We start from the raw sequence: 56,903 nt of genomic DNA, 5'->3' as shown, positions 1-56,903 counted from the left end.
AGCTCGGCCTTGGCGACGAAGGACCCGGGGAGCACCGCCCCGATCGTGAAGATGTCGAGCCAGGACACGTGGCCGCTGACCACCAGCACCCCGCGCAGATTGCGGATGGGCCCCCCGGAGACGGTGATCCGCACGCCCAGGGTGCGCAGCACCAGCCGGCAATAGACGCGCTGAAGATGACTGCGCCCGGGCAGCGGGACCGCCAGCAGGGGCATCGCGGGCAGCAGCAACGCGATCCCCAGGGCACGCAGCGCCGACCGGAAGGCCACCGCGGCGGTGGCGCCGGGAGCACCGGAACCGGCACGGATGCAGGTCTCGTCGCACGAGGCCAGGGGCAGCCACGGGTGGGCGGCGCTCACGGCCGTTCCCCGGTCATCTCGGCGGCGGCCGACACCGAACGCAACCGTTTCAGGTATCGGATGTCGGCGCGGCGTTTGTCCAGCAGCGCCGGGAAGTCTCCGACTCCGAACACCGGATCGTGCGCGGGTTCGCCGCACACCTGGGCACCCAGCCGCAGGTAACCCCGCATCAGTGGCGGGACGGCGGGCCGCTGCGGGGCCTCGATCCGGTCGAGGGTCCGCCCGCCCAGCACCACCGGCCGGTAGGGGTGGACTCTGCGCTCGGGCGGCGCGGCGTGCCTGCGCAGCACCAGGTCGCGCACTCCGCGAATCTGGCTGCCGGGCTCGCCGTCACCGTGTGTGGGCACCGAGACGCAGCCGGTGACGTAGTCGTAGCCGCAGCGGTCCAGGTAGGCCAGAATCCCGGCCCACATCAGCAGCACCACACCCCCGTTGCGGTGGTCGGCACGCACCACCGCACGCCCCATCTCCACCAGGCTTGCGCGCAGCGGGTCCAGCGCACGCACGTCGAATTCCGTTGCGGTGTAGAGGCCGCCCGCGGCGATCGCCCCCGGCGGGGGCAGCATTCGATAGCACCCGACCAGCTGGCCGCTGATGTCCTCGCGGACCAGCAGGTGGTCGCAGTACTCGTCGAAGCGGTCGGCGTCGCGGGCGGTCCCGCTGCCCCCGGCGGCGACCGGCAGCGTGAAACCGGGTTCGGAGGTGAACACCTCGTGGCGTAGCCGTTGCGCGGCGTCGATCAGGTCCGGATCGGTGGACAGCAACAGGGTGTACCGCGGCACGTCCGGCGACGCGGTCTCCTGGTCTGCGGGTATGAGTACAGATGCAGCGCTCATAGCCAGAACGCTCGCCGAGCTTCCTCTCCGGACGCCAACGACCGTGTGACGTGTTCGTGCACGCTCGGTGACGAAACACCGCAGCGTATGGGCGGGCCGCTCCGGTTCGGGGAACGACGACCGCGGTCTGGACTCGCCCCGCGCCCGCCGGCTCTCCACACCGAGCTCTCCACACCGAGCTCTCCACACCGAGGCCGGGCGCCCGGGCGCCGCGCCGACCGGCCGCCAGCGCTCAACCAGGTACGAAAAATGCGCCGAAACCGTACCTGAACGAGCGCTCGCGCGAGATCGACGGCCGGGGAGCGCTCGCGCGCGACAGACGAGCGGGGAGCGCTCGCGCGCGACAGACGACCGACGAGCGCTCGCGCGCGACAGACGACCGACGAGCGCTCGCGCGCGACAGACGACCTGGGAGCGCCCCACAACGGCGAACACCCCGGACGCACCGAGTGCGTCCGGGGTGTTCGCGACTGTCGCGGTTCGGGCCGTCAGCCCTTGCGGGACTTGACCGCCTCGGTCAGCTGCGGGGTCACGTTGAACAGATCGCCCACGATGCCGTAGTCGGAGATCTCGAAGATGGGGGCCTCTTCGTCCTTGTTGACGGCCACGATCGTCTTCGAGGTCTGCATGCCGGCCCGGTGCTGGATCGCACCGGAGATGCCCAGGGCGATGTACAGCTGCGGCGAGACGGTCTTGCCCGTCTGGCCGACCTGGAACTGGCCCGGGTAGTAGCCGGAGTCCACCGCGGCGCGGGAGGCGCCCACGGCCCCGCCGAGGGCGTCGGCGAGTTCCTCGACCACATTGAACTTGTCGGCGCTGCCCACGCCGCGGCCACCGGCCACGACCACCGAGGCCTCGGTCAGCTCCGGACGGTCGCCGGCGACCGCCGGCTCGCGCGAGACGATCTTGGTGGCGTTCTCGGCCACGGCGGGCACCTCGACGGTGACCTGCTCGCCGGCGCCGGCCTCCGGGGCGGCGTCCACCGAGCCCGGCCGCACGGTGATCACCGGGGTGTCGCCGTTGACCTGCGCCTCGACGGTGAAGGCACCGCCGAAGATGGAGTGGGTGCCCACCGCACCCTCCTTGACGTCGACGACGTCGACCAGCAGGCCGGAGCCGATCCGTGCGGCCAGCCGCGCGGCGATCTCCTTGCCGTCGGCGCTGGCCGCCACCAGCACGGCGGCCGGGGTGACCTGCTCGGCCAGCGCGGCCAGCACGTCGACATACGGCGTGACCAGGTAGTTGGCCACGTCATCGGACTCGGCGACGTAGATCTTGGCGGCGCCGGCCGCCTTGAGATCATCGGCCAGGCCGGCGGCGGTGCCCGGGGCGCCGACCACGACGGCCGACGGCTCACCCAGCGCGCGGGCGGCGGTCAACAGTTCGGCGGTGACCTTCTTCAGGGCACCCTCGGAGTGCTCGGCGAGCACAAGTACTTCAGCCATTGGAGTATTCAGCCTCTTATCGGTAGGGGTCTTCGAAAAGCGTTGACGGGACTCAGATCAGCTTCTGGCCGACCAGGTAGTCGGCGATCTTGGTTCCGCCGTCGCCCTCGTCGGCGATCTTCTCGCCCGCGGTCTTCGGCGGCTTCGGGGTCGACGACAGCACGGTCGAGCCCGCGTTGGCGACGCCGACCTCGTCGGCCTCGACACCGATCTCGGCCAGGGTGAGCGGGGTCACTTCCTTCTTCTTGGCGGCCATGATGCCCTTGAAGGACGGGAAGCGCGGCTCGTTGATCTTCTCGTTGACGCTGACGATGGCCGGCAGGGTGGCCTCCAGGGTGAACACACCCTCGTCGGTCTCGCGCTCGCCGCTGACCTTGCCGTCGGCGACGGTCAGCTTGCGCAGGTGGGTCAGCTGGGGCAGACCGAGGTACTCGGCCAGCACGGCCGGCACCGCGCCGCCCACACCGTCGGTGGACTCGTTGCCGGCGATGACGAGGTCGACGCCCTCGATGGTGCCCAGCGCGCGGGCCAGCGCCCAGGCGGTCTGGATGAGGTCGGAGCCGTGCATGCCGTCGTCCTTGAGGTGCACGGCCTTGTCGGCACCCATCGACAGCGCCTTGCGGATCGCCTCGGTGGCGCGCTCGGGTCCGGCGGTCAGCACGGTGACGGTGCCCTCGCCGCCCTCCTTCTCCTTGATCAGCAGCGCCTCTTCGACGGCGCGCTCGTTGATCTCGTCCAGAACCGCGTCGGCGGCCTCACGGTCGAGGGTCCAGTCACCCTCGGACAGCTTGCGTTCCGACCACGTGTCAGGGACCTGTTTGATCAGGACCACAATGTTCGTCATGACTCTGGTTCGTCCTCCTCGACGGGCCTCGCCGCCGGGACGGCGACAAGGTTTCTGGCCACTGTTCGTACCACCCCGCAATGTTACTAGTCGGTAACTTATGGTGGTCCGCCCGTCCACCATAGCGGGTCGGCCTGCGGGTTCTTACCCCACGTGCACCCGGACAAACCCGCGACCCCTAGGCCAGGGAAACGCTTCGGGTTAGCCTGCCTTGCGATGAGCACATTCGCTACCGACGGGGCGACCGGGCCCGGCCTGCCGCTGACCGGGGAACGCACCGTGCCCGGATTGGCCGTGGAGAACTACTGGTTCCGCCGCCACGAGGTCGTCTACCAGCGGCTCGCCCACCACTGCGCGGGCCGGGACGTGCTCGAGGCGGGCTTCGGCGAGGGGTACGGCGCGGACCTCCTGGCCGAGCGCGCCCGCTCGGTCATCGGCGTGGACTACGACGAGTCCGCGGTCGCCCACGCCCGGGCCCGCTATCCGCGGGTGCGCGCCGTCCACGGCAATCTGACCGCCCTCCCGCTGCCCGACGCATCGGTCGATATTGTGGTGAACTTCCAAGTCATCGAGCACTTGTGGGATCAGCCACACTTCGTGGCCGAGTGCCGCCGCGTGCTGCGGCCGGGCGGGCTGCTGCTGATGTCGACCCCCAACCGGATCACCTTCACCCCGGGCAGCGACACCCCGGTGAACCCCTTCCACACCCGCGAACTCAACGCCGCCGAGCTCACCGAACTGCTGGTCGCCGGCGGTTTCGCGGTGCAGTCGATGCAGGGTGTGTTCCACGGTCCGCGCCTGCGCGAGCTCGACGCCCGCCACGGCGGCTCGATCATCGACGCCCAGATCGCCCGGGCGCTGGCCGACGCGCCGTGGCCGGAGGACCTGCTGGCCGACGTCGCCGGCATCACCACCGGGGACTTCGACCTGGCCGGGGAGCCGACCGGGGACGAAAACGGCGGCCCCGAGGGCCGCAGCATCGACGCCAGCCTCGATCTGGTCGCGACAGCGGTGCGCCTGTGACGCGTGTACCGGGCCTGTTCACCCTCGTTCTGCACACCCACCTGCCCTGGCTGGCCCATCACGGCCGCTGGCCGGTCGGTGAGGAATGGCTCTACCAGTCCTGGTCGGCGTCCTACCTGCCACTCATGCGGGTGCTGCGCACCCTGGCCGCCGAGGAACGCCGCGGGCTGGTGACGCTGGGCATCACCCCGGTGGTCTCCGCGCAGCTCGACGATCCCTACTGCCTGGACAACATGTACCACTGGCTGGCCAACTGGCAGCTGCGCGCGCTGGAGGCCACCACCGTCGCCTCGCCGGAAGCCCTGCGCGAGTTCGGGTCTCGCGAGCACGCCGAGGCCACCCGGGCGCTGGAGGACTTCGCGGTGCTGTGGCGGCACGGTGCCAGCCCGTTGCTGCGGGAGCTGATCGACGCTGGCACCGTCGAGTTGCTCGGCGGACCGCTGGCCCACCCGTTCCAGCCGCTGCTGCACCCGCGGCTGCGCGAATTCGCCCTCCGGGAAGGGCTGGCCGACGCCGGTCAGCGCTTCGCCCATGTACCCGCGGGGATCTGGGCGCCGGAGTGCGCCTATGCCCCGGGCATGGAGCACGACTACGCGGCCGCCGGTGTGGGCCACTTCATGGTCGACGGCCCGTCGCTGCACGGCGACACCGCACTCGGGCGCCCGGTCGGGGCCGGCGACGTCGTCGCCTTCGGCCGTGATCTCAAGGTCAGCTACCGGGTGTGGTCACCGAAGTCCGGCTACCCCGGCCACGCCGCCTACCGCGACTTCCACACCTACGACCACACCACCGGGCTCAAGCCGGCGCGGGTCACCGGCCGGATGGTGGCCTCGGCGGACAAGGCGCCCTACGATCCCGGACGCGCGGAGCGGGCCGTGGACGCCCACGTCGAGGACTTCGTCAGGATCGTCGTCGACCGGTTGACCGACGAGAGCGAACGCATCGGCCGGCCGGCCCACGTGATCGCCGCGTTCGACACCGAACTCTTCGGCCACTGGTGGTACGAGGGCCCGGTCTGGCTCGAACGGGTGCTGCGCGCGCTGCCCGCGGCCGGGGTTCGGGTGGGCACCCTCAACGATGCGGTGGCCGCCGGGTACACCGGCGCCGCGGTGGACCTGCCCCCGAGCTCGTGGGGATCGGGCAAGGACTGGCAGGTGTGGTCCGGCGAGCAGGTGGCCGATCTAGTTCAGCTCAACTCCGAGGTGATCGACACCGCGCTGACCACGGTGGACAAGCTGCACGAGCAGACCTCGGCGGTGGGTGCCCGCCCGCCGCGGGACTTCGTCGCCGACCAGATCCTGCGGGAGACCTTGCTGACGGTGTCCAGTGACTGGCCGTTCATGGTCAGCAAGGATTCGGCCGCCGACTATGCGCGCTACCGGGCCCACCTGCACGCGCACGCCACCCGCGAGATCGCCAGCGCCGTGGCCTCGGGCCGCGGCGAGGCCGCACGCCGCCTCGCCGACGGCTGGAACCGCGCCGACGGACTGTTCGGTGCGCTCGACGCCCGGCGGTTGCCGCGCCCATGAAGGTGCTGATGGTCTCGTGGGAGTACCCACCGGTGGTGATCGGCGGGCTGGGCCGCCACGTCCACCACCTGGCCACCGAGCTGGCCGCGGCCGGACACGAGGTGGTGGTGCTGAGCCGGCGGCCCACCGGCACCGACCCGAGCACCCATCCGACCACCGACGAGGTCTGCGAGGGCGTGCGGGTCATCGCCGCGGCGCTGGACCCGCACGAGTTCACCTTCGGTGACGACATGATGGCCTGGGTACTGGCGATGGGGCATGCGATGACCCGCGCCGGCCTGGCGTTGCGGGGCTGGCAACCCGATGTGGTACACGCCCACGACTGGCTGGTCGCACACCCGGCCGTCGCGCTGGCCCAGTACTTCGACGTGCCGCTGGTGTCGACCATCCACGCCACCGAGGCCGGCCGTCACTCCGGCTGGATCTCCGGACCGGTGAGCCGGCAGGTGCACGCGCTGGAGTCCTGGCTGGTGCACGACTCGGACGCGCTGATCACCTGTTCGGAGTCGATGCGCGACGAGATCACCGCGCTGTTCGGCGCAGATCCGGCCCCCGACCTGGCGCCGGTGACGGTGATCCGCAACGGCATCGACACCTCCGGATGGCCGTTCGCGCCGCGGCGGGCCCGCACCGGGCCCGCCGAACTGCTGTTCGTCGGCCGGCTCGAATACGAGAAGGGTGTGCATGACGCGATCGCCGCGCTCCCGCGGATCCGGCGCACCCATCCCGGCACCACGCTCACGGTGGCCGGCGAGGGAACCCAGTACCACTGGCTCGTCGACGAGGCCCGCCGGCACAAGGTGCTCAAGGCCACCCGCTTTGCCGGTCACGTGAACCACGCCGAGCTGCTGAAGCTGCTGCACCGGGTGGACGCGGTCGTCCTGCCCAGCCACTACGAGCCGTTCGGCATCGTCGCGCTCGAGGCGGCCGCGGCCGGCGCCCCCCTGGTCACCTCCGATGTGGGCGGCCTGGGCGAGGCCGTGCTCAACGGGCGGACCGGGCTGTCGTGCCCGCCACGCGATGTCGCCGCACTGGCCGCGGCGGTCCGCGCGGTGCTCGACGACCCCGAGGCCGCGCAGCGGCGGGCGGTGGCCGCGTGCCGGCGACTCACCTCCGACTTCTCCTGGCAGACCGTGGCCGCCGAGACGGCGCAGGTCTATCTGGCGGCCAAACGCGCCGAACGCGTACCGCAGGCCCGCCGGCCCGTCGTCGAACGGCCGCTACCCGACCGGGGTTAGACGCGGGCGCCACGTGACCCGCGTGCGTCGATCTGAGCGCACACTCGATGCACCAGGAGTGGCGGACCCGGGCAGAACCTCGATCCGGGCGCACACTCGATGCGCCAGGAATGGCCGTGGATCTCAGCGGGATCCCAGCGGGACCTCAGCGGGACCTCAGCGGGACCTCAGCGGGCGGCTTTCTTCCGTTCGATGTCGGCCAGTGCGGCCGCGAGTTCGGCGCGTTGCGCGGCCGAGGTCTCCCACGACAGCTTGCGGTTCTTGACCACCTTGGCCGGGGCGCCGACGGCGATGGAGAAATCGGGGATGTCGCCCTTGACCACGGCGTGCGACCCGAGCACACAGCCCCGGCCGACGGTGGTTCCGCGCAGCACGGTCACCTTGGCCGCCACCCACGTGTCGGGCCCGATGCGCACCGGGCTCTTGACGATGCCCTGATCCTTGATCGGCACGTCGATGTTGTCCATCTTGTGGTCGAAATCGCACACGTAGCACCAGTCGGCCATCAGCACCGAGTCACCCAGTTCGATGTCGAGGTAGGTGTTGATGACGTTGTCGCGGCCGAGCACCACCTTGTCGCCGATCCGCAGGGAGCCCTCGTGGCAGCGGATGGTGTTCTTGTCGCCGATGTGTACCCAGCGGCCGATCTCCAGCTGAGCCAGCTCCGGCGTGGACTGGATCTCGACCCCCTTGCCGATGAACACCATGCCCCTGGTGATGATGTGCGGATTGGCCAGTTTGAACTTCAGCAGCCGCCAGTACCGGACCAGGTACCACGGGGTGTAGGCGTGGTTGGCCAGCACCCATTTCAGTGATTCTGTGGTCAGGAACCGGGCCTGGCGTGGGTCACGCAACCGGGACCCCCGCCAGCGTTTGTGCAGCGGCGCACCCCACATGGTCGTCATGGCCGCAAAGCCTACGCGAGCACGTCAGGGCGACGGGTTACCCTCGGTGGACTTGTGGGTGCGGCGGGTTTCGGGGCCTTGCACGGGGACCACTGGACGACCGGAGAGGGATGACACTGGTGCTGCGGCGACTCGTTGCGGTGGCCTCGACGGCGTTGGTCGTCGGCGGGCCGGCCCTGGCCGCCGCCGGATGCGGCAACACCGACTCCTGGGTGCAGGCCGCGCCCTCGCTCGGCTGGCCCGCCCAGTACGGCGACGCCAGCAACAGCAGCTACACGGCCAACAGCGGAGCCGAGTCCCTGCAGCTGGACTGGACCCGTTCGGTCAAGGGCGGGCTGGGGGCCGCCGTCTCGCTCGGCTCGGGCAGCTATCTGGCCGCCAACGCCCAGACCCCGGGCGGTTGTTCGCTGATGGTCTGGGAGAACGACAACGAGGGCCGGCAGCGGTGGTGCACCAGGCTGGTGCAGGGTGGCGGGTTCGCCGGCCCGCTGTTCGACGGCTTCGACAACGTCTACGTCGGCCAGCCCGGTGCGCTGCTGTCGTATCCCACCACCCAGTGGATCCGCTGGCGTGAGCAGGTGATCGGCATGCCGACCACCCCCCGGCTCGTCGGGGACGGCCAGCTGCTGGTCGTCACCCATCTGGGCCAGGTCCAGGTGTTCGACGCCCACCGCGGCACCGTGTCGGGCAACCCCGTCGACCTGGTCGCCGACCTGGACCCCACCGATTCCGAGCGGGGCCTGGATGACTGTCCGGCGGCGCGGGCGGGCTGCCCGGTCGCCGCCGCGCCGGCGTTCTCCCCCGGGTCCAACCGAATCGTGGTGGGCCTCTGGCAGCCGGGCGCACCGAGGGCCACCCTGGTGGGGCTGCGCTACAACCCGGGCCGGACGCCGCTGCTGAGCAAGGACTGGACCAGCGACGCCGTCACCGACGGGGTCCTGGCCAGCCCGGTGTTCTCGGCCGACGGCGCCACCGTCTACGTCGACGGTCGTGACGACAGGCTCTGGGCGCTCGACGCCGGCGATGGCAGCGTGAAGTGGTCGCTGCCTCTGGGCTTTCTGTCCCAGACCCCGCCGACGGTCTCCCCCGACGGGCTGATCATCGCCGGCGGCGGTCCCGACACCGCGTTGACCGCGATCCGCGACGAGGGCGATCACGCCGAGGTGGTGTGGCGCCGCGGTGACGTCGAACCGCTGACGACGGCCAGCCAGGCGGGCCCGGACCTGGCCTACACCGTCGTGGCGGGCGACGGGCCGGACACCATGGACCTGCTGGTCTTCGGGCCCACCGACGGCCGCACCGTCAACCGCTACCCGCTGCCCGAGGCCTCCGGATACCCGGTGGGCGTGTCGATCGGGCGCGACCGCCGGGTGGTCGCCGCCACCAGCGACGGCCAGGTCTACAGCTTCGCCCCGTCCGAACAGGGCTGACCGGGGGTTGACGGGGCGCCCCCGCGGTGCTGAGCTGAGAAATCGCTGAGCGCCTTACCGGAGCGTGACCGCTGCGTAACACGACGCTTTCAACGGCCTGCGAGCATGCCTCGCAGTCAACTCGTAACGAATGGGCGGCCGACACATGAGCGAATTCCTCGACACCATCAATGGCATCGTCTGGCACAACACACTGGTGTATCTGCTGCTGGCCGCCGGCGTGTACTTCTCGGTCCGGTCCCGTTTTCTGCAGGTCCGCCAGATACCCGAGATGGTGCGGTTGATGCTCAAGGGCGAGAAGTCGCCGTCGGGGGTGTCGTCGTTTCAGGCGCTGACCATCTCCCTGGCCGGCCGCGTGGGCACCGGCAACATCGCGGGTGTGGCGACGGCCATCGCCTTCGGCGGACCGGGCGCCCTGTTCTGGATGTGGATGGTGGCCTTCCTGGGCGCCTCCACCTCCTACGTCGAGTGCACGCTGGGCCAGATCTACAAGGAACGCGACAGACTGACCGGCGAGTACCGCGGCGGCCCGGCCTACTACCTGAGCAAGGCGCTCTCGCACACCCCGGCCGCGGTGCCCTTCAAGATCTACGGCTACATCTTCGCCGCCGTCACCGTGCTGGCGATGGGCCTGCTGCTGCCCAGCGTGCAGTCCAACTCGATGGCCTCGGCGATGAACTCGGCCTGGGGCTTCTCCAAGTGGTGGGTCGCCGTCGGCACCGTGATCGTGCTGGCCTTCGTCATCATCGGCGGCGTCAAGCGCATCGCCACCTTCGCCTCGATCGTCGTGCCGTTCATGGCGGTCGTCTACATCGCGCTGGCGCTGATCATCGTCGTGATCAACGCCGACCAGATCCCCGGAGTGATCAGCCTGATCTTCTCCAGCGCGTTCGGCGTCAATTCGGCGTTCGGGGCGATCGTGGGCACCGCGGTGATGTGGGGCGTCAAACGTGGGGTCTACTCCAACGAGGCGGGGCAGGGTTCCGGACCACACGCCGCCGCCGCCGCGGAGGTGTCCCATCCCGCCAAGCAGGGCTTCGTGCAGGCGTTCGCGGTCTACATCGACACCCTGTTCATCTGCTCGGCGACGGGCTTCCTGATCCTGTCCACCGGCGCCTACCGGGTGTTCGAGGGCGAGGACCCCACCGGCGCGGTGATCGCCGACGGCGGTCGGCTGCCCGCCGACGCCGAGGTCGGCCCGTCGTTCGCCCAGACCGGGTTCGACACCCTGTGGAACGGCGCGGGGTCGTCGTTCATCGCGATCTCGCTGGTCTTCTTCTGCCTGACCACGATCATCGCCTACTACTACATGGCCGAGACCAACCTGCGGTTCATCCTGGGCAAGTCGGCCACCGTCTCGGTGCCCTACCTGCGGGGCACGGTCGGCTCCAACACCACGATGGCGTTGCAGGCCCTGATCCTGGTGTCGGTGACGATCGGCTGCATCTCGACGGCGACGGACGCGTGGACCCTCGGCGACATCGGGGTCGGCCTGATGGCCTGGCTGAACGTCGTCGGGATCATCATCCTGCAGCAGCCGGCCTACAAGGCGCTGCGCGACTACGAGAAGCAGAAGAAGGACGGCCTGGACCCGACCTTCGACCCGCTGGCCCTGGGGATCAAGAACGCAAGCTTCTGGGAGACCTACGACCCCTACTGGGGCAAGGAGAAGCCGGCCACCCAGAGCCCGGGCGCCGGCGCCTGAGCGGGGCCGGTCAGGCCCGCAACGGGGGCAGCGCCGCGCGCGGCAGGCTCACCTGCCGCGCACCGGCCGCGTCCGGCAGCAGCACGCCCTGGCTGAAGTAGAAGATGACGTCGTCGTCGGTGATGACGAAGTTCTCGTAGAGCGTGGGGTCCTGCGGATCCGACAGCGGCGTCAGGGTGGAGTCCCCGGTCTGCCTGGCCAGTTCCCGCTGCACGAGCGGCCCGATGGTGGTCGCCGCGGCCGCGGCTCCGGCGGGGAACAACGTGTCGAAGGTGATCGGCCGGCCCGCCTCCAGGTCGTAGTTGAACGTCTTGTACCAGGTCAGCGGGTGCGCACCACCGACGTTCTGGTAGACCTCCAACACGAGCGAGGTGGTGCCGCGCTCGGGCTCACCGGCCGAGTAGCGGGTCGAGCGCACGTCCAGGGCGTACGGCAAGGCCCGCGAACCCGGCATCTCGGCCACGTTGACGAAGCCGTCACGGGTCTGGGCCAGATATTCGTTGAGGGCGGTCCCGTCGGGGAAGTCCACCGGGAAACTCATGTCCATCGTGTACCGCTGGTTGGACACGTGCACCGCGCAGATCCCGTCCTCGCCGAGGATGCCACCGAAATCCGCGCACGCCGGCTCGGCCGCGGCCGCCGCCGTTCCGGCGAGGGCCGAGCCGCCGGCGAGTACCGCGGCGGTGGACAGGGCAGCGAGAGCCGTTCTGACTGTGCGCATAACGCTGCCAGCGTACCGGGGCATCACCGGGAAGCCCGGCACACGAACGCCGTCGGGCGTGCTGCGGCGCCGGACCCGATTCGGGTGATCACCACCGTCAGCGGCCGCGCTCCCCGCAGCCGCAGCCTGCGGCGCAACACGTCGGGATCGACGCGCACCCCCCGCACCAGGATCTCCAGCGCCCCGCCGTCGTGGGCCACCAGCGCCTGCCGCAGGCGCTTCTCGCTGAACCCGACGACGTCGAGGACCTCGAACCCCCGCACCCCGGGCGGCAGCACGTCGCCGCTCAGGTAGGCGATCGCCGGGTCGAGCTGCCACAGCCCGTGCCGGGCGGCGTAGTGACGCACCAGCCCGGCGCGCACCACCGCGCCGTCGGGGTCGACGATCCACCGGCCCGCCGGGCCGACCGGGCAGTCGTCGGGATCGGCATCGGTGAGCTGCTCGCCGGTGTCCGGCCCGGAGTTCAGCACCGTCGCGCGCCGGCGCACGCCCCCCTCGGTCAGCCCACGCGACCACAGACAGGCTTCACGTACCGACCCGCCCAGGGAGGTCACCTCGATCTCGCCGTCGAAACCCATCCGGGCGACGGCGTCGAAGTCGATTCCGGGGGCGCATTTGACGACCAGATCGCGGCGCCGGTACACCTCGAGCACCCTGTCCAGGGCGGGGGTGTAGTCGCGGGGATCGAAGCGGCGCCCGCCGGCGCCGCGGCGGGCCGGGTCCACCACGACGACGGCGTCGCGGGTGACCGGGTGCAGTGCGTCGGCGCGGCACAGCCCGACGACGGCCGCGCCGGGCTCGCGGCGGCGGCCGGTGTTGTGTGCGGCCATCGCCAGGCGCACCGCGTCGATGTCGCTGCCGAGCACCAGCTGGGCCCGGCGGCTCAGCGCCACCAGTTCGGCACCGATCGAGCAGGTGGCGTCGTGCACCACGCGACCGGTCAGCCGGGCCGCGCGGTGGGCGGCCACCGGCGCCGCGGTCGCCTGCTGCAGGGCCTCGTCGGTGAACAGCCAGTCCCCCGCGTCGGGCAGCTTGGCCGCTGCCCGGCGGCGCAACAGCACCGTCTCCACCAGGAAGGGTGCCCGCGAGCCGTGCCGGGCGCGCACCGCGGCGACGTCGCCGACGCGGTCGGCGAGCTCCATGGCGGCCACCTCGCCGAGCGCCTCGGCACCCGGCGGCGAGGTCAGGTAGGCGACGTCGGCGAGGGTGAAGGTCAGCCCGGGGCTCAGGACGGCTTAACCCCGGTGACCATCACGTTGTAGAACCAGCCCTTGGGCACGACCCGCCGCCACACGTTGGCGTCCACCCAGCTCAGCGTGGTCCAGCTGCCGAAGGCGAACTTGGCCCAGTTCCACCCGAGTTTGCCCGCCGGCACGGCGGCCTCGAAGGTGCGCACGGGCCAGCCCAGCATCGCGGCGGTGAACTCCTCGCTGGCGGTGCGCACCTGCACCGCCCCGGCCGCGGTGGCCATCCGTTCCAGGTCGGCCGGGTCGAAGGTGTGCAGGTCGACGACGGCCTCCAGCGCCGCGGCCCGCGAGGACTCGTCGAGCTCGGTCTGGGGGCGGCGCCAGCCGCCCAGGCCCGGCAGCCTGGTGACGTTGGTGGCCACCCGCCAGGTCAGGGTGGACAGGTGACGGGCGTAGTTGTTGCCGACGGTGGTCGGTTCGCCGGCGAAGACGAACCGCCCGCCCGGCTTGAGAACCCGGACCACCTCCCGCAGCGACAGCTCGACGTCGGGGATGTGGTGCAGCACCGCATGGCCGACCACCAGGTCGAAGGTGTTGTCCTCGTAGGGAATGCCCTCGGCGTCGGCGACCCGGCCGTCGATGTCCAGGCCCAGCGACTGGCCGTTGCGGGTGGCGACCTTGACCATGCCCGGGGACAGGTCGGTGACCGAGCCCCGGCGGGCCACCCCGGCCTGGATCAGATTGAGCAGGAAGAACCCGGTGCCACAACCGAGTTCGAGGGCGCGGTCGTAGGGCAGCTCGCGCTGCACCTCCTCGGGGACGATGGCGTCGAACCGGCCGCGGGCGTAGTCCACGCAGCGCTGGTCATAGGAGATCGACCACTTGTCGTCGTAGCTTTCGGCTTCCCAATCGTGGTACAGCACCTGGGCGAGCTTGCTGTCGTGCATGGCCGCTTCGACCTCTTCGGCGGTCGCGTGCGGATTGGGCACCGGCGATTCGTGCGTGCTCGTCATGGCTGGCAGCCTAACGGCCGTGACTATCCCGCGTCTCCGGGCTCCTGACCGGCATCCTGACTGGACAGGAACACCTCGACGTAGCGGCGCCGCTCCTCGATGACGCGTTTGGGCCGCGTGGCCACCACACCGTCGATGACGGCCTTGGCCGCCGCGAGCGCCTCGGCCGGCCCGTCGACCAGACGTTGCGCCCACCTCAGCGCGGCGTCGTAGACGTGGTCGGGAGCCACCATCTCGTCGAGCAACCCCAGCGCGGCCGCCTCCTCGGCGTGCACGAACCGGCCCGAGAACACCAGGTCCTTGGCCCGGCTCACCCCGACGGCGCGGGCCAACCGGGCCATCCCGCCGCCCCCGGGGATGAGCCCGGCGAGGATCTCGGTGGCGCCGACCTTGACGTTGTCGCCACCGACGCGCCAGTCGGCCGACAGCGCCAACGTCAACCCGCTGCCCAGGGCGTAGCCGGTGACGGCGGCGACCGTCGGTTTGGGGATGGCGGCCACGGCCTCGATCGCGTCGTGGCGCACCCGCGCGGCCACACCGGCCTCCTTCGGGGACAGGGTGCGCAGTTCGGGGACGTCGTCGCCGGCGCAGAAGATCTCGTGTCCGCCGAACAGGATCACCGCGGCGACGTCGTCGCGTGCGCCGATCTCGGCGGCGGCCTCGGCGAGTTCGCGGTAGACCTGCCGGGTCAGCGCGTTGGTCGGTGGCCGCGACAGCAGCAGCGTCGCGACCCGTGGCTGTTCGTCACCGGTGTGGACGCTGACGAACTCGCGCGGCCGTGCGGTCACGGCGCCCGTCCGGCACGCGCCGCGTTGTAGCGCTCGCTGTCGAAGAACTCGATCTCCCAGTTTCCCTCTGCCACAGTCAGATTGGGCTGGACAGCGGTGATCTGTCGATCCACGGCCAGCACCTCGCCGACGGTCCGCCCGGCCAGCGAGTCCAGCTGGGTCCAGGTCGGCGGCAGCAGAAACGTGCGGTGGGCGGCGAAATCCTGCAGCGCCACATCGGGAGTGGACCAGTCCGCCCTGTCGGATTCGGTGTTCTCCCCGTCGGCGCGTTGCCCCTCGGGCAGTGCGGCGACGAAGAAATAGGTGTCGTAGCGGCGGGTGCGTTCCTCCTTGGGAGTGACCCAGTTCGCCCATGGACGCAGCAGGTCGGCACGCAGGACCAGGCCCTCGCGGCGCAGGAAGTCGCCGAAGGACAAGGTGTTGTCGGCCAGCGCGGCGCGCGCCTCGGCGTACACGCTCGCGTCACCGACGATTCCGGGGCCTCTCGAGGCGTCGGCGGGGCCGGCGAACAGCACCCCGGACTCCTCGAACGTCTCCCGCGCTGCCGCGCAGACCAGCGCCGGCGCCAGTTCCTCGTCGACGCCCAACCGCTGCGCCCACCATTCCGGCGGCGGTCCGTGCCAGGCCCCCATCCGGTGCAGGTCGACGCTGCGGTCCCGGTCGTCCACCCCGCCCCCGGGGAACACGATCACGCCGCCGACGAACTCCATCGCGCGGTGCCGGCGCATCAGGAACACCTCGATGCCGCCCGGGGTGTCGCGAACGAGCATCACCGTGGCCGCCGGGCGGGCCGGCAGCGGAGTGAAGTCGGCCGTCACGTCACTGCTCATGCTCGCCTCCTGTGGGCCGCCCGGCTGCGCACCCGGCGGGCGAAGTAGCGACCCTCGACGTTCTCCAGGGCGATGGACTGACCGAAGGCCGCGGACAGATTCTCCGCGGTCAGCACCTCGGTCAACAGGCCACCGGCGACCACCGCTCCCTCCGACAGCAGCATGGCGTGAGAGAAGCCCGGCGGAATCTCCTCGACGTGGTGGGTCACCAGCACCAGCGCCGGGGCGTCGGGGTCGGCGGCCAGGTCGGCCAGCCGTGCCACCAGTTCCTCACGCCCGCCGAGATCCAATCCGGCCGCGGGCTCGTCGAGCAGCAGCAGCTCGGGGTCGGTCATCAACGAGCGCGCGATCAGCACGCGCTTGCGTTCCCCCTCCGAGAGGGTGCCGTAGCTGCGCTCGGCGAGGTGTTCGGCGCCGACGCTCTCCAGCATGTCGACGGCCTGCTCGTAGTCGACGGCCTCGTAGTTCTCCCGCCACCGGCCGAGCACGGCGTATCCGGCCGAGACGACGAGGTCACGCACGATCTCGTCGTCGGGCACCCGTTGCGACAGTGCCGAGCTGCTCAGCCCCACCCGTGACCGCAGCTCGGACATGTCGGTCCGGCCCAGCCGTTCACCGAGCACATACGCGGTCCCCGAGGACGGGTGCTCCAGGGCCGCGGCGATCCGCAACAGGGAGGTCTTCCCGGCGCCGTTGGGCCCGATGATCACCCACCGCTCGTCGAGTTCGACTTGCCAGGTGACGGGCCCCACCAGGGTGCGGCCGCCGCGGCGCAGCGAGACCTTCCGGAAGTCGATCAGCAGGTCTGGATCGGTGGGGGCAGCGGCTGCGGGCACCCGACCATGGTAGTCAGGCGATTTCGACCCGACCGAGCGTGCCGGGTCGCTCGGTCCCCGCCCCGACGACCGCGTGCCAGCCGCTGCCCGCCAACAGCCGCCGCGGGGTGAGCCTGAGTACCAGCTGGACCAGCGGACCGATGCCGAAGGCGTAGACCACCGTCCCCACCCCGACGGTGCCGCCGAGCAGCCAACCGGTCAACAGCACGGTGGCCTCGATGGCGGTGCGCACCAGTCGCACCGACCGGCCGGACCGCGCCACCAGCCCGGTCATCAGCCCGTCGCGCGGGCCCGGCCCCAGGCCGGCGCCGATGTAGAGCACGGTGGCCACGGCGTTGAGCACCACCGCGGCCAGCATCACGCCGACCCGGGGCGCCAGCGCCTCGACGGGGGGCAGGACCGCCAGTGAACCGTCCACGGTCACCGCGATGACCACGACGTTGGCGACCGTCCCGATGCCGGGCCGGTTGCGCAGCGGAATCCACATCGCGAGGACCGCCACCCCCACCACCGCGGAGGCGAGACCGATCGTCATGCCGGTGTGCCGGGCCAGGCCCTGGTGGAACACGTCCCACGGGTCCAGCCCCAGCCCGGCGCGCACCATCAACGCCATCGAGAACCCGTAGAGCGTCAATCCGCTCAGCAGCGCGGTCCCCCGTCGCAGCGCGGTCATCGGTGCCCGCTCATCGGTGGTCCTGGAACCGGGCACGCACGGCCGCCAGGTCCGTGCGGGCCCGGCGGAGGTCGGCATCCAGCGCACCGCCCGGGAAGGAGTCCAGGGTGGGGTGGCGGCGTTCACGGGGCAGCGGCGCACGAAGCCGGGAAGCGCAACGGCGCGCCCACTGCGATATCCAGTTGATCGTCATGACTCGATACTGGACTGGCGGTTTACTTGCTATCAATAGCCACTTGGCGCAAACTGGCTTGAATGAAGAGCATGACACCGCCGCGCCGCCTGGATCTGGACCGCCTGGTCCGCGAGCTCGGCAACTGGCGCACCGGTGCCGCCACCGGCCCGGTCTACCGGGGTCTCGCCGACGCCCTGCGCATGCTCGTCGTCGACGGTCAGGTCCCGGTGGGCGCCAGCCTGCCGAGCGAACGTGCCCTCGCCGACGCCCTGCGGGTATCGCGGACCACGGTGACCGCCGCCTATACCCAGCTGCGCGAGGATGGCTACCTGCACGCCCGGCGCGGGGCCCGCAGCACCACCGCGCTGCCCGAGAAGGCGATCGCCGCCGCCGGCCCGGCCGACCACGCCGTCAACTTCGCCGCAGCGGCCATGGCCGCCCCCGCGTCGGCGGTCGTCGAGGCGTTCACGGTGGCCGCCGAGCAGATCGCCCCCTACCTGCACCAGACCGGCCATCAGCTCTACGGAGTCGAGCCGCTGCGCGTCGCGATCGCCGAAAGGTACTGTGCGCGTGGCCTTCCGACCGATCCGGAGCAGATCATGGTGACCACCGGGGCGCTCGGTGCGATCGGGCTGATCCTGTCGACCTACCTGGAGCCCGGCGATCGTGTGCTGGTCGAGCAGCCGACGTTTCCGGGGGCCCTGGCGGCCATCGCCGCGGCCGGCGGACGCGCGGTGCCCGTCGCGATCGGCCCGGAAGAGGGCTGGGACCTGGAGGCCCTCGGGTTCGCGGTGCGCCAACTGGCACCCAACCTGGCCTACCTGATCCCCGACCAGCACAATCCGACGGGGCTGACGATGCCGGCCGCGCAGCGCAGCCGGCTGGTCGACATCATCGCGGAGACCCGCACCCGGACCATCGTCGACGAGACCATGAGCGAGGTCTGGCTGGACCAACCGGTCCCGCCTCCGCTGGCCGCGGCGATGGCCGCCCGCCGCGACCTGTTGGTGACCGTCGGATCGATGTCCAAGTCGTTCTGGGGTGGTCTGCGGATCGGCTGGATCCGCGCCGAACGGTCCAGCCTGGCCACCATCGCCGCCCACCGGCCGTCGGTGGACCTGGGTACCGCGATCCTGGAGCAACTGGCCGCCGCCGAGTTGCTCGCCCGTGCCGAGGAGCTGCTGCCGGCGCGCCGCGAGCTGCTGCGGTCGCGCCGTGCGCTGGTGCTGTCGCTGGTGGATGAGCAGCTGCCGGACTGGCGGCCCTGCGCGGCCGGGCTGCCCACCGGCGGGCTGTCGCAGTGGTTCCGGCTGCCGGCCCCGATGAGCTCGGCGGTCTCGGCGGCCGCGTCGCGCCTGGGCCTGGACATCCCGCCGGGGCCGCGGTTCGGGGTGGACGGCTCGCTGGAGCGCTACATCCGGGTGCCGTTCAGCCTGTCCGAGGAGCAGCTCACCGCGGGCGTGGCGCTGCTGGCACAGGCGTGGTCGGCGGTGACCGGCACGGGGGCGGGCCTTCCGCAGCAGGGGGCCGCCATCGTCTGAGCCGGCGCCCCTTGCCGCGAGCGCTCGTGGCACGGGGTCGCGGCCGCCTCATCCCCTTACTCGGGCGGGATCTCCACCCGCCGCCACATCCCGTCGACGGCGTCGGCCGCCTCGATCTCCCCGCGGGTCACCCCGAGGATGAACAGCACGGTGTCCAGGTAGGGGTGGCTCAGCGAGGCGTCGGCGACCTCCCGCAGCGCGGGTTTGGCGTTGAACGCCACCCCCAGGCCGGCGGCTACCAGCATGTCGATGTCGTTGGCGCCGTCACCCACGGCCACCGTCTGGGCCATCGGGACCCCGGCGTCCTGGGCGAAGTCCCGCAGCGCCTTGGCTTTGCCGGGCCGGTCGATGATCTGGCCCACCACCCGGCCGGTGAGCTTGCCGTCGACGATCTCCAGTTCGTTGGCGGCGACGAAGTCCAGCTGCAGTTCGTGGGCCAGCGGGTCGATCACCTGACGGAATCCCCCGGACACCACGCCGCAGCGGAAACCCAGCCGACGCAGGGTGCGCAGGGTGGTGCGCGCGCCCGGGGTCAGTTCCAGCTGGTCGGCGACCTCGTCGAGGATCTCCGCGGGCAGACCCGCCAGGGTGGCCACCCGCTCGCGCAGTGATTCGGCGAAGTCAAGTTCGCCGCGCATCGCCGCCTCGGTGATCTGGGCGACCTTGGCCTCGGCGCCGGCCTTGGCGGCCAGCATCTCGATGACCTCACCCTGGATCAGGGTCGAGTCGACGTCGAAGACGATGAGCCGCTTGGCCCGCCGGGTGAGGCTGTAGTCCTCCAGGGCGACGTCGACGCCCTCGTCGACGGCCACTCGCGCCAGGGTGGCCTGCAGCTGCTTGCCGACACCCGGCGGCACCGACACCCGCAGTTCGAGACCGGTCACGGGGTAGTCCGAGACGCCGCGAATGGTGTCGATGTTGACGCCCAGCGCGGCGGCCTCCCGGGCCAGCGAGCCGAAGGCCTGCGCGGTGATCGGGCGCCCGAGGATGACGATGGTGTGCGTCGAGGGGGCGTGGATCACCGGGATGTCGTCGCTGTGGTCGAAGGCCACCTCGAGGCCCAGATCCTGGATGGCCTGCTCCACCTCGGTCCGAAAACCGCTGTCGAAGGCCACCTCCGGAACCGTCGACACGAGCACACCGAGGGTCAGGCGACCACGGATGACCACCTGTTCGACGTTGAGCAGTTCGACACGGTGCCGGGAGAGCACCCCGAAGAGCGCGGAGGTCACCCCAGGCTGATCCACGCCGGTGACTGTGATCAGCACCGACACATTCGACGAATTCACCGAGAGGTGACCCTATACGACACCGGAGACCACACCGGAGACCACACCGAAAACGACTTCGAAAACGACACCGTCAACTGCCGGGTCACCCTGTTCGCCGCCGTCGTCAGCTACGCACGTTCTCGTCGTCGAGCCGCGTGACATCGCCGTCGGACGGGCCATGGGCGCGGCCGATGTGCGCCTCGGCACGCATGCGCTCCACCATGTGCGGGTAGTGCAGCTCGAAGGCCGGACGCTCGGAGCGGATGCGGGGCAGCTCGGTGAAGTTGTGCCGCGGCGGCGGGCAGCTGGTGGCCCACTCCAGGGAGTTGCCGTAGCCCCACGGATCGTCGACGGTGACGACCTCGCCGTAGCGCCAGCTCTTGAACACGTTCCAGACGAACGGGATCGTCGAGATGCCCAGGATGAACGCGCCGATCGTGGAGATCACGTTCAGGGTGGTGAACCCGTCGGTGGGCAGGTAGTCGGCGTAGCGCCGCGGCATGCCCTCGTCACCGAGCCAGTGCTGCACCAGGAAGGTGGTGTGGAAACCGATGAAGGTCAGCCAGAAGTGCAGCTTGCCCAACTTCTCGTCGAGCAGACGTCCGGTCATCTTCGGGAACCAGAAGTAGACCCCGGCGTAGGTGGCGAACACGATGGTGCCGAACAGCACATAGTGGAAGTGCGCGACCACGAAGTAGCTGTCGCTGACGTGGAAGTCCAGCGGCGGGCTGGCCAGCAGCACACCCGACAGGCCGCCCAGCAGGAAGGTCACCAGGAAGCCGAAGGAGAACAACATCGGTGTTTCGAAGGTCAACTGCCCCTTCCACATCGTGCCGATCCAGTTGAAGAACTTAATGCCCGTCGGGACCGCGATCAGGAACGTCATGAAGGAGAAGAACGGCAGCAGGACCGCGCCGGTGGCGTACATGTGGTGCGCCCACACCGCCACCGACAGCGCCGCGATCGACAGCGTGGCGTAGATCAGCGTGGTGTAACCGAAGATCGGCTTACGGCTGAACACCGGGAAGATCTCCGAGACGATGCCGAAGAACGGCAACGCGATGATGTACACCTCGGGGTGCCCGAAGAACCAGAACAGGTGTTGCCAGAGGATCACCCCGCCGTTGGCCGGGTCGTAGACGTGCGCCCCGAGCAGTCGGTCGGCCGCCAGCCCGAACAGCGCCGCGGTCAGCAGCGGGAAGGCCAGCAGGATCAGGATCGAGGTCACCAGGATGTTCCAGGTGAAGATCGGCATCCGGAACATGGTCATGCCCGGGGCGCGCATGCACACCACGGTGGTGATCATGTTGACCGCGCCCAGGATGGTGCCCAGGCCGCCGACCGCCAGGCCGAGGATCCACAGGTCACCACCGGCACCCGGGGAGTGGATGGCGTCGGTCAGCGGGGAGTACGCCGTCCAGCCGAAGTCGGCCGCGCCGCCGGGGGTGATGAACCCGCTCATCGCGATCATCGCGCCGAACAGGAACAGCCAGAACGAGAAGGCGTTCAGCCGCGGGAAGGCCACGTCGGGCGCACCGATCTGCAGCGGCAGCACCAGGTTGGCGAAGCCGAACACGATCGGGGTGGCGTAGAACAGCAGCATCACCGTGCCGTGCATGGTGAACAGCTGGTTGAACTGCTCGTTGGACAGGAACTGCAGGCCCGGCACCGCCAGCTCGGTCCGCATCAGCAGGGCCATCAGGCCGCCGATCCCGAAGAAGATGAAGCAGACGACGCAGTACATGATGCCGATCATCTTGTGATCGGTCGTCGTCACCAGCTTGTAGATCAGGTTGCCCTTGGGGCCCATACGCTCCTTGAACGGACGGGTCGCCTCGAGTTCTCCGATCGGGGGCGCTTCGGCGGTCAAGAGCTCCTCCAAACACTCACTGTCCGGGCATCCACAGATGTGGATCCTGAATCTCCTCACGAATATTAGCCCCCTTGCCGGCGTCTGTCGGCACGGGTCCGACATTCTGTCGTAGATGTCGGGAATACCGGGGTGGGTGTCGCCCAGTGTTACCGTCGGGCGTGCCGTTCCGCCGAGGGCCCGCAGGGGCGTTCACGGTTCCCTCCGTGAGGGTTTTCACCGTCACCACCACCGCCATCGTCGCCGCGACAGCGCTGCTGTGCGCCGGCTGTACGCAGCCCCGGGGCGAGACCCCGGCCGCCCCGTCTCGCAGCGTGATCACCAGCACAACCCAGATCGCGGGCGCCGGCGTGTTGGGCAACCAGCGCAGGCCCGACGAATCGTGTGCGAGTGACCCCGCTCCCCTGGACCCGGGCCCGCCGACGCGTCGGGTCGACAGCGGCGCCGACCGCGGCGCCGTGGACGTGCCGGCAGACCCGCAGCGCATCGTCGCGCTCTCCGCCGGCCAGCTCGACGCGCTGTGCGCCCTGGGCCTGCAGTCCCGCGTCGTCGGGGCGGCGCTGCCCGACGGCTCCGAGGCCCAGCCGTCCTACCTGGGCACGGTGATCCACGACGTCCCCGGCGTGGGGCCGCGCAGCGCACCGGACACCGCCGCGATCACCGCGATGCGCCCGGACCTGATCCTGGGCTCGGCGGCGCTGACCCCGGGCTCCTACAGCCAGTTCCTGGCGATCGCGCCCACGGTCTTCACCAGCGACGGCGGCGCGGACTGGCGCAACACGCTGCGGGCGGTGGGCGCGGCGACCGGCCGGGCCGAGGCGGCCCGCTCGCTCGTCGACGACTTCAACGAGCAGGCCCGCCAGCGCGGCATCGCCAACGACGCCACCCACTACCAGGCCTCGATCGTGCAGCTGACCGAGACCACACTGCGGGTTTACGGCGCCGAGAACTTCCCCGCCAGCGTGGTGCGGGCCGTCGGCGTGGACCGGCCGGCCGCACAGCGGTTCACCGACCGGCCCTACCTGGAGATCGGCACCACCGACCTGTCCGGCTCCACCGACTTCTCCGCGGCCGACGGCGACATCGTCTACGTGTCCTTCGCCTCACCGGCGGCCAAGGACCGCGCCCCCGAGGTGATGCACAGCGACGCCTGGCGAAAGCTCTCGGCCAACCGCGACAGCCGGGTGTTCGTGGTCAACAACGAGGTGTGGCAGACGGGCCAGGGCCTGGTGGCGGCCCGGGGTGTCATCGACGACCTGCGCTGGATCAACGCGCCCATCAACTAGCCGTACCGACTAGGTTCTCAGGGGTGTTCCACGTACTGACGCTGACGTACCTGCAGCCCCTCGAGGTGGTCGATGAGACCCGGCCCCAGCATGTGGCCTGGATACAGCGTGAGATCGAGGCCGGACGGCTGATCCTCGCCGGCCGTCAGGAGTCCCAGCGCGGCGGTGTTCTGATCACCGGCGACATCTCGGTGGAGGCCGCCGAGGAACTGATGGCCAGCGACCCCTACCAACGGGCGGGCCTGGTGAGCTACGAGCGGGTCGGGTTCAACGGCGCGCTGCGCGCCCCCGGCCTGTAATCCACATTTCACCCCGCGCGGGACTAAACCGGTCGCCGCGCGGGTTGGCTGTGTCCGGGGCGCGACGGAGCACCCCGCCCCAATTACTTCGGTAAGCTATGCACTAGCGCTCAGCGCCGCGCGCAGCGGACCGACCGTCCGAAGCCACGAGCACACCCCACGAGGAGACCATGACCACCACCGTTTCCGCGTACGCCGCCGACTCGGCGACCACGCCGCTGACCAAGACGACCATCGAGCGGCGCGACGTCGGCCCGCACGACGTGGCGTTCGACATCAAGTTCGCCGGCATCTGCCACTCCGACATCCACACCGTGCGCGGCGAGTGGGGCCCGGCGAAGTACCCGCTGGTGCCCGGCCATGAGATCGCCGGCATCGTCACCGAGGTGGGCCCCGAGGTCACCAAGTTCAAGGTCGGCGACCGGGTCGGGGTCGGATGTTTCGTCGACTCCTGCCGCGAGTGCGCCCAGTGCAGGGCCGGCGAGGAGCAGTACTGCGACAACCCGGGGATGATCGGCACCTACAACGCCATCGGCCGCGACGGCAAGCCCACCCAGGGCGGCTACAGCACCGCGATCGTCGTCGACGAGAACTACGTGCTGCGGATCCCCGAGAGCATCGGCCTGGACCAGGCGGCCCCGCTGCTGTGCGCCGGGATCACCACCTACTCGCCGTTGCGGCACTGGAAGGCCGGCGAGGGCAGCCGGGTCGCGGTCATCGGGCTGGGCGGCCTGGGCCATCTGGCGGTCAAGCTGGCCGCGGCGATGGGCGCCGAGGTGACGGTGCTGAGCCAGTCGCTCAAGAAGATGGAGGACGGGCTGCGGCTGGGCGCCGAGGAGTACTACGCCACCGCCGATGCCGACACCTTCACCAAGCTGGCCGGCCGCTTCGACCTGATCATCAACACCGTCTCGGCCAACCTGAACCTGTCCGACTACCTCGGCCTGCTGAAGGTCAACGGCACACTGGTCGAACTGGGCATGCCCGAGAACCCGATGACCGTCCCGGCCGGGTCGCTGATCTTCGGTCGGCGCAGCATCTCGGGCTCGCTGATCGGCGGCATCGCCGAAACGCAGGAGATGCTGGACTTCTGCGCCGAGCACGACGTGACTCCCGAGATCGAGGTCATCGAGGCGTCCTATGTCAACGAGGCATACGAGCGGGTGCTCTCCAGCGACGTGCGGTACCGCTTCGTGATCGACGCATCGACCATCTAGCCCCACCGACCAGCAGCCCGGGCCCGGCGGCCGACCCCCCACGTCGGCCGCCCGGGCCGCGGCTCACTCGCCGGCCGACGGGCCCATACCCGCCAGCGGCCACCCGGCCGCCGCCAGTCGGGCGGCGACCCGACGGACGTTCTCCTCGCCGGCGTCGTGGTGAACGTGATCGGCGATGAAGTGCTCGATCTCGTCGTGGTCGACCCGGTGCCCGGCCGGCGCGTGCGACTCCTCCGCGGCGATCTCGCGGACGACGTCTTTGATCTCGTCCTCGGTCAACGGGGTGTTGCGCAGCAGCGCCAGCAACGGAACCCGGTCGGGCCCCGGCACGCCGTTCGGGTAGCCGGCCCGCAGCCACTCCAGCACGGAATGCAGCATCGTCTTGGCGGTCACGACGACAGTGTCCAGCCCGGTGCCCCGCGACGCCAGCACCGCGGTCACAGTTCCCGGCGCATTCACCGGGCGTTCACCGGCGTGACCGGGACGCCCGGGACCCGCCTCCCTGAGGCGGCGCTCGACGGCGACGGCCCCGTCGAGGTCGGGGTGGCTTGACACCGCAGGATCCCGGGAGATAACCCGGGAGATGCAGTCCTCGTGGGTGGGGAGCCGTCGATCCGGCGTGATGGCGCTCGACATCGTGGCCGACCCTCTCACGGCAGGCATCTCGTCCCGGACGAACGGTATCCACCAGGAGCGGACATGATCGGTTTGGGAGTCCTCGCGTTGGTGGCGGGGGTGGCGGCGTTGTTCCTGGCCCTGCGCCCGCGACTGGCGTTCTTCCTCGACGAGGGCTGGAAGTTCAAGAAGAGGCCCGAGCCGTCGGAGACCTACGCCCGGGTCAACGCGATCGGCTCGGGGATCGCCGGCGTGGCCCTCCTCTGCATCGGTGTCGGAATCCTGGCGCAGGCTCCCACCTGGCGGGCACAGGACCGGGCCGACGCGGACTACGAGCGGTGTACGACCGAGATCCTGCCCCGGATCACCAGCGCCATCCGTTGGTCGGGGACCCGCGTCGCCAACCCCGACGAGGTGCGTGCGTTGGCCAAGGAACTCGGCGTCGACGTGACCATCATCGGCACCGGGATCAACACCGGGATCAACACCGGGATCAACACCGGGATCAACACCGGGATGGACGCCGGGATGGACACGGTGGAGGTTCGCGACCCGCGCCGCCCGGGCCCGGACAAGGAGGTGTTCACCCTCTCCGGTGAGCACCCCCGGACCCTTGCGCACTGCACCCCCTACACCGTGTGACGGTCGACCCCGCCGCGCCGGACCCCTGCCGGCGACCGTGCCGATGAATTAGCCGGACCCGAGCCGTCCCGACGGGTCACGCTCACCGCCGACTTCGACGCCGGTGTGCTCCACATCTCACTGATTGCGCAATGTGATTGACACCATGTCATTCGATGTATACATTTTTGCGTAACCGTAGACAGGGAGTGTGAATGGCATACCAAAGTGCGGCCAGCCGCATCGCGGCTCAGCTGCGAAACGAGATATTGCACGGCGAGGTGGCACCCGGGTCACGCCTCTCGCAGCTCAGCATCGCGGAGCGCTTCGGCGTCAGCCGCATACCGGTCCGCGACGCGATTCAGCTGCTCGCCGGGGAGGGACTGTTGCACCCGACCTCCAAGGCGACCGCGATCGTCACCGGAATGTCGGTGCCCGAACTGCAGGAGCTCTACGAACTGCGCGAGGCGATCGAGCCGATGGCCACTCAGATCGCGGTGCCGAATGTCGGACGTGCCGACATCCTGTCCATGCGCAGGCAGATGGATCTGATGGAGTCCAGCAACGAGGCGCCGATCTGGCTGGTGGCCAACGCCGAATTCCATGCGTGCGTGTACAAGCGGGCCAGCCGTCCTCGCATGATCGAACTCGTCGAGCAGTTACGCCGGCTCACCGACCGCTACCTGTACATGCACCTGGAGGTCATCGGCCAGACCGAGCACCTGCATGCCGAGCACGTGGCGATCCTGCGAGCGGTGGAGGCCGGCGATGCCGCCCTGGCCGGGACGCTCACCCGCGAACACTTGGCGACCTCGCACGACTACATCCTGTCCTACCTGCTCGAGCACCCCACCGCGACCGGTGGCGATGACGTCATCAGCTACCACGACCAGGACCACCGAGAACTCGCCCCTGTGACACAGGAGCCGCGGGCCGCACAGACGAAGGGAACGAAATCGTGAAGGGTCTCGGACGCCGGCTGACGGCGGCACTGATCGCCACAACCACCGTGATCACGATGTCGGGGTGTGTCTCCCGGCCCGATTCGGGGGCGGGTGACGGCGAAGGCGGTGTCATCCGCTTCACGTTCGCTCCGGATCCGGTCTGGGACTACATCACCGACCAGGGAATTCTCGCCGAGATGGAAGCCGAGTCCGGGTACACGATCGACGCGTCGTCAACCTGGGACGAATTCGGCGTCTTCGCCGGCGGTCATGCCGACATCGTCTCCTCGGCCTCCTACGAGGTGCCCGTCATCGAGCAGGAGACCGGCCGCGACACCATCATCATCGGCAAGTACAACATGGATCGCAGCGTCATCATCGCCCGTGCGGACAATCCCGCCACCACACTCGCCGACCTCAAGGGCCAGGACATCTCCGCGTTCACCGCCGTCTCGGCGACCCTGGTCTGGGGCGCCTACGCCAAGAAGCTCCACGACGTCGACTTCCGTTCCGGCGGAGGTGATTACAACATCGTGGTTTCCGACCCTCAACAGCAGGCCGAACTCGTCGAGAAGGGTGAAGTCGCCGCCTGCGTGTGCCTGCCCGAGTTCGCCACTCCCGGGCTGCGCAGTGGCGAGCTGAAAGTTCTCTACGACGGAAAGGCGTCGTCGGACATGTACGCCGACCTCGTCGTCGAGGATCACGAGGGCCCGATGATCAACGTGTTCCTCGCCGGTGCCGAGTGGGCCGAGCAGAACCCCGACAAGGCCGAGTTCTTCCTGGATGTGTGGCAGCGCGGTCTGCAGGAGTGGGAGGCCAACAAGGCTTCGATCATCGAGACCTACCCCCAGCATTTCGCGGTCGAAGCGCCCGAGGACATCTCATTCGTCCAGGACTACGTCGGCGACCACGACTGGTTCGTCCGCGACATTCGCTTCGACCAGACCTGGGCCGACAACGAGTCGCAGGTGTTCCCGCTGCTCAAGGAAACCGGTTTCATGGACCAGGATCAGGCACTGCCGAAGTTCCGGCCGTCTGAACAGGGCGGCGCTTCGTGACGGTGAGCACGGACAATCCCACGGACGCGCCGGGCGCGGCTCCCGATGCGGGCGTTGCACCCGGCCGCCCGAGGGTCGAGGCGGCACGGCGACTGGGAGTCCGGTTCGCCGGGTACGCGATCCTGTTCGCCGTCTGGTCGCTGTGCTCACTGGTGTTGTTCACCGAGTACGTCCTGCCGGCACCGTGGACCGTGGGCGCGGAGATGTGGCGGCTCGCGGCCGACGGCACCGCCTTCGTCCAGTTCGGCTCGAGCATCGTCAAGATCGCGCTGGGCTTCGCGATCGGCACCGTGGTCGGCGTTCCGCTGGGACTGCTGATGGGCCGAATCCGCTACCAGAAGTACTTCTGGCAACAACCCCTGTTGGTCCTCGGTAATGTGCCCGGGTTGGCGTTCGCGGTGTTCGCGCTCATCCTGTTCGGCATCGGCGCGGTCGGCCCGATCGTGGTCGTGGCATTCGTCGCGCTGCCCTACGTCGCCCTCAATGTCGCCCAGGGCGTCGAAGAGGTGGACGCGCGGCTCGTCGACATGAGCGCGGTCTACGGCATCGGCCGCGCCGAGATCATCCGATCGGTGCTCCTGCCGTCGGTGATGCCATTCCTGTTCGCCGCGTTGCGGTACGGGTTCGCCATGGCATGGAAGGTCGAGGCACTGACGGAGGTGTTCGGCGGCCGCAGCGGCATCGGCTTCATGATTCGCCAGTCCTACCAGGAGTTCTCGGTTGCGGGTGTGCTGGCGTGGACCGGGTTCTTCGTCATCTTCATCTTGTTGATCGAGCGGGTTTTCCTGGCCGGGCTGGAGGGGCGGTTCTTCGCCTGGAGAGGCGGACGCTGAGATGAACGAAACCGCGCCGGACGCGGCCGCAGGCCGCCGCGTCACGCAAACGAGCTGGCTGACCGGCCGGTTCGGCGCCAGCATGGCGGCCGCCCTGGTCTTCCTCGCGGCCTGGCAACTGTTCGGCATGTTTGGTGAACGCATCCCCGGCCCGCTGCCTGTCGTGGACGCGGCGCTGAGCGAGATCGAGCGTGGCGAGTTCTTCTTCAACTTCGCCATCAGCATGCAGCGCTTCGCAATCGGGATGGTGCTGTCGATCGTTCTGGGCATCGCGATCGGGCTGGCGATCGGCTCATCGGGGATCCTCGACAATCTCTTCGGCGACGTCAACCTGGTCGGACTCGCGGTTCCCGCCGTGATCTGGGCCCTGTTGTGCACCATGTGGTTCGGCTTCTCCGACACCGCCCCGATAGTGACCGTGGTCCTGTCCGCGGTGCCGTTCGTCGTGGTGAACGTGGCCGCGGGCGCGCGGTCCGTGCCACCGGAACTGCTGGATATGTCCGAGTCCTACGACGTGCCCTGGATTCGTCGGTTGCGGGACACCATCCTGCCCGCGGTCACCGGCTACGTGGTGACGGGTATCCGCTTCGGGGTCATGTCGGGCTGGAACGGTCTGCTGCTCTCCGAATGGTTCGGATCCGCCGACGGCGTGGGCCACCGCGCCCGCTACTGGTATGACGCCAACCAGTTGCCCGGATTCGTGGCGTGGATCGCCTTCTTCATCGTGTTCATGGTCATCACCGACCGTGTTCTTCTGGAACGACTTTCACGGCGCGCATTCCGTTGGCGCGACAGTGATTCCGCGAGCAACGCTGCGTCCGCCCCAACCGCCGCATAGGCCCCCGTACGAAGTGAAGGAGATAAGCATGGCCAATGTCGCTGTCACCGACCTGACCAAGGTGTTCAACACACCGACGGGACCTCAGACCGTGATAAACCGGATCAGCTTCGAGATCGCCGACCGCTCGTTCGTATCCCTCGTCGGCCCGTCGGGCTGTGGAAAGACCACTCTGCTCAACATCATCGCGGGGATCGAGGTTGCGACCTCGGGCGCGGTGACCGTCGGGAGCTCCGACGCGCCGGCGAAGCTGGCCTACGTGTTCCAGGAACCGAGGCTGCTGCCGTGGCGGTCGATCTTCGACAACCTGATGTATGTCCAGAAGGTACGTGACGACGCGGCGAAGGAGCGCGTACACCGAGCCCTCGACCGCGTGGGCCTGGGCCACGCCGAGAAGAAGTGGCCGGGCCAGCTGTCCGGCGGGCAGCAGCAGCGAGTCGGGATCGCCCGGGCCCTGTCGATCGAGCCCGATGTGCTGCTGATGGACGAACCGTTCAGCCACCTCGACGCCATCACGGCCCGCGGTCTGCGCGAACACCTTCAGGAATTGTGGGCACAAACCCGCAAGACCGTCGTGTTCGTCACCCACGACGTCAGTGAGGCGGCCGAGTTGTCCGACCGGATCCTGATGCTCGCCCCGGGCGGCAGCATCCACGAGGACATTCCCGTCGAGCTCCCCCGCCCGCGCCGGGCCTCCAACACCGATGTCGCCGTCCTGGAATCGTCGATCCTGCGCCGGTTCGAGGAGCTCGAGGCCGGTTCGGGACTGCCATCCGTACCCGCCAGCGCCTGAGCCACCGCCAGCGTCCAAACCCTCTGTGAGAGAGCATTTCATGACTGAACCTACGGTGCGCCCCGCTGCGTCCGGACCTTCCAGAAACGGCGAGCACGTTCACGGGCTTCTGATCGACGGCGACCTACGCCCGGGCGGTGGGGAGATCCTGGAGCTGGTCAACCCCGCGACCGCAAGAGTCTTCGCCCGTTGCCACAGCGCCAGCATCGAGGACACCCACGAGGCCGTGGTCTCGGCGCGCGCGGCGTTCGACTCCGGATCGTGGTCCCAGATGCCGATTCACCAGCGGTCTCGCGTACTCAACCGGTTCGGGGATCTGCTCGAGCGCGACATGCACAAGCTCTATCGCCTCGAGACCGACAACAACGGTCGGCCGATCACCGAGACCAAGGCGCAGATCAGCCGGCTCCCGGAGTGGTACCGGTACAACGCCGCGCTGCTGCTGGCCGGCCGTGATGCGGTGGTCCCGATGTCGGGCCCCTACCACTCGTACACCTCACGGTTCCCGCTGGGAGTGGTCGCCACCCTCTCCTCGTTCAACCACCCGCTGATGATCGCCTCCAAGAGCGTCGCACCCGCGTTGGCCACCGGGAACAGCGTGGTGCTCAAACCTTCCGAGCAGACCCCCCTCACCGCACTGCTCATCGGTGAGCTGGCGCTGGAGGCGGGCATTCCCCCGGGCGTCTTCAATGTCATTCCCGGGCTGGGACCGGTAACCGGTGCCGGTCTGGCCGAACATCCGCTGGTCAACAAGGTCGTCTTCACGGGAGGGACCGAGGTGGGCCGCCGCATCTCGGTGGCCGCCGCATCACGATTCGCCAAATCGACGGTGGAACTGGGCGGCAAGACACCGGTTCTGGTCTTCGACGACATCCCCGTCGAGGTCTCCGCCCGCGGAGCGGCCTTCGGCGGGTTCGTCGGCGCGGGCCAGACGTGTATCGCGGGGACCCGTGTGCTCGTACAGGACACGGTCTATGACGACTTCGTGGCCGCACTCGTCTCGCAGACCGAACGTATCCGGATCGGTGATCCCAGCCAGCCCGACACGCAACTGGGGCCGGTGATCTCGGAGCGGGCCCGGCAACGCATCCTCGGTTATGTCGAGACGGGTGTGTCCGAGGGGGCGACACTGGAAACCGGCGGTGTCGTTCCGGCGGTGCCGGGGCTGGACGGGTACTTCGTCGCCCCGACCGTGCTGTCGAATGTCACCAACCAGATGCGGGTCGCTCGGGAAGAGATATTCGGCCCGGTGCTGGTCGTCATTCCGTTCACCGACGAGGCGGACGCGCTACGGATCGCCAACGACTCACCCTACGGACTCGGCTCGGCGATCTGGACCCGAGACGTGGCGCGCGCGCACCGTGTCGCGTCGAAGCTGGAGCAGGGCATCGTCTGGGTCAACGACCACCATCGGCTCGACCCCTGCTCACCGTGGGGCGGGGTCCGCGACAGCGGCCACGGCCGCGAAGGCGGCTGGGAATCGTTCAACGACTTCACCCACGTCCGTTCCGTCAGCGTGCGTACGGCACCCGACGACGTCGACTGGTACGGGGGCATCGCCCTGGAAAGGCTCAACTGACATGTCGATGGATCTCGTGAGTCACGACGCGCTGCCGACCGTGGACGGTCTGTCCTTCCGGCAGCACGGTGCCGTGCTCGAGGTCGTGCTGCACGGCCCGGACGGCAACCTGATGACGATGCCGATGTGTGATGCACTGTCGAAGGTACTGACCTCACCGCCGGACCCCGTTCACGTCGTGGTCATCTCGGCCGAGGGCGACGAATTCTGCATGGGCCGGGAACGCACCGCAGCCACCCCCGACGAGCTTCCCGACGAAGTGCGCCGCCTGGTCGCGGTCAACGACGCCCTGGCGTCGACGCGGCTGGTGACGATCGCGCGGGTCCACGGTGACGCGGCGGGGTTCGGTGTCGGCCTGGCCGCGCTCTGCGACGTCGCCATCGCGACCCGGCAGGCCCGCCTGAGCTTTCCGGAGGTCCGAATCAACCTGGCTCCGGCGCTGGTGCTGGCGTGGCTGCCGCGCATGGTGGGGCGACGCGCGGCCTTCTGGCTCACGGCGAGCGGGGACGGTGTCTCCGGTGACGAGGCCGTCCGGATCGGTCTGCTCAACGAGGTCACCGACAACGTCGACGCCCTCGACGCGGCGGTAAAGCGGGCCGTCGCAGCGTTGTCGGCCGGGCAGCCCCGGGTACATGCCGAGATCAAGGCCATGCTCGGCTCCGTGGAGTCACTTTCCCAGCGCCAGTCCTACGAGCTGGCCAGCGACCGGCTGGTCCTGGGCTCGCTGCGCCGGCTGCACAAGTAGCGTTGCCCGAACCGGGCGGTCAGAACTCCCAGTCCTCGTCCTCGGTGTTGACGGCCTTGCCGATGACGTAGGACGACCCCGAGCCGGAGAAGAAGTCGTGATTCTCGTCGGCGTTGGGGCTCAGCGCGGACAGGATCGCCGGGTTGACGTCGGTCTCGTCGCGCGGGAACAGGGCCTCGTAGCCGAGGTTCATCAGTGCCTTGTTGGCGTTGTAGCGCAGGAACTTCTTGACGTCCTCGGTCAGGCCGACCTCGTCGTAGAGGTCCTGGGTGTACTCGACCTCGTTGTCGTAGAGCTCGAAGAGCAGCTCGTAGGTGTAGTCCTTGAGCTCGGCGCGGGTGGCCTCGTCGACCAGGGCCAGGCCCTTCTGGAACTTGTAGCCGATGTAGTAGCCGTGCACCGCCTCGTCACGGATGATCAGCCGGATCATGTCGGCGGTGTTGGTCAGCTTGGCCCGGCTGCTCCAGTACATGGGCAGGTAGAAGCCCGAATAGAACAGGAAGCTCTCCAGCAGGGTGGAGGCCACCTTGCGCTTCAACGGATCGTTGCCGTGGTAGTACTCCAGCACGATCTCGGCCTTGCGCTGCAGGTTGGGGTTCTCCTCCGACCAGCGGAACGCCTCGTCGATCTCCACGGTGGAGCACAGGGTGGAGAAGATGGTGCTGTAGCTCTTGGCGTGCACCGATTCCATGAAGGCGATGTTGGTGTAGACCGCCTCCTCGTGCGGGGTCAGCGCGTCGGGGATCAGGCTGACCGCCCCGACCGTGCCCTGGATGGTGTCGAGCATGGTCAGGCCGGTGAACACCCGCATGGTCAGCTCTTTCTCATGCGCGGTCAGAGTGTTCCAGGACTGGATGTCGTTGGACACCGGCACCTTCTCGGGCAACCAGAAGTTCCCGGTCAGCCGGTGCCAGACCTCGGCGTCCTTCTCGTCCTGCACACGGTTCCAGTTGATCGCCGAAACGCGGTCGATCAGCTTCATTCCCTCGGACACCTGAAACCCCTTTTCTCTGCACTGAACAGGCACCACCGACGCGACACCAGATGCGTGACCGCAACACTACAACTGGTGTCTGACATCGCGGCGCAACACAACACGTTGTGTCGCCGACGAATTTCTAACCGGCTTTCCCGCCGGGCACCGCGGCACCGGAGAACTCGTACTCGGCGGGCTCCAGCGAATGCGTCGCGCGGCGGAACTCCCAGGTGAAGCCGGACCACAGCACCCGGTTGCGGCCGTGGTCGTCGAGGTACCAGCTGCGGCAGCCGCCGGTGTTCCACACGCTGTGCCCGAGCCGGTCCTGCACCGCGGCGTTGAAGGCGTCCTGCGCGGGGCGGGTGGGCGTGAGGGCCTCGGCGCCGGCGGCGTCGACGGCGTCGATCGCCTTCGAGACATAGCGGATCTGCGATTCGATGATGTAGACCATCGACGAGTGCCCCAGCCCGGTGTTGGGCCCGAGCAGCAGGAACAGGTTGGGCATGCCGGCGACGGTGGTGCCGCGCAGGGCGGCCATCCCCTCCCGGTTCCAGCGGTCGACGAGGTCCTCGCCCCCGGGGCCCTTGATGTCGAGATAGGTGTAGGCATCGGTCACGCGGAACCCGGTGGCGAAGACGATGACGTCCACGTCACGCTGCACCTCGTTGCCGCGGTCGTCGGTGGTGACGATCCCGTGCGGGGTGATCCGCGCGATGCGGTCGGTGACCACCGTCGTCGCCGGATTGGCCACGGCCCGGTAATAGTTGGGCGAGTAGAGGATCCGCTTACAGCCGGCGGAATAGTCCGGTGTCAGCCTGCGGCGCAGCTCCTTGTCGGCGATGTTGCGCCGGATGTTCCACCTGCCCAGGGATTCATAGACCTTGAGCATCGCGGGCCGGCGGGTCATGCCGAAGGCGGTGGCCTCCAGGAACCCGTAGATGCCGCCGCGCAGCAGCGGCCGCAATCCGGGAACATGGGCCAGCAGTGTCCGCAGCCGGGGCGGGATCTCCAGGTTGGGCCGCGGCATCACCCAGGCCGGCGTGCGCTGATAGAGCTGGACCTCGCCCACCCGGTTGACGATCTCGGGCAGGATCTGGATGGCGCTGGCGCCCGTGCCGACCAGCGCGACGCGCTTGCCGGTCAGGTCGACGTCGTGGCGCCACCGCGCGGAATGGAACGCCGGCCCCGCGAATTCGTCGATTCCCTCGACGTCGGGCAGCGCCGGGATGTGCAGCGGCCCCGCCCCCGAGATGAGGAACTGTGCGACGTACTCCTGGCCGGCGGCGGTGAACACGTGCCAGCGCTGCTCGGCCTCGTCCCAGTGCGCGCGGTCCACCGTCGCACCGAACCGGATGTAGCGGCGCAGGCCGTACTTGTCGGCCACACCCGACAGGTACTCCAGGATCTCGGGCTGGGGCGAGAACATCCGGGTCCAGTCCGCCTTGGGCTCGAACGAGAAGGAGTACAGGTGGGACGGGACGTCGCAGGCGCAGCCCGGGTAGCTGTTCTCCCGCCAGGTGCCCCCGATGTCGTCGGCCTTTTCCAGGATGAGGAAGTCCACCCCCTGCCGCTGCAGGGCGATCCCCATGCCGAGCCCCGAGAAGCCGGTTCCGATGATCACGGCGCGGGTGTGGACGGGCCCGGAGGATTCGGTGGCGCTCATACCACCCAGAATACCGGGGAACGCCGGTACCGGATATCTCCGCGGCCGCCGCTCAGCGCGGAACCGCCTTGTGGATGGGCAGATCGGGGTCGATCCGGATATCCAGCAACGCCGTCGTCCCGATGATGGCGCCCAGCATGATGGTCGTCAGGTGCGCGATGAACTTGTCCCGGGGCATGCGCCGCGCGCTCTCCGGGCTCGGCCCCAGCCACCAGTCGGTGGCCGAGGCCGCCGTCCCGAACATCGCGAACGCGGCCAGCTCCATCGCGTCGCGGTCCAGGTCCATCTCACGCAGTTCGTTGTTGAACATCTCGGCCATCGCCAAGGTGATCTCACGTCCCTCGTTGACGGCGCGCATGGTGGCTTCGGCCTGATCGGGAAAGCGGCCCTGCAGCACGAACCGGACCACGTTGGGATGCTCGTCGACGAGGTAGACGTACTGTTCGACGCTGCGCCGGATGACGTCGCTGGCCGAATCGGTCGCGAGATTGATCACCGGGTAGATCCCGGCCCACAGCATGTCGCGCAGCCGCTCGCCGATGGCCTGGAAGAGATCGGACTTGTCGGTGAAGTGCCGGTAGATCTTGGGCTTGGCGGTACCGGCCTCTTCGGCGATCTCGCGGACGCTGACCTCGGGACCGCGGGCGTCGATGGCCCGAAACGCCGCGTCGACGATCTCCGAGCGCACCTTCTTGCGGTGCTCCCGCCAGCGTTCGCTGCGCGCGTCGACCTTCACCTCACCGGACACCTCACCGGACTGGCTGGCCGGTTTCGGTTTCGCCCTGGGGACAACGCGCACGATCTGCACTGTACCTGCTTCGGCGCGCTGACCTGCCCATACCGGCGTGCGCAGCGGCAATGGCGGATCTGCGCCGACCCTGGCAATGTGGCGATGTTCGGCTAGCATCGTCGTCGATGACGCAGCGATATGACTTGGTGATAGCCGGCGGCGGGCCCTCGGGCTCGGCGGCCGCCTGGCAGGCCGCCCAGACCGGCGCACGGGTGATCGTGCTGGACAAGGCCGAATTCCCGCGCGACAAGCCGTGCGGTGACGGCCTGACCGCCCGGGCGGTGAGCTATCTGCAGAGGATGGGTCTGGCCGACGAGGTGGCCAAGTTCCACCGGGTGAACCGCGTCACGGTGTTCAGCCCCTCACGGTGGGAGCTGTCGTTCCCGAAGCGGCCGGGAATGCCCGACCACGGACACACCGTCAGCCGCACCGAGCTGGACACGCTGCTGCTCAAGCACGCCGAATCCGCCGGCGCCGAGGTCCGCCAGTCGGCCGAGGTCGCCCGCCCCGAGGTCGACGAGTCCGGCCGGGTGATCGGCGTGATCCTCAAGAACGGCGAGAAGATCTTCGGTGACGCGGTGATCGCCGCCGACGGCGCCTACTCCCCCATCAAGCGCGCGCTGAAGATCGACTCGGAGTACAACGGCTACTCCGCGATCGCGATCCGCTCGGAGATGCACGCCAACCGTCCCGACTCGGATTCCCTCGACATCTACCTGAAGTTGATGTTCCAGGGTGACCAGCTACCCGGGTACGGGTGGGTGTTCCCGATGGGCGGGGGCCGGTTCAACATCGGTCTGGGCTACGTGAACAGCTACAAGAACTGGCAGTCGATCAACGCCACACAGTTCCTCGGCGACTTCCTGCGCACACTGCCCGCCGAATGGGAGCTGCCCCCGATCGAGGAGCTCAAGAAGAACAAGAGCGTCCGCGCCTGGCGGTTGCCGATGGGCTTCACGGCCTGGCCGCCGTGGCGACCGGGTGTGCTGTTCACCGGCGACTCGCTGGGGGCCGGCAAGCCCGCCTCCGGCGCCGGGATCTCCAAGGCACTGGAGTCCGGGCTGGCCGCCGGGGAATGCGCGATCGCGGCGCTGACCAACGGCGGGCCCGACGACTTCACCAACTACGCCCAGCGGATGGAGGCGGCCTGGGGCCGCGAGTACCGGCGCGGTCGCTACCTGCACAAGCTGATCGGCCACCCGAAGGTCGCCGAGAACGGGCTCAAGCTGATCGACAACGCGGCCTTCCGCGACCGCATGCTCAAGGTGCTCTACAAGAAGGCCCAGGGACCCCAGCACTCCTACTAGGGGGCGCATGTGCGAGGCAGCGTCAACGGGTTGACCGTCGCCCGGGCGACGCTGTCGCTGCTGGCCGTCGCGATGCTCGGCTACCTCGGCGTGCTGGCGGCATGGCCCGGCGTGTCCGAGCAGGTGCCGCCGGGACTGCGCTGGTTCGGCGCGCCCAACTCCGCCGTGACGATCGCGATCGTCACGGCGGTCCTGGTCGCCCTGGCGATCGCGATGTCCACCACTGGCGTTCGCTCCGGCGGCGGCCGGCCGGGGGCACCGGTGGCCATCGTCGTCGGTCTGGCCATGATCAGCGCCGCGCTCGGCGGCGCCTCGTACTGGCGCTGCCACGACGGCTCCAACCCGACCTTCTTCACCCCACTGATCTGGACCGCCGGCCTCGTCAAGGGCGGCAGCCCCGACCACAGCCTGGACACCGGCGCCTGCCCGTCGCCGACGCCGGTGGCACTGGACATCGCCCAGCTCTCGGCACTGGCGGCGCTGTTCCTGTCGGTCGTCGGGGTCGCGGTCGCGCTGTTCCAGTCCCGCCTCGACCGGCTGCGGGCCTACCTCGCCCATACCGTCACCGTGGTGGTCGATCTCGACGCGGACGCGGCCTCGCTGATGCCCGCGATCGCCCGCACGCTCGAACGCGGTCGCCTCGTCGTCGTGACCTCCGACACCGACCAGCCCTGTGTCCGCGAGGCCCGCACGCAAGGCGCGCGGGTGCTGTTGGCCGACTTCAGCCGTCCCGAGAGCTACAGCTCACTTCCGTTGTGGCACAAACTCGACCGGCTGTACCTGCTGTCGGCCGACCCGTCGACCAACCTGGCGCGACTGGCGGTCATCACCACCGCGGTCACGGGTAACTCCGAGCGGCACCGCGTTCCCCTGATCGTCCGGATCGACGATCCGTGGCAGGCCAGCGCCTGGCGCGCTCAGCACTTCGGCGGCACCGCCACCCTGTGGGCCGCCGACACGGTCGGCAGGTACGAGGTGACCGCGCGCCGGTTGCTCGACGCGCTCACCGCCGCGCCGCCGGTGGACGAGATCTTCGTATGCGGTGCCTCACCACTGACGTTGGCGTTGTGTGCAGACCTCGCCCAGCGCCGGCTCGAGCGCGAATACCAACGCGGTCAGCAGGCCGACCCCACTGCCGACTCGGCCACCGTGACGCTCGTCGGCCCGCACGCCGACGAGTACGAAAAGGACCACCGGTATTCGCGAAGCCAGTTGGGCATGCCCGACGGCAGGCCGGAGATTCGCACGGTCACGGACACCCCGACCGTCGCACTGCTGGCGTCGCTGCTCGACACCGCGGCGCACGCGGCGGTCGTCCTCGTCGACGGTGGCGACGCCACCGACACCACGGCCGGAACCCGGCTGGCCGCGCGGTTCCCCGACACGCCCATCTACGCGTGGGATCCCGCCGCCGCCGAGGACATCGGGGTGCCGTTGGTCGGGCAGCTGCGCACCTTCCGGCTGAGCATGGCCACTCCCGAGGGTCAGGCCCATGACGCCTGGGAACGCGCCGCGCGACTGATTCACGAGCGCTACCGCCGGACCGCCGCGGCATCCGGCGCCGCCACCGTCGCGTGGGAGGAACTCGGCGCCTTCTACCGTAATTCGAATCGTCGCCAGGTCCGTAACGCCCTGTGGATGGTGGAGGCCATCGGCGGCCACACCTGGAACACCTGGGGTGGCCGGCCGGACACCCTCACCGCGGCCGATTTGGCCGGCCTGGATCCGATCGAGCAGATGCGGCGCATGGGTTTTGACCGCGAGACCGCGCTGGCCATGGCCCGCGCCGAGCATGCCGACTGGTGCCGCTTCTACCGGGCCGCCGGGTGGCGCCACGGCGTGACCCGCGACGACGCCCGCAAGGTGCACGACAAGCTCGTCGACTTCTCGGCCGTGGCCGCGAATCCGGAGCTGCTCGACACCGCACTGCGCAGCCTGGCCGCCACCCTGATCAGCCTGCGCGAGCTGGGCTACCGGTCCCGGCCGATCGACGAGGACGCGCGCTGGCGGACATTCCGCCGGGTCGGAACCGTGACCGCCGAGCGCCGCGACGCACCGTGGACCTGGACGACCCGGTCCGGTGAGGTGCTGCGCGCCGCGGTCGGTGACTGGGCGGTGCGCGACGGCCACGACGAGCACAGCTGGTCGGTGCGCGACGACATCTTCCGGGCCACCTACGAGCATGTCGACGGCGACCGCTGGCGGCGGCGGGGCACGGTACAGGCCCGGCCGGCGCGGGTGGGCGAGGTCATCGAGACCCTGGAGGGGCCGGTCACCGCCGCGGCCGGCGACATGGTCGTCCGCGGCGAGCACGACGACCAGTGGCCGGTACCGGCCGACGAGTTCGCCCGCCGCTACGCCTCGGTGTCGACGGGGACGGCGTCGAACACCGGCGGGAAGTGATCGCGCACCACCTGCGCCGCCGCCGCGACGGCACCGATCGAGGTCAGTTCGTCGACGTTGGCGGGATCGTCCATCGCATAGATCTCCGCACAGCGCGCGTCGGTGAGCTCGAGCCCCAACGTGCTCGCCAGCCAATCGGACTCCAGGTGGGTGTCGTAGCGCAGGTAGGTCAGCAGCGCCGGGCGGTCGCCGATCAGGTCACCGCTGAGGTCACCGATCTCGGCGTCGATCGTGGCCGCCGTGGGACTGTCCGACATCCATTGCAGCAGTGACTGTCCCAGCCAGTTCGCATCGGTCATGATGGACATGATCGACTCCGCGGCCAGGCGCAGCGCCGGCATCCGCACCGCCTGGGCGGCCGAGAGCGGATCGACTCGCATCCCGGTACCCACCGACACCAGCATCAACTTGTCCCACCCCATGGGCCAGCGCAGTCCAAAGCCGCGCACGGTGGCCGCCATCAGCAGCTGCAGGGCCGGGTTGTTGTGCGGGCTGACGGCACCGTCGACGAATGCCCCGCTGATATCGGGCGCCACTTCGATCACCTCGGGTTCGAAGTAGTGCGGTGCGGCGGCACTGGCCCGAACAATGTTGCGCAGCAGCAGTTCACGGTTGGGGGTACCGGTTCCGCCCGGACGCGTGTCGTAGTACCTACCGCGTGGGTTGTTGTGCAGCAGCCACGGGCTGGCGGTGTCGATGCGTTTGGTCATCACCATCAGGCCGGTGCGCAATCGGTCGCTACCCAGAGTCTCATCACCGAAGTGCTCACGAAGCGCCCGTTCCAACGGTTCCTTGGGGAACTTGGCACCGAACACTCCGAACCGGAACCACCCCTGTTCGAACACCTCGGCCGCCAGGTCGCGGTAGATCTCGGTCAGCTCTGCCACCGAGTACCCCAGCGCCAGCCCGGTCGCGATGATCGAGCCGGTGGAGGTACCCCCGATCAGATCGAAGTAGTCACACAGACGAAAGTCGGTATTCGCGCAATCCCGCTCGGCCAGAACCGCTTCCATTCGGGCCAGATAGCCCAGCGTGAGCGCGCCGCGGATCCCGCCGCCGTCGAGCGCCAGGATCCGCTTGGGTCCGGAGCCGAAGAGATGCTCGTCGCGGGTGCGATGTGCCGGCATGGCTCAGCTGCCGTCCTCGGGCGGGATCGGCAGATCGGGACAGGCTGCGATGTAGTCGATGTCCGGCGACACCTTCTCGTTCCACTCTCGGTGACTCATGTTGACCGTCAGCTTGGCGCACAGATCGGCCTCGGTCGCCCCGACCGGCCAGAACCTCAGGATCGAATCCAGCCCGCCGGAGACCACCCGCGCACCGTCCGGGGTGAACGCCACACCCCATACCTCGTCGTCGTGCCCCCGCAGGGGTTCGCCGAGTGGTTCACCGGCGGCGAGGTCCCACATCCGCACGCTGTGGTCGGCGCCGCCGGTCACCACGCGGGTCCCGTCCGGGCTGACGGCCAGCGCCGGAAGCGGACCGGAATCGGCACTGATGGGCTCTCGAAGCGCCGCCGCGGTCCCGGGATCCCACATGCGGATGGTGCCGTCGTTGCCGGCGGAGACGATCCAGTCTCCGTTGGGGCCGAACGTCGCCCCGGTCACCCCGTCACTGTGCCCGACCAGCGGCTCCCCGATGGGGTACTGGGTCTGGGCATCCCACTGGCGCACGGTCTGGTCACCGCTGGCGGTGACCAGACGAGTGCCGTCCGGGCTGAATTCGACATCCCAGACGTCGCGTTGGTGACCGGACATCGCCGCCCCGATCGGCAGACCGCTTCGCACGTCCCAGAGCCGCACGTCTGCGCCGTAGGCCGCCGCGAGACGGGTGCCGTCGGGAGCGAACGCCAACGCGTGCACCGCGGCGTCGACCTTCATCGGGACACCGACGGGTCGCCCGGTGCCGGCATCCCAGACCCGGATCGTTCCGCCGGGCCCGGCCGCGGCGACCGAATCGCCGTCGGGACTGAACACCACGGTCGACAACCCGGCCGGGTCGGCCGCCAGCGCCGGGCCCACCGGCGTCCCGTCCGCGGGATCCCAGAATCGCACGGTGCCGTTCCATCCGGCGGTGGCGACCCGCCGGCCGTCCGGGCTGACGGCAATCGCCGTGACACCGCCCTGGTTCGTGTCGAGCATGGTGCCGTGTCCGACATCCCACAGGCGTACCGTCCGGTCGCCCGACCCGGACACCAGCCTGCGGCCGTCCGGGCTGAAGGCGACGCTGAGCACGCGGTCGCCGTGGCCGCTGAGCCCGGGTCCCATCGCAGCCCCACTGCCCGGGTCGATGATCCTTATCACGCCGTCGCCGGACCCCACGGCCAGCCGCTCACCGGCGGCATCGAAGGCGACGGCGAAGACCGACTGCGGCAACTGCAGCGACACCGTGGTATGCCCGCTGGCGATATCCCATATCCGGACCCTGCGGTCACCATCGCCGGCGGCGATGCGTGCGCCGTCGGGACTGAACGCGACGGAATAGATCTCGCCTCCGTCACCGGCCAGGGGTTTCCCCCTCGGTGTCATGGTCGCCAGATCCCACATCCTGATCAGACCGTCGCCACCTGCCGAGGCGAGCGTACGACCATCCGGTGCGAATGCCACCGACAGGATCGCGTCCTGTGATCCGGCCAGTTCGCCGATCCTGGTCCGGCTCGCGACATTCCACAGCCGTACGACGCGGTCGGCCCCGGCGGAGGCCAGGATCCGGCCATCCGGACTGAACGCGGCGCTGAACACCGGCACCCGTGCGCCGCCGGCCGCCCCGAGCGGCTCACCGAGGGCCGCACCGGATCGCGCATCCCAGAGCCGCACCCCGTTGTCGCCCGCCGAGGCGATCAGCGCCCCGTCGGGACTGAACGCCACGGCGGTGGCCTCCCCGGAGTGCGCGGCGGCGTTGTCGGCGACCGATCGAGCCGATTCGGCGTCCCACAGGTGAACGCCGCCGGCCCCGTCGGCCGCGGCGATCCGCTGCCCGTCCGGACTGAAACGCACCCCGTAGACCACGCCCGGGGTGTCGATGATCTTCACCGTCTGCGCAACATCGACAAGTGCATCGTGCAGCGCCGTCTCATCCGGCGAGCTCGCCAGTTTGTTGGCGATCAGGATCTCCTGCAGACCGCGCTCGTCACCGCCGGGGCGGGCCCCCGAGAGCAGCCCCTGCGCGTCGGACTGCAGGCGCAGGCTGGTGGCGTCGAGGAACTGTCGGTGGGCGCGGTCGCTGGCGCTGTTGGCCCACAGGAAACCCGCCACCGCGATGACGGCGACCACCGCGGTGACGGCCAGCACCCCGCGCAGGACGTGAGAACGGCGACGAAGGTCGGCGGCGTGTTGCTCGGCGAGGTTCTGGCGTTCACGCGCGGCCCGCAGCTCGGCGTGGCGACGTTGCTCCTCGGCGTCCAGGCGGGCATCCTCGGCCTCGCGCGACGCCTGCAGGAAGTCGGCCGCGCTCGCCAGACGCTGCCGGAAGCCGGGGCTGGCGGCCAGCGCCTCGGCGTCGATCAGCCGGGTGCCACTGAGCAGCCAGGTCGGATCGTGGTCGCTGTTGGCCCAGGACGCAGCGGTGCGCTCGAGGTCGTCGGCGTTCTTGAGCTCCTGACGCTGTTCGCGCAGCCATTGCGCCAGCTCGTCCCATTGGCGCAGCAGGCTTTCCAGCGCCACCTCGACGACGGCCTGCCCGTCGCGGGTGTCCTTGACCATCAATCGCTTCGCCACCAGTGCGTCGATCAGCGGTCGGCTGGGCTCGGGCAGGTCCGACCAGCGTGCCACCCGCCGCATCGGCTGGTCGTTGTCCGGGTTGACGGTGGTCAGCCATGGAATGAACGCCGCGCGAAGCGATTCCAGCTCGGTGGCCCTACGTCCCGGGTCGCTGGAGAGCACCTCGTCGATCTCGGTCTGCACCACCCGGCGCATTCCGCCCATTGCCGAATAGTGCGCCTCGGTCAGTTCTCCGGTGCTGCCGTAGTCGGCGTAGAGCCGCGACATCGTCAGGGCCAGCATCGGCAGCGTGTCGGCACCCTCGCCGGTATCGGCAAGCAGTCGCTCCACCAGCTCCGGGGTCACCCTCAGCGGACGGCCACCCTCGGTCGCGCGCTGTGCCGGACCCACGACCGTCTCCTTGAACTGAGTGGCCGGCATCGGTTTGAGCTCGTCGAACAACACCGTCCCCACACCCGCCAGTGCGGGATGGGTTTGCATGACCTCATAGCGGTCGGTGCGAATCGTCGCGGCCACCACCAGGCCCGCCGCGGTGTCATTGAGTCGGTCGATCAACGAGGTGAGCAACGTCAGAAACTTCTCGGCCTGCTCGCCCGCGTCGGCGGAGAACAGTTCCTCGGCCTGGTCCAGGGGAAGGACCAGTGTCGGAGCGACCATGGACTCCTCGCCGGAATCCTGGCCGGACTCCCCGCCCTCGCCGCGGTCCACCAGTCGGTCGGCGGCGACCTGGCGGATCTCCTGTAGCCAGGACGCGACCCGCTGCTCGTCGGCGGACATGCAGGCGTCCTTGATGTCGCCCAGGCTGGGGGTGCCCAGCCCGAAGCGCTGCCGGGTGGCCGCGATCGCGGCGGCCAGTCCGGTCTGCCCGGTCAGGGCGTTGCGCTCGGGGCGAACGATGTCACACACCACGAATCGGCGATCCTCGCGACGCAACCGGGGCAGCAGCCCCGCGCGCAGAAACGACGACTTGCCCGCACCCGACGGGCCCAGCACCATGAACAGCGCGTCTACGCCGGCCGTGCGGATCCCACGCACGGCGTCCAGCGCCCGCACGATCTGGGCGTCCCGGCCGAAGAACACCGCAGCGTCGCACTCCTGCAGCGGTTCCCAGCCCCGATAGGGAGCGCGGCCGGGATCCTCCGGCGGGGGCCAGACGAACGACTCCGCGCCGATACCGGCCCCCCGGATCCCGTCGCGCAGCCGGTACAGACCCTCGGTCGACATCTGCACCGGGGCCCCGCCACCGACGTCGATGCTGGTCATCGATCCGTCGCCGAACAGGTCGCAGCGCTGCCACTCCGAGGTCAGCTCGTCGCCGGTGGAGGGTTCCAGCCGAGCCACGAATATCTGCTTGTTGAGGTTCTCCGCGGTCCGGTACTCGACCTTGCATTCGTGCGACGCCTCCCACTGCCTGGACAGCAGGCAGATGACCGCTTCGCACCGGGCGTTGGCCCGGCGCAGCGCATCCTTCCACCGCGTTCCCGCCTGCAGACCCGACCCGGGGTCGACATCGAGGAAGATCTCGTTGGCCAGCGGCGGATCCTGTTCGGCCAGCCAGCGCTTCAGGGCGATCGCCTCGCGCATGTTCCGGCTCGAGTGACTCAAGAAGATCCGCGACACGCCGCCACTCCCCCGACCCTGCGGCCCCGCCCCATAGCACCGCGAGGGCCTCTTTCAGCAAACAAGGATTGCGACCACCGTACGGCAGGACGGCGTGGGATGCGCTCGATTCACGACAGCAGCGACGACTCGCGTAGTCGACTACCTGCCTGGTGACACCGCGACGCCTCGTCATCCGCGAGGAGCCCGGCGTCGTTCCGGCCGGCCCCCGAAATCCGGCCTCGCCGGTCAGCGCCGGGCGACGACGCTCAGCAGGACGGCTGAATCCTCCACCGCGACAAGGTTGTGCCGCTCGGGCGGGATCACCAGGTAGTCCCCCTGCCCGATCTCGGCGGTGTCGGCGGCGGCGCCAAGACGCACGCGTCCCCGCAGCACCAACAAGGTGGCCTCGCCCGGGCTTTCGTGGTCGTCCAGACCGTGGCCAGCGGCCAGCGCCAGCACGGTTTGCCGCAGCACACACCCGGTTCCACCGTAGACGGTGTGTGCCGATCGACCGTTGGTCGCGCCGCGGGCGGCGTCGATCTGCGCATCAACAAGCGAGGTCAGGGACAGTTCATCCATATTCTCACTCTCTTTCACCTGCACTCCGCCGCCCGGCGGCTCCACCTAAACTCCGCCGCCCGGCGGAGCGGACGGGGACGCGGCGCTCACCGCGTCCGCGGACATGGCTGGGGACCTGACTGGGGACCTGACTGGGGACGAAGCGTCAGGCTCACCTCACACGAGCCTCCACCCGGATCCGGGGCGACCGTCGCCAGATACCGGCCCCCGACGGCATCGGCGTTGAGATCCAACACCTCCTGGATCAGCCCCTGCTGAATACCCCGCACGACCTCCGGCGCCGTTACGGCGATCTCGGCGAGCGGGCAACTGCAGATCTCGACCGTGATCTCCCCGAACGAGGACAACACCGAGCGGACCTCGAAGCCCAGTTCACTCAGCGTGGAGACCACTAGATCGCCGACCGAGTTCTCCGCACGGGGACGCGCGAGGTGCACCCGGTGGGCGAGGTCCGCGCCGATGCGCAGGGCCTTGTCCGCCCGCTCGGGGGCCGTCCCGCCGAGATGGGTGGCGAACAGTGCGACGATGTCGGCGTAGTCGAGCCGCGGCGCGATCTCGTAGGTGCGGCGAGGCCGCCCGGCCCCACCGCCGCGCACGTCCTGCGACCTGCGCACGCGCCCCTGCGTCGCCAGAGTGCCCAGGTGGAACCGCGCCGTGCTGACGTGAATCTGCAGCGTGTCGGCGATGTGCTGAACGTCGACTGGCCCGGCTGCGGTACGCACCAGGTCCAGAACGCGCTGCCGCTGCTGACCCGCCGCCCGGTCCGGCAACCCGTCCACGTCGGACCTCGCGGTGACCTCGCCATCGCGCCCGGGCACCCAGACCTCCATCGTCGGCTGTCGCCAGCATGCTGTTACCAGTGGCCATGTTCTCACGGCCGGTGCGGCCGGCCCGGCCATCAGGAGGACGCAGCGGTGGCGGGCCCGCCGGGGACGACACCGACGACGGCGACCGCCGTGAGCGCATGCCGGTAGCGGTGAAAGGTCCTGCGCATGCCGATCACCCGCCTACGTGCCGCGCCGCGAACGACGAGGTTGCCCAGAATCCGCAGTGCACCGAGCGGGCCCTCGTCGGCCAGCACCCGCGCGGGATTCAGCAGCGCCATCGGGGCGTGGTCGACGCTGACCACCTCGAAACCCGACTCGACCAGCAACCGTGTCCACTCGTCGGCGGTCAGCGGCCGGGCGTTGACCTTGATCGACCGCGCCAGCTCGCGCCGGATCTCGTCCTTGGTCTGTTGGGCAAGCGAATCGGGGGTGAGCCCGAGTTCGTGGATCGCGTAGCGGCCGCCCGGGCGCAGCACCCGGAATGCTTCGCCGATGATCGCCCGTTTGGCCTTGTCGCCCTGCATGGTCAGCATCGCCTCCCCGATCACCACGTCGGCGCTGGCGTCGGGGAGACCGGTGTCGGCGGCGTCGGCGACCCGCACGGTTCCACCCACCGGGGCGACGATCTCGCGTACGGCCGCGGTCGCCGGGGCGGTGTCGTCGACACCGACATAGGACCGTGGTCCACCCGCGACGATATCGCGCGCGGTGCGGCCCAGACCGGGTCCGAGCTCGACGACATCGGCGCCGGCGACCGCGGCGCCCGTCAGGAGCCGGGTGGTCAGTTCAAGCCCGCCGGGTCGCAGCACCCGCTTGCCCAGCCGTGCCAGCAGCCAATGGCCGGGGAGATCGGAATCCGATCGTTGTGCAAGTGGAAGCGCTTCTCTGCCAGTCATTTTCGATTTACCTTTCCGATGGTGGCTACGAGGAGGACCGCCGCGCACAGGGCGCAGACGTAGAGCAGGGCGCCGTTGCGGCCCCAGGGCGGGCCCAGCACGGCGTCCTGGCCGGTGGCGTAGACGGTGTTGAGCACCGGCATGAACCGCTGCAGCCCGATGCCACTGGGCAGATACCCGACGGCCGGCTCGGCGATGTAGGTCCACACCACGATGACCGCGGCCGCGACGAGGGGCGACTTCGCCAGTGCGCCGACACCGACACCGGCACCCGCGGCGAAGAACGCCAGCAGCGGAACGGTCCACAACAGTCGCAGCCCCACCGGGTCGGTGAGGGAGACGGCCCCGTAGACCAGCGGAGACACCACAGGAAGGCCCACGAGCACGGCGGCCAGCGCCGCGAGCGCGGCACCGGCCGACGCGCCGCCGTAGAACAACCAGCGCCCGGCCAGCACCGGCCAGACCCGCGGGATCGCCACCCGGACGTGTTCGCCCGCGTGGTAGCGGCTCTCGGCGGCCTGGCCGTCGGCCCCCGCAACCGCCCCCAGGACCACCGAGATGGTGATGACCCAGTACCCGGCATTGGCCGTCGACACCGCCAACACCGTCAGCTGGCCGGGGATGCGGGCGAACGACTCCGCGACGACGGCGATCCCGAACGAGATCGCGACCGGCACCAGGATCGCCGCGGGCACCAGGACCGTCCAGAGGCGCCCGCGCCCGCCCGCCCGAATCCACTCGGCGCGAACGCCGCGGGCGACCAGCGGCAGTGTCGCGGCCGTCACCGGCTCTCCATGAGGGCGGCCTCCAGCCATGAACGCGGATCCGCGCCCGCCGGTACGACCTCGTCGAGTGCACCCGACGTACACAACCGTCCCCCGCGAAGGATCACCACCCGGTCGGCGGTCAGTGCCACCTCGGCGAGCAGATGGGTGGCGACCACCACCGTCGTCCCGTCGTCGGCGAGGGTGCGCAGCAGCCGCCGGAACCAGACGATCCCCGAGACGTCGAGGCCGTTGAGCGGCTCGTCGAACAGCACCACGCGCGGCTGGCACAGCAGCGCTCCCGCGATGGCGACGCGCTGCCGCGCGCCCAGCGACAGCCGGCCGATGCGGTCTCCCACGTTCTCGTCCAGCCCGGTTTCGGCCGCCACTGCCGCGACGCGCCGGCGACCGACACCGGCCAGTGCGGCCAGCCAGCTGAGGTGCCGCCACACGGTGTGCCGGGGGTCCATCGCCTCGGGTCCCAGGTGGATCCCCACGGCGGGGCCGTGCTTCCCGGGAGCGGACGGACCACCGCCCGCGCAGACGGTGCCGCGGTCGGGTCGGTCAAGGCCGGCGACGATCCGCAGCAGCGTGCTCTTTCCGGCGCCGTTGCGGCCCAACAGCGCGGTGACCGCACCGGGCGGGAACCGCACGGAGACCTCCTCGAGCACCGTCCGCGCACCGAACGACTTTGTCAGCAAGTGGGTTTCGATCATCGGCCGGTCAGCTGAAGTTGCACGGAATCGGCAGTCCGACGGTCTCGATTCCGTTGCACAGCGAGGTGTTGGCGAGCTTCCACCGCCCGTCGATGCGCCGCCACTCGGCGGTGATCTGCACGGTTGGGGCGCCCTGGCGGCTCGCGTTGATGACGGCGGTATGGCGATCGGCCTCGTGCGTCTGCGGACCGGTCACCAGGCTCGATCCGCGCGGCGGCCGGAAGAACCCGATGCGGTAGATCATCTTGGGAACGACGACGGCACGCTCGCCGCCCTCCAGCTGGGCCGCTTTGACCGCGTCCGGCGCCGGGGTCGCCACCAGCAGCCGGATCTGCGCATCGAGCTCGGCCAACGTGGGCACCTGCGAGGTGATCGCGAACTCGCCCTCGGCACCCGGATCGGCCGTCGCCCACGGCACCGCCGCCGTGAGCAGAACTGCGATGGCCGCACACACGGCCACCGTCTGATGGGCGAATCTCAGCATCACCGGCTCCCTTTTAGAGGAAAGATTTCCGGTTAATCTAGGGGTCCTCAGCCTATGAGGCAAGCCTTACCTAGTAATAGATTCGTCGGCCCGGTGTCCGCATGGGTGTCGGCACCGCGTCGTACCCCCCGGGTAGCTTCGCCGCATGGAACAACGCGTCAGCCTGATCACTCTCGGTGTCGACGATCTCGCGCGGGCCCGCCGCTTCTACGAGGACGGTCTGGGCTGGGTCGCCAAGGACGCGCCGGAGGGAGTGGTGTTCTACCAGCTGCCCGGCATCGCGCTGGCCCTGTTCGGCCGTGCCGACCTTGCCGCCGACGCCCGCCACCCCGTCGACGGCCGGTTCAGCGGCATCACCATCGCGATCAACCAACGCACCGAGGCCGACGTCGACGCGGTCCTCGCGCAGGCCGCCGCCGCCGGCGCGACCATCCTGAAACCGGCACAGAAGGTGTACTGGGGCGGATATTCCGGCTACTTCGCCGATCCCGACGGGCATGTCTGGGAGGTGGCGCTCAACCCGGCGTGGACCATCAACGACGACGGCACCCTGTCGCTCTGAGGCCGATGACTGCTGAGCCCGATGACTGCGTCAGCGCCGGCCGCGTTTGAGCGGGCCGGGCTTGCGGGCGACCTTGCCCGCCGCGGCGCGGGCGGCCTGTTTGGCGAGGGTCTTCTCCCGCGCGGTGCGCTTGGGCGCCGGCTGGGCCGGCCCCCGTGACGAACCGGGTTTACGGCCCCGCACGATCCCGGTGAACTCCTCGACCAGTTCCGACGTCGTCCCATCCAAGAAGGCGAGCGCCACGGGGCAGGTGGGCGCGTCGGCGATCGGCCGGTAGGTCAGATCCTTGCGGTGATACAACCGGGCCAGCGACTGCGGAACGATGAGCACGCCCGTACCGGCGGCGACGAGTTCCACTGCGTCCTGGGTGGTTTCGGGCCGATGATCGATCGCGTTGCCGGGCGCGTCCGCCCAGGCGACCACATCGTCGAGCGGGAGCACCACCGGTTCACCGTTGAGGTCGGCGGAGGTGACCTCGTCGGCGGCACTGAGAAGGTGATCGGTCGGCACCACCACCACCGTCGTCTCCTCGTAGAGCGGGACGACGGCCAACGCCGACGTATCGGCCGGCGGTCGGAGCAGCGCCACGTCGACGGCCCCGGCCCGCACCGCGGCGGCCGCGTCTGCCGCGGCGACGGGGCGCAGCGTCAGCGGAACGTCACGGTGGCGCCGCGCCCAGATCCGCGCCCACTTCGCGGGTGTCCCACCGGGGACGTAGCCGAGGGTGAGCGAGGGCAGCGAGGACGAAGCCACCGCCTCAGGCTACCGGCGGCCCACATCGATAAGCTCAGGACATGAGCGACGCTTGCGGAACGAATCAACGGCGGGCATGCGGCGCCCGAGCCTGCGCGGGGGCGGCATGAGCAGGCCCAACGCGCAGTCCATGAAACCCGCCACGGCGGCGAAGAAGCTGGACGTCTATCTGCCCGCGACCCCCGCGGAGTTCCAGCAGAACCCGATCACCCGCGGCGAGCTCGCCGCCCTGCAGGAGGATCCGCCGCAGTGGCTCAAGGACCTCCGCAGGAACGGACCGCACCCGAAGAACCTGGTGGCGGCCAAGCTGGGCGTCTCAATTGCCGGCCTCGCGCGCGGCGGAGTCACCGAGGCGCTCACCACCGAGCAGATCGATGCCCTGCTCACCGACAAGCCCGAGTGGCTGATCGCCGAACGCGAGAGCTACCAGGCGGTGCTCTCCGAGCAGCGGCGCGTCAAGGCGCTGCGCGCGGAACGGTCCGACAAGAGCTGACCCCGAACGGCGACCGAACCCGGATGACCCGTTAGACGGCAATGACTTTGGGGCGACTCCGGATCGACTCCGGATCGACTCCGGATCGACGCGGGTACGCTCCCGACCATGGCCTCTCCAGCCGAATGGGTGCGCAGGAACAGGATCGCCGCGGCCACCGTTGCCTACGTCGGCTACGGCGCGGTGATGCTGCAGCTGGATCGCCGGATGCATGCCGCCGGCGGTCCGGGAATCATCCCGTTCGAGCTTGCGGGCACGGCCGCCAATGCCGAAGACATACTCAACCGGTGGGGCGCGGACGGCCAGCGCGCGGCGCGCCAGTCGATATGGCTCGACTTCGGGTACATGGCCACTTACGGAACCCTGCTGGGGCTGCTCGTCGACCGCCGCCGACGACGCCGGGGCCACCCGGCGTGGCTACCGGCCCTCGCCGCCGGCGCCGTCGCGGCCGACGCGGTTGAGGGGGTCGCACTGCTCCGCGTGCTCGACCGGCGCGATATCGCGGTGAACGCGCGCAGTGCCCAGATTGCGGCCTCGATCAAGTTCGCCGTCATCGCCGCGGCTCTCGGGTACTGCGGCTACCCCGGTGCCTGCCCCGGACCGACAAAACGGGCAGGCCAGAGGTAACCCCCTGGCCTGCCCACCGTCCGACGACCGCTACAGCATGCAGAACACGCAGCCCCATTAGCGAGCATCACCACAGATAGATGACCAATTTGCGTCGAGGTTCGTTGTGCCGTGCCCCCTTCGCTGAGTCGACACGCCGATCACTCTCAACGCGCCTCAGATGGCGAAGCTGCGCAAAGGCTGCAAAGTCATGTCAGCAGACCAGCGCCGGCGGCGCACCGTGGGACGCGAAGATTCGGTGCCGCTCGCCTGTTGTGCTCGCGTCGGGCACAGCGGGATCATTGCAGGTCTTCGTTGTGGTTGTCGCCGCGAAGACCTTGGTGCCTTGAGCCTGTAAGTCAGCATGGTGGCGGAGGGCCTCCACGGGAACCGTGGATTGGTGCCTTGAGCCCGTGCGTCAGACTCCCGACTCTTCCTGCCCTCCCCACGACGGACGCCTTCGCAGTGGGCTACGAGGAGAAGGGAGTGGGGCCGTGGACGTCATGCATCCGCGTTGCGCGGGCCTGGATATGTTGCGCGGGCCTGGATATCTCGAAGAAGGACGCCAAGGTCTGCGTCCGGATCAACGGCGCTGGTCGACGCAAGACCAGCGAAACGGTCACCACCTACGGAGCCACTACCCGAGAGATCATCGCGATGCGCGAACATCTTGTCGCACAGAAGGTGACGTGCGTGGTGATGGAAGCCACCGGCGACTACTGGAAGCCGTTCTACTACCTGCTGGAGGACTTGGCCGGGGTGGAGGTGATGTTGGTCAATGCGCGGCATGTCAAGAATCTGCCGGGCCGCAAGACCGACGTCGCCGATGCCACCTGGCTGGCCCAGCTCGGCGCGCATGGTCTGGTCCGCGGGTCGTTCGTCCCCCCTGAACCGATCCGGCAACTGCGCGACCTGACCCGAACCCGCACCGCCGTGACACGGGAACGTACCCGCGAGATCCAGCGGCTGGAGAAACTCCTCGAAGACGCCGGGATCAAACTGTCCTCCGTCGCCGCCGACCTCAATGGCAAGTCCTCACGGGCGATGCTGGAGGCGTTGCTCGCTGGAGAGACCGACACGGCGGTGATGGCTGATCTGGCCCGCAAACAGCTGCGCAAAAAGATCCCGCAGCTGACCGAGGCCCTCTGCGGCCGGTTCAACGCCCATCACGCGTTCCTGACCCGCATGCACCTGGACCTCATCGATCAACACACCGCGGCCATCGAGGCCCTCACCGAGCGGATCGAGGTGGTGATCGAACCCTTTCGCGGCTTCCGGGATCTAATCTGCACCATCCTTGGCATTGGCGGGTACACCGCCGATGTCGTGGTCGCCGAGACCGGTGCGCGCCAACGTCGCCGTGCAGCGCGCCCTACTGGTTACGATCTGGAACATCGCGACGACCGCCACCGCTTACCGCGATCCCGGCGGGGACTACTTCACCCGGCTCAACCCGCAGAAAGCACGCAGCAACGTCGTCCGCCAACTCGAAGCCATGGGCTACCACCTCACCCTCCAGGAAACGTCCTGACCACTCACCACCAAACACACCTCACGTCAATCTTCTCGTCAGGGGGTCGGACATCTCCACGCCGGCTTCCTCGTCGTCATGCACCGCCTCGGCGGCGGCGATCTCCCGCAACAGACGTTCCTTGTCCATCATCAGTCCTTTTCGTTGACGTTGACCGGTTCCCTCCCAGTCAGCGCGCCATCACCATGATGCGCAGTCGCGCACGACGCGCTGGAAGATGCTCTCGATCGAGTCAAGTTCGGTTGAGTAAAGGGCCCACACGAAGTCCAGACGCACCTTGCCGTAGTAGTGTGAAATGACGTTCCGAGTGCCCACCAACGAACCAAGTAAGTCATCATGTTCCGGGTACTGTCGGGGTTGCGTCCATCAAGATGGTGTACGAGTCGGGCCTGATCAGGATGTCCGGCGTGTCGTATGCGCATAGTTGAAGGTCATCGCGTGATTCTTCGAGAGACCGACCAAAGTCACTCGAGCAAAGGAATCAACGCGATGACCACTGTCCACAATATCGACCTGCCCGCGGTGCTCGCCGAACGACTCACCACCGCCCACCCCGACGTGCTGCGCGAGCTACTCGCCACGTTCATCCACACCCTGATGGGTGCTGAGGCCGACGCGTTGTGCGGTGCGGGCTATGGCGAGCGCAGCGCCGAGCGCACCAACTCGCGCAACGGGTATCGGCATCGCCAATTCGACACCCGCGCCGGATCGTTGGACCTGGCGATCCCCAAGCTGCGGTCCGGCTCGTATTTCCCGGACTGGCTGCTGGAGCGCCGGAAACGCGCCGAGCGGGCCCTGACCACCGTGGTGGCCACCTGCTATCTGCTCGGGGTGTCCACGCGGCGGATGGACAAGCTCGTCGAGACGCTGGGGATCACCAGCCTGTCGAAGTCGCAGGTCAGCGTGATGGCCAAAGAGCTCGACGCCGCCGTGGAGGCGTTTCGCACCCGGCCGCTGGACGCCGGCCCGTACACGTTCATGGCCGCCGACGCCCTGGTCCTCAAGGTCCGTGAGGGTGGCCGCGTGGTCAACGTGCACGCCCTGATCGCTGTCGGGGTCAACGCCGACGGCTACCGCGAGATCCTCGGCGTCGAGGTCACCACCGCCGAAGACGGGGCCGGCTGGTTGACGTTCCTGCGGTCGCTGACCGCCCGTGGGCTCTCGGGGGTCAAGCTGGTCACCAGCGACGCCCACGCCGGGCTGGTCGCCGCGATCGGGGCCACCTTGCCCGGAGCCACCTGGCAGCGTTGCAGAACCCACTACACGACCAACCTGATGGCGATCACCCCGAAGGCGTCCTGGCCCTGGGTCAAGACGCTGCTGCATTCGGTGTTCGACCAACCGGATGCGCAATCCGTTGCTGCACAATACGATCGGGTCATCGACGCACTCGCCGACAAGCTGCCCAAGACCACCGAACACCTAGAGGCGGCCCGGCCGGATCTGCTGGCATTTACCGCGTTCCCCAAGCAGCTCTGGCGCCAGATCTGGTCCAACAATCCCCAGGAGCGGCTCAACAAGGAGATCCGCCGGCGCACCGACGTCGTCGGGATCTTCCCCGACCGTGACGCGCTGATCCGACTCGTCGGCGCCGTGCTGGCCGAACAACACGACGAATGGGCCGAATCCCGGCGCTACCTCGGCCTAGATGTCCTGAGCAAATCACGCACCCTCAACGACACCCCGACAGAACAGGAGGACACCCCCGAGGCACTGACCGCCTGAACCCATCACGACGAAGAATCACACGACGACGTCGTACACCACATCCCTGGACTTGACCACTGTCGGGCGAGCCATCGGGTTGCCCGTTTGGCCTCGGTGTCTTCTGCCGTCTGGAAGAGTTTGTATCGATCCCGACCACAGCCTCACCGAGCGCCTGCATTCGTGTACAGGCTGCGTGCCAGCGGTCGGCGTCTGAGGCCAACTCCTCGGCAGAAGACGGGCGGTTCGCCAGGATGCGCGCAATCGTGTCCAGCGCGTGCTGGGCGATGAGCTTGGCGTCTTTGCTGCTCACAGGATGCGCACCAGGTCGGCCTCGACGTAGGGCCTCATTCGGTCGACGATCTCGTCGGCCAGATCCACAGTGACTGGACACGCGTCTTGCAGCGCGTTGACCAGTCGCCCGTACCCGCGCAGGTGTAGCTGCTCCCCAGCCGGCCGATAGAGCAAGTCGACGTCACTCTCGGCGCGGTGATCTCCCCTGGAGCGGCTACCGAACAACCACGCCCTCCCTATCCGGTTGCTCCGCAGTATCTCCCGGAGCAGATCGAGGTCGAGTGGCAGGTTCTTCTGCAGTTCAGCATCCGAGAAATGCCGCGTGACGGTCATGCCATCGACACAGTCCGAACCGAGCACTTCTCCGGCCGGTGGAGCCTGGGAAGCGTGCGAGCCGATAGCGTCCACGACCCCCTCCTGCGAGGCTCGAATAGCATTGGCCGAGCTGGGATCACGAATGCTGATCCCCTTTCGCCCGTCGCGGATGAACGAAGCTCGGAGCTTCTCCACCTCGCGGCGCGGGATCCGATGCCGGTTTCCGAATTTCCTACTGGCGATATCGCCGGTGGCAATGCGGCGCTGAATGCTCGCCCGGGACACTCCGATCTCCGAGGCCATCTGCGCCGGAGTGAGGGTCTCGTCGTCGGCGGTGACCGTGACAGTCTTGCCGGCGCGAGCGGCTTATTCGATGAACTTGAGGACGCGCTGCGCCCACCCTGGAATGGGGAGCTCGTGCGGCAGAGGCGCGTTCCCAACGTCGAAGGGGTGAATTGTTGTCACCTCGCCAGCCATGTCACCTCCACAGGCCACCATGGCCTGATTCAATGTAGCGCTTAACTGCTCAATATGACCGACGCATGGCGATCCGTCGCGGGTTGTTCGCATGCACCGCGGGCGTCGTTGAATCAGCCCAGAGGTCTAGAAAACGTCCTGGTGAGCGCGTTTTCTCGGCTGTCACCTCGCGGCTGGCTTCTCTGGGATCGCCTCCGGATCGCCAGGTGGCAAGCGTGCGCCCATGATGGCGGCGCGGATCTCGGATACGGTGTGGCGCTGCCAGATTGCCTGCACCGGCACGAGCAGGGTCGGGGTCAGGTCGATGACGTTGACCCGGCCGGCCATCACCGGCCCGGCCTCTGCGGTGACCAGTGCGATGGCCCCGGTGGTCAGGGGTGCGGCGACGGTGGCCG

At 69.2% G+C, this 56,903-nt stretch carries 53 protein-coding genes and 3 pseudogenes (1 of these 56 running past the window's edge); 24 read left to right on the top strand and 32 right to left on the bottom strand.

Annotated elements, in window-relative coordinates:
- The 4 genes from CSR00_RS11745 to CSR00_RS11730 form a co-directional block, all read right to left on the bottom strand.
- A protein-coding gene (locus tag CSR00_RS11745; RefSeq protein ID WP_099022580.1) for a lysophospholipid acyltransferase family protein crosses the window boundary here: on the bottom strand, window positions 1-359 show its 5' end (the start). 502 nt of this gene lie to the left of the window's left edge; only the first 359 of its 861 coding nucleotides appear in the window; its start codon is at window positions 357-359; its stop codon lies beyond the left edge, outside the window.
- Window positions 356-1,195, bottom strand: a complete 840-nt coding sequence (locus CSR00_RS11740) for a GNAT family N-acetyltransferase (RefSeq protein WP_099022579.1) — start codon at window positions 1,193-1,195, stop codon at window positions 356-358. Before CSR00_RS11740 ends, CSR00_RS11745 begins: the two co-directional genes overlap by 4 nt.
- Before the next feature lie 488 nt (window positions 1,196-1,683).
- On the bottom strand, window positions 1,684-2,640 hold the full coding sequence (locus CSR00_RS11735; protein WP_099022578.1) for an electron transfer flavoprotein subunit alpha/FixB family protein: 957 nt from the start codon (window positions 2,638-2,640) through the stop codon (window positions 1,684-1,686).
- Window positions 2,641-2,692: 52 nt separating this feature from the next.
- Window positions 2,693-3,484: an electron transfer flavoprotein subunit beta/FixA family protein gene (locus CSR00_RS11730; RefSeq protein ID WP_099022577.1), complete on the bottom strand. Its 792-nt coding sequence runs from the start codon at window positions 3,482-3,484 to the stop codon at window positions 2,693-2,695.
- A gap of 216 nt (window positions 3,485-3,700) precedes the next feature.
- Between CSR00_RS11730 and CSR00_RS11725 the strand changes: the two genes are divergently transcribed.
- From CSR00_RS11725 to CSR00_RS11715, 3 genes are read left to right on the top strand one after another with little or no spacing between them, the layout of a single operon-like run.
- Window positions 3,701-4,507, top strand: a complete 807-nt coding sequence (locus CSR00_RS11725; RefSeq protein ID WP_099022576.1) for a class I SAM-dependent methyltransferase — start codon at window positions 3,701-3,703, stop codon at window positions 4,505-4,507.
- Complete coding sequence (locus tag CSR00_RS11720) at window positions 4,504-6,036, top strand: 1,4-alpha-glucan branching protein domain-containing protein (protein WP_099022575.1); 1,533 nt, start codon at window positions 4,504-4,506, stop codon at window positions 6,034-6,036. The genes CSR00_RS11725 and CSR00_RS11720 overlap by 4 nt, the downstream gene beginning before the upstream one ends.
- Entirely contained in the window at window positions 6,033-7,274 is a 1,242-nt protein-coding gene (locus CSR00_RS11715; protein ID WP_099022574.1) for a glycosyltransferase family 4 protein, read from the top strand. Before CSR00_RS11720 ends, CSR00_RS11715 begins: the two co-directional genes overlap by 4 nt.
- A 167-nt stretch (window positions 7,275-7,441) precedes the next feature.
- Here the strand turns inward: CSR00_RS11715 and CSR00_RS11710 are convergent, their stop codons facing one another.
- A complete protein-coding gene (locus tag CSR00_RS11710) occupies window positions 7,442-8,179 on the bottom strand; it encodes an acyltransferase (protein ID WP_099022573.1) in 738 nt (245 codons plus the stop codon).
- 110 nt (window positions 8,180-8,289) lie between these two features.
- Here CSR00_RS11710 and CSR00_RS11705 point away from each other — a divergent pair, with 110 nt between their 5' ends.
- The gene (locus CSR00_RS11705; protein ID WP_407662425.1) at window positions 8,290-9,609 is read left to right on the top strand and encodes a BamB-related PQQ repeat family beta-propellar protein; all 1,320 of its coding nucleotides are present in this window, start codon (window positions 8,290-8,292) and stop codon (window positions 9,607-9,609) included.
- Window positions 9,610-9,754: 145 nt separating this feature from the next.
- Window positions 9,755-11,314 (top strand): alanine/glycine:cation symporter family protein, encoded by a 1,560-nt coding sequence (locus CSR00_RS11700; protein WP_099022572.1) that lies wholly within the window; start codon window positions 9,755-9,757, stop codon window positions 11,312-11,314.
- Window positions 11,315-11,324: 10 nt separating this feature from the next.
- On the opposite strand, the gene CSR00_RS11695 is transcribed toward CSR00_RS11700, so the two are convergent.
- Genes CSR00_RS11695 through CSR00_RS30100 form a run of 8 tightly spaced genes read right to left on the bottom strand, consistent with a single transcriptional unit; the run spans window position 11,325 to window position 17,555 of the window.
- Window positions 11,325-12,035, bottom strand: a complete 711-nt coding sequence (locus CSR00_RS11695; RefSeq protein WP_099022571.1) for an esterase — start codon at window positions 12,033-12,035, stop codon at window positions 11,325-11,327.
- A 23-nt stretch (window positions 12,036-12,058) separates the two neighbouring features.
- Window positions 12,059-13,252 (bottom strand): THUMP-like domain-containing protein, encoded by a 1,194-nt coding sequence (locus CSR00_RS11690; RefSeq protein ID WP_099022570.1) that lies wholly within the window; start codon window positions 13,250-13,252, stop codon window positions 12,059-12,061.
- Window positions 13,253-13,260: 8 nt separating this feature from the next.
- Entirely contained in the window at window positions 13,261-14,235 is a 975-nt protein-coding gene (locus CSR00_RS11685; protein ID WP_099022569.1) for a class I SAM-dependent methyltransferase, read from the bottom strand.
- A gap of 23 nt (window positions 14,236-14,258) precedes the next feature.
- The gene (locus tag CSR00_RS11680) at window positions 14,259-15,023 is read right to left on the bottom strand and encodes an enoyl-CoA hydratase (protein ID WP_099022568.1); all 765 of its coding nucleotides are present in this window, start codon (window positions 15,021-15,023) and stop codon (window positions 14,259-14,261) included.
- Window positions 15,020-15,853: an NUDIX hydrolase gene (locus tag CSR00_RS11675; RefSeq protein WP_099022567.1), complete on the bottom strand. Its 834-nt coding sequence runs from the start codon at window positions 15,851-15,853 to the stop codon at window positions 15,020-15,022. Before CSR00_RS11675 ends, CSR00_RS11680 begins: the two co-directional genes overlap by 4 nt.
- Complete coding sequence (locus tag CSR00_RS11670) at window positions 15,850-16,689, bottom strand: ABC transporter ATP-binding protein (RefSeq protein ID WP_099022566.1); 840 nt, start codon at window positions 16,687-16,689, stop codon at window positions 15,850-15,852. The genes CSR00_RS11675 and CSR00_RS11670 overlap by 4 nt, the downstream gene beginning before the upstream one ends.
- A gap of 13 nt (window positions 16,690-16,702) precedes the next feature.
- On the bottom strand, window positions 16,703-17,362 hold the full coding sequence (gene yczE / locus CSR00_RS11665; protein WP_176562025.1) for a membrane protein YczE: 660 nt from the start codon (window positions 17,360-17,362) through the stop codon (window positions 16,703-16,705).
- A 10-nt stretch (window positions 17,363-17,372) separates the two neighbouring features.
- Entirely contained in the window at window positions 17,373-17,555 is a 183-nt protein-coding gene (locus CSR00_RS30100; protein ID WP_141564341.1) for a hypothetical protein, read from the bottom strand.
- A 62-nt stretch (window positions 17,556-17,617) separates the two neighbouring features.
- Here CSR00_RS30100 and yczR point away from each other — a divergent pair, with 62 nt between their 5' ends.
- Window positions 17,618-19,078 (top strand): MocR-like transcription factor YczR, encoded by a 1,461-nt coding sequence (yczR, locus tag CSR00_RS11660; protein ID WP_176562024.1) that lies wholly within the window; start codon window positions 17,618-17,620, stop codon window positions 19,076-19,078.
- Window positions 19,079-19,134: 56 nt separating this feature from the next.
- Here the strand turns inward: yczR and serB are convergent, their stop codons facing one another.
- Both serB and ctaD read right to left on the bottom strand, forming a co-directional pair.
- Complete coding sequence (serB, locus tag CSR00_RS11655; RefSeq protein ID WP_245905958.1) at window positions 19,135-20,352, bottom strand: phosphoserine phosphatase SerB; 1,218 nt, start codon at window positions 20,350-20,352, stop codon at window positions 19,135-19,137.
- A 121-nt stretch (window positions 20,353-20,473) separates the two neighbouring features.
- Window positions 20,474-22,219: an aa3-type cytochrome oxidase subunit I gene (gene ctaD / locus CSR00_RS11650; protein ID WP_099022563.1), complete on the bottom strand. Its 1,746-nt coding sequence runs from the start codon at window positions 22,217-22,219 to the stop codon at window positions 20,474-20,476.
- A gap of 206 nt (window positions 22,220-22,425) precedes the next feature.
- Here ctaD and CSR00_RS11645 point away from each other — a divergent pair, with 206 nt between their 5' ends.
- From CSR00_RS11645 to CSR00_RS11635, 3 genes are all read left to right on the top strand, one after another.
- The gene (locus tag CSR00_RS11645) at window positions 22,426-23,505 is read left to right on the top strand and encodes an iron-siderophore ABC transporter substrate-binding protein (protein ID WP_099022562.1); all 1,080 of its coding nucleotides are present in this window, start codon (window positions 22,426-22,428) and stop codon (window positions 23,503-23,505) included.
- Window positions 23,506-23,528: 23 nt separating this feature from the next.
- Window positions 23,529-23,804, top strand: coding sequence for a YciI family protein (locus CSR00_RS11640; RefSeq protein ID WP_099022561.1), 276 nt, complete (start codon window positions 23,529-23,531; stop codon window positions 23,802-23,804).
- A gap of 170 nt (window positions 23,805-23,974) precedes the next feature.
- Window positions 23,975-25,021, top strand: a complete 1,047-nt coding sequence (locus CSR00_RS11635; RefSeq protein WP_099022560.1) for an NAD(P)-dependent alcohol dehydrogenase — start codon at window positions 23,975-23,977, stop codon at window positions 25,019-25,021.
- Between the two features lie 63 nt (window positions 25,022-25,084).
- Here the strand turns inward: CSR00_RS11635 and CSR00_RS31635 are convergent, their stop codons facing one another.
- On the bottom strand, window positions 25,085-25,684 hold the full coding sequence (locus CSR00_RS31635; protein ID WP_328514703.1) for a DUF3349 domain-containing protein: 600 nt from the start codon (window positions 25,682-25,684) through the stop codon (window positions 25,085-25,087).
- 36 nt (window positions 25,685-25,720) lie between these two features.
- Here CSR00_RS31635 and CSR00_RS11625 point away from each other — a divergent pair, with 36 nt between their 5' ends.
- From CSR00_RS11625 to CSR00_RS11590, 8 genes are all read left to right on the top strand, one after another.
- The gene (locus tag CSR00_RS11625; RefSeq protein ID WP_099022559.1) at window positions 25,721-26,278 is read left to right on the top strand and encodes a DUF6199 family natural product biosynthesis protein; all 558 of its coding nucleotides are present in this window, start codon (window positions 25,721-25,723) and stop codon (window positions 26,276-26,278) included.
- A gap of 194 nt (window positions 26,279-26,472) precedes the next feature.
- A complete protein-coding gene (locus CSR00_RS11620) occupies window positions 26,473-27,219 on the top strand; it encodes a GntR family transcriptional regulator (RefSeq protein WP_099022558.1) in 747 nt (248 codons plus the stop codon).
- Window positions 27,216-28,259 carry an ABC transporter substrate-binding protein gene (locus tag CSR00_RS11615; RefSeq protein WP_099022557.1) on the top strand — a complete coding sequence of 348 codons (1,044 nt, stop codon included), beginning with the start codon at window positions 27,216-27,218 and terminating at the stop codon, window positions 28,257-28,259. Before CSR00_RS11620 ends, CSR00_RS11615 begins: the two co-directional genes overlap by 4 nt.
- Complete coding sequence (locus CSR00_RS11610) at window positions 28,256-29,092, top strand: ABC transporter permease (RefSeq protein ID WP_099022556.1); 837 nt, start codon at window positions 28,256-28,258, stop codon at window positions 29,090-29,092. The genes CSR00_RS11615 and CSR00_RS11610 overlap by 4 nt, the downstream gene beginning before the upstream one ends.
- 1 nt (window position 29,093) lies before the next feature.
- Window positions 29,094-29,930, top strand: coding sequence for an ABC transporter permease (locus CSR00_RS11605; protein ID WP_099022555.1), 837 nt, complete (start codon window positions 29,094-29,096; stop codon window positions 29,928-29,930).
- A 28-nt stretch (window positions 29,931-29,958) separates the two neighbouring features.
- The gene (locus tag CSR00_RS11600) at window positions 29,959-30,723 is read left to right on the top strand and encodes an ABC transporter ATP-binding protein (RefSeq protein ID WP_099022554.1); all 765 of its coding nucleotides are present in this window, start codon (window positions 29,959-29,961) and stop codon (window positions 30,721-30,723) included.
- A 40-nt stretch (window positions 30,724-30,763) separates the two neighbouring features.
- Window positions 30,764-32,302, top strand: a complete 1,539-nt coding sequence (locus CSR00_RS11595) for an aldehyde dehydrogenase (protein ID WP_099022553.1) — start codon at window positions 30,764-30,766, stop codon at window positions 32,300-32,302.
- A gap of 1 nt (window position 32,303) precedes the next feature.
- Window positions 32,304-33,047, top strand: coding sequence for an enoyl-CoA hydratase/isomerase family protein (locus tag CSR00_RS11590; protein ID WP_245905956.1), 744 nt, complete (start codon window positions 32,304-32,306; stop codon window positions 33,045-33,047).
- Window positions 33,048-33,066: 19 nt separating this feature from the next.
- On the opposite strand, the gene nrdF is transcribed toward CSR00_RS11590, so the two are convergent.
- From nrdF to CSR00_RS11575, 3 genes are all read right to left on the bottom strand, one after another.
- Window positions 33,067-34,029 carry a class 1b ribonucleoside-diphosphate reductase subunit beta gene (gene nrdF, locus CSR00_RS11585; protein ID WP_407662429.1) on the bottom strand — a complete coding sequence of 321 codons (963 nt, stop codon included), beginning with the start codon at window positions 34,027-34,029 and terminating at the stop codon, window positions 33,067-33,069.
- Window positions 34,030-34,165: 136 nt separating this feature from the next.
- Complete coding sequence (locus tag CSR00_RS11580; protein WP_099022551.1) at window positions 34,166-35,686, bottom strand: flavin-containing monooxygenase; 1,521 nt, start codon at window positions 35,684-35,686, stop codon at window positions 34,166-34,168.
- Between the two features lie 52 nt (window positions 35,687-35,738).
- Window positions 35,739-36,434, bottom strand: a complete 696-nt coding sequence (locus tag CSR00_RS11575; protein WP_407662428.1) for a TetR/AcrR family transcriptional regulator — start codon at window positions 36,432-36,434, stop codon at window positions 35,739-35,741.
- A 167-nt stretch (window positions 36,435-36,601) separates the two neighbouring features.
- On the opposite strand from CSR00_RS11575, the gene CSR00_RS11570 reads away from it, so the two are divergent.
- Window positions 36,602-37,783 carry an NAD(P)/FAD-dependent oxidoreductase gene (locus CSR00_RS11570; protein WP_099022549.1) on the top strand — a complete coding sequence of 394 codons (1,182 nt, stop codon included), beginning with the start codon at window positions 36,602-36,604 and terminating at the stop codon, window positions 37,781-37,783.
- 30 nt (window positions 37,784-37,813) lie between these two features.
- A complete protein-coding gene (locus CSR00_RS11565) occupies window positions 37,814-40,186 on the top strand; it encodes a hypothetical protein (protein WP_245905955.1) in 2,373 nt (790 codons plus the stop codon).
- On the opposite strand, the gene CSR00_RS11560 is transcribed toward CSR00_RS11565, so the two are convergent.
- The 8 genes from CSR00_RS11560 to CSR00_RS11525 all read right to left on the bottom strand — a co-directional run bounded on the left by CSR00_RS11560 (window position 40,138) and on the right by CSR00_RS11525 (window position 49,773).
- Complete coding sequence (locus tag CSR00_RS11560; protein ID WP_099022547.1) at window positions 40,138-41,313, bottom strand: patatin-like phospholipase family protein; 1,176 nt, start codon at window positions 41,311-41,313, stop codon at window positions 40,138-40,140. The genes CSR00_RS11565 and CSR00_RS11560 overlap by 49 nt on opposite strands.
- Window positions 41,314-41,316: 3 nt before the next feature.
- Window positions 41,317-45,510 (bottom strand): nSTAND1 domain-containing NTPase, encoded by a 4,194-nt coding sequence (locus CSR00_RS11555; protein ID WP_245905954.1) that lies wholly within the window; start codon window positions 45,508-45,510, stop codon window positions 41,317-41,319.
- A gap of 243 nt (window positions 45,511-45,753) precedes the next feature.
- Window positions 45,754-46,086 (bottom strand): cupin domain-containing protein, encoded by a 333-nt coding sequence (locus tag CSR00_RS11550; protein ID WP_099022545.1) that lies wholly within the window; start codon window positions 46,084-46,086, stop codon window positions 45,754-45,756.
- Between the two features lie 86 nt (window positions 46,087-46,172).
- A complete protein-coding gene (locus tag CSR00_RS11545; RefSeq protein ID WP_245905953.1) occupies window positions 46,173-46,904 on the bottom strand; it encodes a helix-turn-helix domain-containing protein in 732 nt (243 codons plus the stop codon).
- A gap of 80 nt (window positions 46,905-46,984) precedes the next feature.
- Window positions 46,985-47,809 (bottom strand): class I SAM-dependent methyltransferase, encoded by an 825-nt coding sequence (locus tag CSR00_RS11540; RefSeq protein ID WP_099022544.1) that lies wholly within the window; start codon window positions 47,807-47,809, stop codon window positions 46,985-46,987.
- Window positions 47,806-48,594 (bottom strand): ABC transporter permease, encoded by a 789-nt coding sequence (locus tag CSR00_RS11535; protein ID WP_245905952.1) that lies wholly within the window; start codon window positions 48,592-48,594, stop codon window positions 47,806-47,808. Before CSR00_RS11535 ends, CSR00_RS11540 begins: the two co-directional genes overlap by 4 nt.
- Entirely contained in the window at window positions 48,591-49,289 is a 699-nt protein-coding gene (locus tag CSR00_RS11530) for an ABC transporter ATP-binding protein (protein WP_099022542.1), read from the bottom strand. Before CSR00_RS11530 ends, CSR00_RS11535 begins: the two co-directional genes overlap by 4 nt.
- A 7-nt stretch (window positions 49,290-49,296) precedes the next feature.
- Window positions 49,297-49,773 (bottom strand): MTB12 C-terminal domain-containing protein, encoded by a 477-nt coding sequence (locus tag CSR00_RS11525; protein ID WP_099022593.1) that lies wholly within the window; start codon window positions 49,771-49,773, stop codon window positions 49,297-49,299.
- A gap of 145 nt (window positions 49,774-49,918) precedes the next feature.
- Here CSR00_RS11525 and CSR00_RS11520 point away from each other — a divergent pair, with 145 nt between their 5' ends.
- The gene (locus tag CSR00_RS11520) at window positions 49,919-50,335 is read left to right on the top strand and encodes a VOC family protein (protein ID WP_099022541.1); all 417 of its coding nucleotides are present in this window, start codon (window positions 49,919-49,921) and stop codon (window positions 50,333-50,335) included.
- Between the two features lie 30 nt (window positions 50,336-50,365).
- Here the strand turns inward: CSR00_RS11520 and CSR00_RS11515 are convergent, their stop codons facing one another.
- Window positions 50,366-51,088, bottom strand: a complete 723-nt coding sequence (locus CSR00_RS11515; protein ID WP_099022540.1) for a LysR substrate-binding domain-containing protein — start codon at window positions 51,086-51,088, stop codon at window positions 50,366-50,368.
- Window positions 51,089-51,194: 106 nt separating this feature from the next.
- On the opposite strand from CSR00_RS11515, the gene CSR00_RS11510 reads away from it, so the two are divergent.
- From CSR00_RS11510 to CSR00_RS11500, 3 genes and pseudogenes are all read left to right on the top strand, one after another.
- Window positions 51,195-51,581, top strand: a complete 387-nt coding sequence (locus CSR00_RS11510) for a DUF5997 family protein (protein ID WP_099022539.1) — start codon at window positions 51,195-51,197, stop codon at window positions 51,579-51,581.
- Between the two features lie 108 nt (window positions 51,582-51,689).
- Window positions 51,690-52,208, top strand: coding sequence for a hypothetical protein (locus CSR00_RS11505; RefSeq protein WP_141564340.1), 519 nt, complete (start codon window positions 51,690-51,692; stop codon window positions 52,206-52,208).
- Window positions 52,209-52,715: 507 nt separating this feature from the next.
- A pseudogene (locus tag CSR00_RS11500) lies at window positions 52,716-53,718 on the top strand (IS110 family RNA-guided transposase).
- A 180-nt stretch (window positions 53,719-53,898) separates the two neighbouring features.
- Here the strand turns inward: CSR00_RS11500 and CSR00_RS31795 are convergent.
- Window positions 53,899-53,994, bottom strand: a complete 96-nt coding sequence (locus CSR00_RS31795) for a hypothetical protein (protein WP_407662427.1) — start codon at window positions 53,992-53,994, stop codon at window positions 53,899-53,901.
- Window positions 53,995-54,207: 213 nt separating this feature from the next.
- On the opposite strand from CSR00_RS31795, the gene CSR00_RS11495 reads away from it, so the two are divergent.
- The gene (locus CSR00_RS11495) at window positions 54,208-55,443 is read left to right on the top strand and encodes an IS256 family transposase (protein WP_099022537.1); all 1,236 of its coding nucleotides are present in this window, start codon (window positions 54,208-54,210) and stop codon (window positions 55,441-55,443) included.
- Window positions 55,444-55,731: 288 nt separating this feature from the next.
- On the opposite strand, the gene CSR00_RS31790 is transcribed toward CSR00_RS11495, so the two are convergent.
- The 3 genes and pseudogenes from CSR00_RS31790 to CSR00_RS11485 form a co-directional block, all read right to left on the bottom strand.
- Complete coding sequence (locus CSR00_RS31790) at window positions 55,732-56,226, bottom strand: nucleotidyltransferase family protein (RefSeq protein ID WP_407662426.1); 495 nt, start codon at window positions 56,224-56,226, stop codon at window positions 55,732-55,734.
- Window positions 56,227-56,337, bottom strand: a pseudogene (locus CSR00_RS31550) (hypothetical protein); the annotation flags it as partial.
- A gap of 333 nt (window positions 56,338-56,670) precedes the next feature.
- A pseudogene (locus tag CSR00_RS11485) lies at window positions 56,671-56,903 on the bottom strand (hypothetical protein); the annotation flags it as partial.

The sequence above is a fragment of the Mycolicibacterium palauense genome, assembly GCF_002592005.1.
GTDB lineage: Bacteria > Actinomycetota > Actinomycetes > Mycobacteriales > Mycobacteriaceae > Mycobacterium > Mycobacterium palauense.
The sequence above is the reverse complement of the archived record's forward strand: the minus strand, read 5'-3'. Positions and strand labels throughout refer to the sequence as shown.

Excerpts from the sequence above, each read along its gene's own strand:
- CSR00_RS11740 (WP_099022579.1), bottom strand. The coding sequence starts at position 1,195 with ATGAGCGCTGCATCTGTACTCATACCCGCAGACCAGGAGACCGCGTCG.
- CSR00_RS11735 (WP_099022578.1), bottom strand. The coding sequence starts at position 2,640 with ATGGCTGAAGTACTTGTGCTCGCCGAGCACTCCGAGGGTGCCCTGAAG.
- CSR00_RS11730 (WP_099022577.1), bottom strand. The coding sequence starts at position 3,484 with ATGACGAACATTGTGGTCCTGATCAAACAGGTCCCTGACACGTGGTCG.
- CSR00_RS11725 (WP_099022576.1), top strand. The coding sequence starts at position 3,701 with ATGAGCACATTCGCTACCGACGGGGCGACCGGGCCCGGCCTGCCGCTG.
- CSR00_RS11715 (WP_099022574.1), top strand. The coding sequence starts at position 6,033 with ATGAAGGTGCTGATGGTCTCGTGGGAGTACCCACCGGTGGTGATCGGC.
- CSR00_RS11710 (WP_099022573.1), bottom strand. The coding sequence starts at position 8,179 with ATGACGACCATGTGGGGTGCGCCGCTGCACAAACGCTGGCGGGGGTCC.
- CSR00_RS11705 (WP_407662425.1), top strand. The coding sequence starts at position 8,290 with ATGACACTGGTGCTGCGGCGACTCGTTGCGGTGGCCTCGACGGCGTTG.
- CSR00_RS11700 (WP_099022572.1), top strand. The coding sequence starts at position 9,755 with ATGAGCGAATTCCTCGACACCATCAATGGCATCGTCTGGCACAACACA.
- CSR00_RS11695 (WP_099022571.1), bottom strand. The coding sequence starts at position 12,035 with ATGCGCACAGTCAGAACGGCTCTCGCTGCCCTGTCCACCGCCGCGGTA.
- CSR00_RS11685 (WP_099022569.1), bottom strand. The coding sequence starts at position 14,235 with ATGACGAGCACGCACGAATCGCCGGTGCCCAATCCGCACGCGACCGCC.
- CSR00_RS11675 (WP_099022567.1), bottom strand. The coding sequence starts at position 15,853 with ATGAGCAGTGACGTGACGGCCGACTTCACTCCGCTGCCGGCCCGCCCG.
- yczE (WP_176562025.1), bottom strand. The coding sequence starts at position 17,362 with ATGACCGCGCTGCGACGGGGGACCGCGCTGCTGAGCGGATTGACGCTC.
- CSR00_RS30100 (WP_141564341.1), bottom strand. The coding sequence starts at position 17,555 with ATGACGATCAACTGGATATCGCAGTGGGCGCGCCGTTGCGCTTCCCGG.
- yczR (WP_176562024.1), top strand. The coding sequence starts at position 17,618 with ATGAAGAGCATGACACCGCCGCGCCGCCTGGATCTGGACCGCCTGGTC.
- CSR00_RS11635 (WP_099022560.1), top strand. The coding sequence starts at position 23,975 with ATGACCACCACCGTTTCCGCGTACGCCGCCGACTCGGCGACCACGCCG.
- CSR00_RS31635 (WP_328514703.1), bottom strand. The coding sequence starts at position 25,684 with ATGCCTGCCGTGAGAGGGTCGGCCACGATGTCGAGCGCCATCACGCCG.
- CSR00_RS11625 (WP_099022559.1), top strand. The coding sequence starts at position 25,721 with ATGATCGGTTTGGGAGTCCTCGCGTTGGTGGCGGGGGTGGCGGCGTTG.
- CSR00_RS11620 (WP_099022558.1), top strand. The coding sequence starts at position 26,473 with ATGGCATACCAAAGTGCGGCCAGCCGCATCGCGGCTCAGCTGCGAAAC.
- CSR00_RS11605 (WP_099022555.1), top strand. The coding sequence starts at position 29,094 with ATGAACGAAACCGCGCCGGACGCGGCCGCAGGCCGCCGCGTCACGCAA.
- CSR00_RS11600 (WP_099022554.1), top strand. The coding sequence starts at position 29,959 with ATGGCCAATGTCGCTGTCACCGACCTGACCAAGGTGTTCAACACACCG.
- CSR00_RS11595 (WP_099022553.1), top strand. The coding sequence starts at position 30,764 with ATGACTGAACCTACGGTGCGCCCCGCTGCGTCCGGACCTTCCAGAAAC.
- CSR00_RS11590 (WP_245905956.1), top strand. The coding sequence starts at position 32,304 with ATGTCGATGGATCTCGTGAGTCACGACGCGCTGCCGACCGTGGACGGT.
- nrdF (WP_407662429.1), bottom strand. The coding sequence starts at position 34,029 with ATGAAGCTGATCGACCGCGTTTCGGCGATCAACTGGAACCGTGTGCAG.
- CSR00_RS11580 (WP_099022551.1), bottom strand. The coding sequence starts at position 35,686 with ATGAGCGCCACCGAATCCTCCGGGCCCGTCCACACCCGCGCCGTGATC.
- CSR00_RS11570 (WP_099022549.1), top strand. The coding sequence starts at position 36,602 with ATGACGCAGCGATATGACTTGGTGATAGCCGGCGGCGGGCCCTCGGGC.
- CSR00_RS11560 (WP_099022547.1), bottom strand. The coding sequence starts at position 41,313 with ATGCCGGCACATCGCACCCGCGACGAGCATCTCTTCGGCTCCGGACCC.
- CSR00_RS11550 (WP_099022545.1), bottom strand. The coding sequence starts at position 46,086 with ATGGATGAACTGTCCCTGACCTCGCTTGTTGATGCGCAGATCGACGCC.
- CSR00_RS11540 (WP_099022544.1), bottom strand. The coding sequence starts at position 47,809 with ATGACTGGCAGAGAAGCGCTTCCACTTGCACAACGATCGGATTCCGAT.
- CSR00_RS11530 (WP_099022542.1), bottom strand. The coding sequence starts at position 49,289 with ATGATCGAAACCCACTTGCTGACAAAGTCGTTCGGTGCGCGGACGGTG.
- CSR00_RS11525 (WP_099022593.1), bottom strand. The coding sequence starts at position 49,773 with ATGCTGAGATTCGCCCATCAGACGGTGGCCGTGTGTGCGGCCATCGCA.
- CSR00_RS11520 (WP_099022541.1), top strand. The coding sequence starts at position 49,919 with ATGGAACAACGCGTCAGCCTGATCACTCTCGGTGTCGACGATCTCGCG.
- CSR00_RS11510 (WP_099022539.1), top strand. The coding sequence starts at position 51,195 with ATGAGCAGGCCCAACGCGCAGTCCATGAAACCCGCCACGGCGGCGAAG.
- CSR00_RS11505 (WP_141564340.1), top strand. The coding sequence starts at position 51,690 with ATGGCCTCTCCAGCCGAATGGGTGCGCAGGAACAGGATCGCCGCGGCC.
- CSR00_RS11495 (WP_099022537.1), top strand. The coding sequence starts at position 54,208 with ATGACCACTGTCCACAATATCGACCTGCCCGCGGTGCTCGCCGAACGA.